Raw genomic sequence first — 41,663 nt, forward strand, 5'->3', positions numbered from 1 at the left:
ATATGAGGCACTTAAGGTTTAAAATCTTTGTTAGCTAGGATCACTGGCTTTCAATCTTTAGCTGTGAATAATCAGTATGAGGAGTCCTCAGCAATTAGCTTTATTGCTGGGGGCTTTTTTGCTGCCTAAATATGCGCTTAGACGGCTGTTTGCGGAATTAGGTCCGTAGGTGTGGTGATATCGAAGATGAGGGTTCTCCGTGAATTTAAAACGATTTAAGACAGCTTGAAGGGTGGTTCAGCCCCAAGTTGATTGTCCAGCAAAAGTGGTGGCAGTTTTCTCATAATTGCCGATTTTCTATAAGCTGAATAATATTCATAAATTAATCATAGCAGTCGTCACCGCTGAGCGACCGTGGGGAACCGTCTTGGCGGGGAAAGACGTGTCGTAGATGGACCTGAGGCGGCAGCTTTACCGGGTTTAGAAGTGGAAGATATTCCCCCAGTGGCGGCGATTACGCGGCCTTCAGCGGTCGTGATTGTGGCGTGATCACCGTGGCTCTAAGCAGTCGGCCCCATAGGAACCAGGTGAAGGCGGTGGGCGAGACGATAATGAATGTATAATAGTTAAATATTTATGTAAGCGTTATCTGAAAACTACCGTCAAAATGAGAAAAAATAATCTTTTTAATTTTATTTTTGCACGACAAACGCCTATTTAGAGGCGTTTTGAATTGCATATTTAAATTTTATTAGTTTTTATCATTGATTTTAATGGTTTTCTAATATACAATTGGAAACATCAAATTTGAGGATGTCAATTTATTTCACTAACAACACATAGAGGGGTTGGATATCAATGAAAATCAATTCGGCAGTCAAACTCGGGACGGTGGCGACGTTCGCGGCGGTATTACTTGCAGCGTGTGGCTCATCGTCGAGCAGTTCTAACGAAGCTAGCAAGCAAACATTAAACTGGATGGAAAGTTCCGCTTTACCATCAATGGATTCCGCCACAGCAACTGACGTGGTTTCTGGGGAAACGTTAAACAACACCAACGAAGGTCTGTTACGGTTTGGTAAGAACAGTAAGGTTCATCCTGGGGTTGCGAAGAGCTATACGGTTTCTAAAGATGGTAAGACGTATACCTTCAACTTACGGAAGTCTAACTGGAGTAACGGCACCAAGGTAACGGCAAAAGATTTCGTTTACGCCTGGCAACGCACCGTTAATCCGAAGACCGCTTCTCAATATGCTTACATGTACGCACCGGTTAAAAACGCTAACGAGATCATGACCAGCAAGAAGCCGGTTTCTAGCTTAGGGATCAAGGCGGAAGGCAATTACAAAGTGGTCGTCACGTTGACGCAAGCCACGAGCTACTTCCCATCATTAGTGGCCAGCCCCATGTTCTTCCCACAGAGCAAGGCCGTCGTTGATAAGTACGGTAAGAAGTTCGCAACCAACGCTCAGGACAACGTCTACAACGGTCCTTACAAGTTAACTTACTGGACCGGGACGTCTGATAACTGGTCGATGAGTAAAAACACTGAGTACTGGAATGCAAAAAATGTTAAACTGAAGAAGATTAACTTCAAGACGATGAAGGATCCACAAACGGCGCTGAGTCAATACCAAAGCGGCAAGCTGGATGCCACCTACTTGAGTGGTCAACAACCTAAGAACTACAAGAACGACAAGCAGTACGTTGAACGGAAGGGCGCTTCAACCTTCTACATTGAACTGAACCAACGTAAAGATTCAATGATGAAGAACAAGAAAGCGCGTCAAGCCTTATCATTGGCCATCAACCGGGAACAATTTGTCAACAAGGTCTTAGCCGATGGGTCAACCCAAGCTAAAGGCTTAGTCTCAACTGGTTTGATGTCATACAAGGGTAAGGACTTCAACACCGCTGCATCGGTTCCCGAAGCCACTAACCATGACTTAACGAAGGCGAAGAAGTTATGGAAGGAAGCCCTGAAGGAAACGGGTCGTTCAAGTTACAACTTAACGTTGATGGCCGACGATACGCCAGCTGGTAAGAACACGTTGGAATTCGTTCAAAGTCAATGGTCTAAGTTGGGCAACATCAAGGTTACCAACCAAAGCTTGCCATTCAAGACACGGTTAGCCCGTTCCGAAAATGGTCAATTCCAAGCCGTTGTCTCTGGTTGGGGTGCTGATTACCCTGATGCCATCTCCTTCCTGGAAATGTTCACGAAGACCAACTCCTACAACCGTGGGAAGTGGATCAACAATGAATACAACCAAGATATCAAGGCCGCTGACGGTAAGGATGCGAACAACCAAGCTGCTCGTTGGAATGACTTAGTTGATGCTCAGAAGACGTTGATGAAGGACCAAGGGATCATCCCACTTTACCAACAAGGGAAATCACAACTGGTTAAGTCTAACGTCAAGGGTGTCGTCTACTTCCCAATTGGCGCTAACTGGGACTTCAGCCACGCTTACATTTCCAAATAATATAATTAGTCATTACGCGTAAGAGAAACGTTATAGTGTTACATCGGGGAGTAAGGATTAACGAAGCAGTTAGTCCTTACTTTTCGATATTTAGCAATTATTTATCGTCTTGTTGTTTTCATATAATTCTTGTTAAGCTTAACAACTTAACGGTAACGAATAAGTCTACTGATTGAGAGGTAAACAAATGGCAAAGTACCTAGCAAAACGGATCTTCTATCTGATCCTGACCTTATTCATCGTTATTACCGTCACCTTCTTCCTGATGAAGTTGTTACCCGGGACGCCATTGACCAACCAGGCCAAGCTCTCCAAGAGCCAAATTGCATTGATTTACCAGCAATATGGTTTGGATAAGCCGGTTTGGCAACAATACCTGCTGTACCTGGCAGGGGCCGTCAAAGGTAACTTCGGAACTTCATTCCAGTTCAGTGACCAACCCGTGTCCTACCTGCTTTCGAGCCGGATCGGACCTTCCTTACAGATTGGGCTGCAAGCTATGATTTTGGGTGTCATTGTCGGGATCGTCATTGGTGCCTTAGGCGCGATGCGTCAAAATTCATGGGTCGACACCACGACAACCGTTGTTTCTATCTTAGGGATCTCCATTCCTTCCTTCGTCTTGGCGGTACTGTTACAGTACTACCTGGGTCTGAAGTTAGGGTGGTTCCCAATCGCTGAATGGGGCGGCTTCATCTACACGGTCCTGCCAACCCTGGCGTTAGGAGCGACGCCGTTAGCCGAGTCGGCGCGGTTCGTGCGAACAGAAATGGTCGATGTGTTGAGTTCGGATTACATTGAATTAGCCAAGGCTAAGGGACTCAGTCGGATGGGGGTTATTTACCACCATGCGCTGCGGAACAGTTTGATTCCGTTGATTACGATCGTTGGTCCCTTGGCGGTTAACATCATGACCGGGTCGATGGTTGTTGAAAACATCTTCTCGATTCCCGGGATTGGGGAACAATTCGTTAAGTCCGTCTTGACGAACGATTACCCAACCATCATGGGCTTGACCATCATCTATTCATTCATGTTATGTGTCGTTCTGTTGATCACCGATATTCTCTACGGTATCGTTGACCCACGGATTCGGATCACAGGAAAGGCTAACTAGGAGGTAAATAAATGGCAGATACAGTAAAACTCCCAGAAGATAGCTTTAAGCAGATTACGGCCGCTGACCGGGCTGCTCTAGACAGTGAAAAGATTGCGGCACCGTCACTGACCTTTAGTCAGGATGCTTGGCGGCGGTTAAAGAAGAACCGTGGTGCCTTGATCTCCTTGATTGTCTTAGCGATTATCTTCATTATGGCGTTTGGTTCCATCTTCTTTTCACCGCACAACCCGAACGCCGTGAATCCTTCGTACGCAAACTTACCTTCAAAGATTCCGGGTGTGAACATCAACGGCTTTAACGGGACGTTGGTTCAAGCCGGACAACGGATTGATGCTTATAAGCAAGCCGGCGCTTCCAGCCTGCACTACATCATGGGAACCGACTACTTAGGCCGGGACCTGTTCTCTCGGGTACTCTACGGGACGCGGATTTCCTTAATCATTGCGGTGGTGGCGACCCTGTTTGACCTGACCATCGGGGTGACCTACGGGTTATTCTCCGGTTGGAAGGGTGGTCGTGTCGACACCATCATGCAACGGATCATTGAAATCATCCTGTCCATTCCTAACCTGGTTGTGATCGTGTTACTGATCTTGATTCTGAAGCCAGGGATGACCTCCATCATCATCGCGATCGCCTTAACCTCCTGGGTCAACATGGCCCGGCTGGTGCGGGCGCAAACCTTGGAGATCAAGGAACAGGAGTACGTCCTAGCGGCGAGAACGTTGGGTGAAAGCTCGTTTAAGATTGCCTTTAAACATCTGCTACCCAACTTGTCGAGTGTGATTATCATCAACACGATGTTTACGATCCCTAGCGCCATCTTCTTCGAAGCCACGCTGTCTTACATTGGGATCGGGATTTCCTCACCACAAGCTTCACTGGGGACCCTGTTGAACGATGGGCAGAAGAACTTCCAGTTCCTGCCTTATCAGATGTGGTGGCCAGCACTGGTCCTATGTATCATCATGTTAGCCTTTAACCTCTTAGGTGATGGGTTGCGGGATGCATTCGATCCGCGGACGAAAGAGTAGGTGAGATAACGTCATGGATAATAAAAAAGACATTTTAGAGGTCCGCAATCTACAAGTTAACTTCAAGACCTATGCCGGTGACGTTAAGGCGATTCGGAACGTTAACTTGGATTTACGGAAAGGTGAAACCCTGGCCATCGTTGGGGAGTCTGGTTCTGGGAAGTCCGTGACCACACGGACGATCATGGGGCTGAACGCTTCCAACGCGGATATCGTCAGTGGCTCGATCCTGTACAAGGGCCAAGACTTATTAAAGAAAAGCGAAAAAGAAATGCAGGCCATTCGGGGCCAAGATATTGCTGAAATCTTCCAGGACCCAATGACGTCATTGGACCCAACCATGAAGATTGGCCGGCAAATTGCGGAACCCCTGATGGTTCACAAGGGCATGAAGAAGGAAAAGGCGCTGGCACAGGCCTTGGAAATGATGAAGCTGGTTGGGATCACGGATGCTGAAAACCGGATCAACGACTATCCGCACCAATTCTCAGGTGGGATGCGGCAACGGATCGTGATTGCGATTGCGTTGATCAACTACCCAGAAGTGCTGATTGCCGATGAACCCACCACGGCCTTGGATGTGACCATCCAGGCACAGATCCTGAATTTGATGAAGGAATTGCAGAACAAGATTTCCACGTCGATCATCTTTATCACCCATGATTTAGGGGTGGTGGCCGGCATGGCCGATCGGGTGGCCGTTATGTACGCGGGTAAGATCGTGGAATACGGTACCGTTGATGAAATCTTCTACAATCCAAAGCACCCGTACACGTGGGGGCTATTGAGTTCAATGCCAACCTTGGATTCGAGTGGCGATTCTCTGCCATCCATTCCTGGGACGCCACCGGACTTGTTGGACCCACCAACTGGGGATGCCTTTGCGGCCCGGAATGCGTACGCCTTAAAGATCGATACCGAAAAGGAGCCACCGTTCTTCAAGGTTTCCGATACGCATTACGCCGCCACTTGGTTACTCCATCCGGATGCCCCTAAAGTGACACCGCCCGCTCAGATTGTTGAACGGCAAAAGAAGTACGCGAAGATGCAACAGGACTGGTTAGACGCCCAGCGCCCAACGACGCCTGTTGAAGAAGAGGAGGAACAGCAATAATGGACTACGAAAATGCCGAAAAAATCCTCGAGGTCAAGCACCTCAAGCAGTACTTCAACGTGGGTAAGGCCGATGAGGTCCGCGCCGTTGATGATATCTCGTTTGATATCTACAAGGGTGAAACCTTTGGCCTAGTGGGTGAATCTGGTTCCGGTAAGACCACGACTGGTCGGGCCATCATTCACTTGTACGAACCAACGTCGGGTGAAATTCTGTTTGATGGCAAGAACGTGGACGCGTTCACCAGCAAGCAGGACCAACACGACTTCCGCCAAGAGATGCAGATGATCTTCCAAGATCCCTACGCCTCACTGAATCCACGGATGAAGGTCAAGGACATCGTGGCCGAAGGGATTGATATCAACCATTTGGCCAAAGACGATGCTGACCGAACCAAGCGCGTGGAAGACTTACTGGAAACGGTGGGTCTGAACAAGGACCACTCCAGTCGGTACCCGCATGAATTCTCCGGTGGGCAACGGCAACGGATCGGGATTGCCCGGGCGTTAGCCGTGAACCCCAAGTTCGTGATCGCCGATGAACCGATCTCCGCATTGGACGTGTCGATTCAAGCCCAAGTTGTGAACCTGATGAAGAAGCTGCAACGTGAACAGGGCTTAACGTACCTGTTCATCGCCCATGACTTGTCCATGGTGAAGTACATCTCCGATCGGATCGGGGTTATGCATTACGGCCGGATGCTAGAAATCGCCGATGCCGACGAAATTTACGCTCACCCGCTGCATGACTACACCAAGAGTCTATTGTCCGCTGTCCCAGTTCCCGATCCAGAGTTCGAACGGACACGGGAAGAGATCGCCTACGATGGGAGCCAAGAAAATGACGGCAAAGAACGTCACTTGGTAGAAATCTCACCACGGCATTGGGTCCGCGCGGCGAACGACGAAGTGTCACTGTACAAGCAACGCGCACAGGAAGCGTCGTTGATTAAGGAATAAAGAGTGCGGAACAAGGCGGTTAGGTCCTGAGCATTAACGTCAATAAGGCTAAAATCCCGAACTTGGATTTTGGACTTATTGGGGTTAAGCGCAGGGACCTGCCTTGTGGAGCACGTTTCGACACCATAAAATCAAAGAACGCTTTACAGAAGGTTCAAGAGCCAATCAGGGTTCTTGGGCCTTTTGTCATATGATGAAGTTCCAAAAGGGCGGTTAGGTCCTGAGCATTAACGTCAATAAGGCTAAAATCCCGAACTTGGATTTTGGACTTATTGGGGTTAAGCGCAGGGACCTGCCTTGTGGAGCACGTTTCGGCACCATAAAATCAAAGAGCGCCTTGCAGAAGGTCCAAGAGCCAACCAAGGCACTTGGGCCTTTTGCCATACGATGAAGGCGAAACGAACAAGTCAGTTAGGAACGCCTTGCGATTGAAGACCATGCCATTAGGGGGAAAACGAGAGGCTTTAATACCATGATTGTGGTGCATTTACACGTCAGCAAACATTTGAAGATTAAAGGGTTGACATGTGCACACACATGCACGTATAATGACGATGGTGATGAACATGCAAACACATTATGATTTTGAGCAATGCCAACAGCTGATTGATGAGCGCCTAGATCTGCCGTTTTTCCGCGCGGTGGTTGATCCTGTACGCAGCAATCTAATTCTTTTTCTCGCCAGCAACGGCGAGATGACCATTGGCGAAATCGCGGAACAATTTCCGCAAAATCGCTCGGTGATTTCGCGACATCTTGACTTGCTGTACCGCTTTGACGTTGTCTTGCGACGCAAGGTGGGCCGCGAAGTCTATTACAAGGCCAATTCTAAGGTGGTCGCAACCAAATTTGCAGAAGCAGCCACCAACATGGAAGCCTTATTGAGCTTGTCGGAATGACAAAGCTCTTTTATTTCAAAACATATGTGCATGTGTGTGCATGATTGCATTTAAAAACGAAAAGAGGAAGTAAAATGATACAAGCAACAGAGCACGTGACGACACACAAATGGTGGGTACTCGTCACCGTGTGCCTGGCGGTATTCATGGGGATGCTCGACATCACTATCGTCAATGTCGCCTTACCGGAGATCCAGAAGAGTTTCTCGAGTGATTTCTCGACCTTACAGTGGGTTCTGAACGCATATACGCTGGTTTACGCGATGATGCTGCTGCCCGTGTCGAAGCTGGGCGATCGCTTCGGAAAGAAAGGTGTTTTCTTGATGGGTCTGGTGATCTTCATTATCGGCTCGCTGGCAAGTGGGTTAGCGCCTAATGATACCTGGCTCAATGCGGCACGTGGTTTTCAGGGAATTGGTGGTGCGGCGATGATGTCGCTGTCGTTGGCGATCGTGACTCTGGCATTTCCAGACCGTCAGCGTGGTTTGGCGTTGGGAATCTGGAGCAGCGTAACCGGCCTAGCGATTTCGATTGGGCCGCTGATTGGTGGCTCTTTGGTTGACACTCTGGGGTGGCGGGCAATCTTCCTAATCAATCTGCCAGTGGGGCTCGTCGCGATTGTGATGGGTGCTTTGTTCATCCCGAAATCGGAACCCACGCAGAAAGGCTCACTAGATCCGCTGGGAATGATTTTTAGCACGGTAATGGTTTTCAGCACAATCCTCGCCTTAATCCAAAAGGAGACCCACGCCAGTTATGCCTGGACAGATCGGCGCATTGTCGGCTTGTTCGCCTTGGCGTTGGTGACACTGATTGCCTTCATCGTCACTGAACGGATAGTCAAGGCACCGATGATCAAGCTGAGTATCTTCCGCTCATCGTCTTTTGTCGGCAGTAACATTGCCGCCTTCGCACTGGGCGCGGGAATCTATGGGGGCTTCACCTATCTGTCAATTCTGATGCAGAATTATATGGGTTATTCGGCCTTCCAGACAGGGTTGAAGTTGCTGTGGATCAGTGTGTTCACATTAATTTTGGGGCCGCTAACCGGGTTGGTGGCCGGCAAGATCGGCAATCGTTGGCTGATCAGCATCGCACTTCTGCTCGGAATGGGGGGAATCTTGTCGATTGCTAAGCTGTTGGCGGTGCCGTTTACCTGGTCTGACCTGTTCATTGGCTTCATCTTGCTGGGCTTCAGTAACGCGCTGGTCAACCCGCCAATTTCCAATGCCGCGATGGGTGCTGTCGGACTAGCAGATGTGGGGATGGCATCAGGTGTTCTCAATGTCTTCCGTCAGCTCGGAATCTCATTCGGGGTGGTCATCCTTGGCATCAGTGTAACCAACGGCTACAACGATAAGCTTAACAGCGGGCTCTCACGGCTTTCACAGCTGCCCCCGGCGTTTTCGTCCCAAACCGCGGCGGTTAAAGGGGAGCTCGCGCACCTCCTGCATCAGGCAGGTCCGTTTGCTGGGCAGCAGATCTTCACGAGCCACCAGGCACAGGTCTTCAAGCAGTTACCCATATACGGGCAGTTACACCGAGTCGTGTTCCAGGCATTTCAGTCTGGGATGGTACGCGCGTGTCTCATGATCGCCATCATTCTCGGTATTGGCGTGGTTGCAAGCATAGTGTTGATCAAAGATAACAAGAAAGCGGAGGTGGTAAAATGAGCAAGAAATATTGGTGGGGTGTGCTCGCTACGGCAGCTCTGTTGACACTGACGGCCTGTGGACGGCAGCTACACGCCGTCAAAGTCAGCTATACAGATGCAGGCGTGGTGGCAGTCATCAAAGGCGACACGAGCAGTGACCAGCCAGTAACCTACAAGACGGCCATCGCCAAAGGGCGAGTCAGGGTTGAACACGGCCAGTTCCGTATTGCAGTGCCGACGAGCACACGTTCTACGACGATCACTGTCAAGCAAGGTCCCCGGGTATTCACCAGACGTCTCAAGGCTGTATCTGGACTGGGCACGTATCGGGCGGTTGCCAAGCAGTATAACCAAACACTGATTGTCACCAGTCTTCCCAAAGCAATTCAGACAAAATTGCAGTTGGCGCCGAATGCAGCTCAACAGCTGCAGGCTCAAGGCCAACTCAAACGGGCCATGGCCCAGGCTAAACGCGCGACCAAGGGCAGTCAGTGGCCCACCACCGTTGAAGGTCAAGCCGTCGTCAAGACGCTTGCCGGCAGCATGCACCTGAATGTGCAACATGGTCGGCTGATGAGTGTGACTGTTGCGCTAGCTCCAGCAGTGTTGAAGTCTGCGCGGGCCCAACAGCAGTTGGTCTGGCAACTCGGTGCGCTAGCTCCGGCGTTGGGGGCCGATGCACGACGTGTGGGTCAGCAGCTGCAAGAGGCCTTAGATCAAGGCAACGTCAAGGCGCAGACAATCCGTGACCATGGTATCAGTTTCCGCACGGGCACGACGCTGACGACTGGGTACGTCTTCGTGGCCAGATAGCATCGTTCTAACACGGCGTGATACTTGATTTTGGACCACAGCGAAATTTACAGGTAATACAGTACGAGAGCTTGATTGCGGAATACTGACAAATCAATCTTCTTATCTTGGTATTTGGCTTTTGATACAGTTCCGTTAATAGTTCATTCAGATGAACAGATATCTAAAACGTTAATCCTTAAGTTATCCATACTATTGCATAACTTATAATGAGTGATTGCATCTGCTATGTTAGTGTCGTTTCATGTAATACCTTAGAGATTGTAGGTTGAATGAATGGTGTCTTTAGTATCAAATTTTTTAATTATTAGCCCACTTTCCCGCATAGTTGTTGAGTGAATCAGTGTATCAACAGAGTTATCTTGTGAATGACTTTTAGCTTCTACTTGAGAATGAACCGCTGCTGCTATTCGGGCCAGTATCTGATGCAATGAAATAATATTTTTTGTGTCGTACTTAGAACGTCACCCACTGCGCCCTCCTCTACTCATTACTAACGAAAAAATTTCAGATCCAGTCTCACTTTTTTTGAGATCCCATCTCATACACACCGACACATAATGTTTCCGTTTCCCCAATAGTTGCTGTACAATAGTTAAATTCAACTATCGGAAAGGAAGTATCTGGGTATGGTCTATTCTATTGGTGAGGTGGCTGCTAAGTTCAACCTCAGTGTTTCACAACTTCGCTATTACGATCAGATTGGGCTTTTTCCCGATATCCAGCGGGATCACGCGGGTCATCGGCAGTTTGACGATCATGATGTTGACTTGGTTGCGCAGATCGTTTCGCTAAAGCGGGCCAATGTCAGCTTGCCGGCCATTACGGACTTTCTACGCTTGTATCAAGCTGGGACGGCAACGTTGCCACAGCGTGCGGAAATTCTGGATGATCAGGCAGCAAGTCTGCAGGAACAGATGGATCGGTTGAAGGAAACACAGGTCTACGTGCAGTTTAAGCAGTGGGACTATGACCAAGCCTTGGCGACCGGGCGTGATATTGCGGTGGTTCCCGCGGATCATGAAACGTTTGAGGCGGATTTTATGGCGACCCTTGAGGCCAGTGCGGATACCGACGGACAAGCGGCCTTTAGGCGGCTACAAGCGCGATATCCGGCAGGCTTGTGTGTCGTTCCCTTTTCGGAGGTTGTGGCCCCGTAGCGGTCGAAATGAGCTTATAAAAAAGACTCGCAACCAGAGATTGGTTACGAGTCTTTTCTGTGAACAATGGGATATTACAGCACAGGTCCCTCAAAGTTATTGTAATAGTCCACGTGATAGTGGCCGTCGGTAACGGTTAATTTCGTAATACTGCCATTTTCAACGGGAATTGAGATGTCGATATCAGAGAATTTGGAAACGACGCTCCGAATGGTCGTGCTGTGGGTGGCGATTAAAACCTTATCACCATCAATAGCTGCCGCGACAGCACGATCGAGACCCGGTTGTAGGCGCGCCCAGAAGGCCGCATTATCTTCGGCATCACCGTAAGGGTCCTGGGCGTGGAACATGTCCTTGGTTTTTTCAATCGTTAACCCGGCAATCATGTCATCGAAGGTGTGAAAACCCTTGGGACTGCCCACGGTGTGCCAGGTTTCGCCCTCGTCCATGCCTTCAAAGAAGCCGAAACTTTCTTCCCGGAAAGCGGGTTCGGTTTGTAGGGCACTTTGGTCCAAAGTATTAGCGGCTAGAATGATGTCTGCCGTCTTTTGGGCCCGGGACATATCACTAGCGTAAGCGGCGGCAAAGGGGATGTCAGCCAGCCGTTGACCGGCACGTTTGGCATCAGCCAGACCCTTGTCGGTTAATGGGGCATCGATCCAGCCTTGAATGCGGAAATACTTGTTTAAAAAGGTTTGGCCGTGACGCACCAAATAAAGTTCAACTGTCGCCATGTCATTCGCTCCTTTTAAGTTAAAGATGTGGTCCGGAGACGCCCGGACAGTGCGGGTATCATTGTAACAGTTTTAGTTGAGAATGCCTAGTTCGCGCCGAATTTCACGAGCCTTTTCCGGTGTACTGGTGAAGATGATCCGGTCATTGAATTTCAACAAGGTTCCCCCAGTGGGCCGGACAAAGTGGCCGTTGCGGAAGATTTGACTGATGGTGACATCGCCCACAAAATCCAGGTTGCGGATCTGTTGGTCGGTGTAGCGGCGGTTGCGCAGGGCCACTTCGTAAACGGCAGAAGTGGAGGCGGTCATCATGCGTAGGGTCGTTGGCGCTTCGATCAGGCTACGCAGCATAGCAATGTTGACGTTAGGTGTGTTGTAAACCTCAATGCCTAGCGCGGTCAACTCGTCTTCCCGTTCATCGAGCACGTTGCGATCCTCGAAGCGGACGATGACCCGGTTGACGCCATAGGCCTTAGCCGCCTTGGCCAGCTCGTAATTCTTGTTGGCGTTGAAGTGACCGAGCACCACGATATCGGCGTCAAAAACATCTTGCGCCGTAACGTAGTCGGTATCCAGTGACTGCAGCAGAGACACGTTGACCTCGGAGTTGTAGGTCTTGTAGTTGGCTTCCTTGTCGGTATACATGCTGATGTCATACCAGCTGTGCGCCAATTGCTGGGCCACGGGAACGGTGAGGAGGTTGGTCCCGATAAAGTGGACGGTCGATTTCTTAAGGTCCTCGGCTTCGGCGGTGTAGCCGGTGTTAAACAGCAGTGGCCCCAGGACACAGGTCAGGATGGCGGCCAATAAGAAGGCCCCGGATTGCTGACTGGTAACGACCTTCATGGTTTTAGCCACCTGCAAGACGGCTAGGACCATGGTGATGGTGGCCGAGGTGATGGCCATGCCAGCAAAGGCATTGCCCCGCTTGAACCGTAAGCGCAAAATGAAGTACACGCCAGCCTTAGCCAACAGGTAGGCCACGAAGAAGGCGGGAATCAAGAGAATGGTGGCGGAATCGGCGAGTAAGGTCCGCAGATTCAGTTCAACCCCACTCATCATGAAAAACATGGGGATGAAGAAGCCGTAACCGATGCCGTCGAGCCGCGTTCGCGTGTCTTCTTGCGGCTGGAGGAGTTTCATCACGATTCCGGCAACGAAGGCCCCAAGAATTCCCTCGGCACCCACGGATTCGGCAATCACCACCATACTGAAGATCAGGAAGAAGGCGAGGCGGATATCCAGCTGGGTCGTGGACTTGTTGATGCGTTCGAAGAAGGTAAAGAACGGCTTGAACCGGCGGAAGAGAATCCCGGCAGCCAGGAAGAGGAGTAGGAGCAACCAGAGTGATTTGCCCCCCTTACCGAAGATGGACGCGTAGATGGTGAGGGCAAAGAGGGGGATGATTTCCCCCAGGGCCGCGATCAGGAGAACGGTCTGGCCGAAGGGTTTACTCAGTAGTTCCTTTTCCTTCAGCGTGGCAATGACGATCCCCAGCGAGATGGTCATGAAGATAATGGCGGCCAGCCAAGGGTCTTTGAACAATCCGGTCCACTGGCAGATAAAGCCCAGTAGGAGAGAACTGGCCGCGATCGCCACGTAACTGCTGACGGCGATGAAGACGGGTGAGTACTTCGGCGCGCTCCCGGCAGCCTTGGCCGCGAGTGGCGTCTGCGGTTGTTTACGGCGGTTAAAGAGACTGAAATCAATCTCCATCCCACTCAGAAACATCAGGAAGATCACCCCGGTGTTGGATAATAAAGTTAACGTATCGTTGGTGTGAACGATATTGAAGAGACTGGGTCCTAGCATGATGCCGACTAGGATCTCCACGACGGCGGTCGGAAGTACGGTGAGATTGAATTTCGCCATAACTAGCGGCGTGACCAGCGCGGCGGCTAAAATAATTAAAACGGAAACTTGGTCCATAATGTCACCCCCGAAAAATATCTCCTCAATTATAACAAAGTTGGGTCAATTCAACCGACTTTAAGTCGTCACCGAGGGTTAACCGTATGTTAGGCTAAACTGGACCGCACTACGGCTGCCAGGGATTCCGCCTGCTGTGGGGACGCTTCAGACCGGAAGAACACCGGTCTTCTCGCTCGATTTGGAGCCACGAAGAGCACCTGTCTCCAAAGTCGCCCGTGCTGTAAACTGGCTGAAGAACGCCAGTTAACACCACTTTCACGGCCGGCTCCATCCCTGGCCTCCTCCGGCTCTGATTGTGTTTTACCACGAAAATGGCTGTAAGTGACGACTGGCTGACCTTTCGGGGTTCAACTAATCACGACCGTTACAGTCATGATCACAGTCAACTAAGAATACTGTGTAAGCCGAGAGGGCGGCAGGTCACGACCATGCTGCCAAAATTTTAGTTGCCTGCCGCAGCAATGTTGGGGTTTATAAGTCTGTGACAATTTTCAATTCTCGCGCGGTCACAATTCTTTATTTATAAGGGGATTAAGTGTAGAATTGTAAGTCGAATTATTGTGCTTGGTTGCACTGATTCGGGGGAGCGCAAGCGTTTACGGTTACCTCGTGTGAGGCCACCCGGCTTGCGATCAGCATTGGTTCAATCAGGCTAGAATAGCCATGGTTTTTACGTTTAGCCTAGTTAATTTGAGGAGGGATTGGCTTGCCAGATTCAATTAAAGCTCATGAGCAAGAACATTTAGATGCGGTGGTAGCGAAGATTAAGGTCGCGCAAACCGAATCCAAGAAGCGAATCGATTCTGCCGAGAATGACGAGGCGGGAATTCGCAAGAACTTCGTCAATGATTTACGGATTAAGACTGACAGCTACGAAGGTATTCTAGAAACGGCCCTGTCCGTGCGCCAACAGCAACAGATGTTGGCCGAACGGCAAAACAGTTGGCAACACGCGACCACTGAACTCACCACGTTAAAGCGGTTGGAGAAGAAGGCCTACTTTGCCCGGATTGACTTCCAGGAAGGGGCGAAATCCAAGCCCGAAACGATTTACATTGGTCTGGGGTCATTCTCCGATTCGCCCGACCACTTCTTAATTTATGACTGGCGGGCCCCCATCTCTAGCATCTACTACGATGGTGAGCTGGGAAATGTCAGCTATCAGACGCCAGACGGTGAACAGACCGTGGATGTTCAGTTGAAGCGGCAATTTCAGATTGAAGATGGGACGATTGTCACGCTCTATGACACCGATCAAACGGTGACCGATCAGATGTTGCTGTCCGCGTTGAGCGAGCACTCCGACACCAAGATGAAGAGTATCGTGACGACCATCCAAAAGGAACAAAACCGGATTATTCGGGACACCGGTTCCGACCTGCTGTTTGTGCAGGGGGCCGCGGGTTCCGGAAAGACGGCAGCCATCTTACAACGGGTGGCCTACCTGCTGTATCGTTACCGCGGTCATTTGACGGCGGGACAGGTCATGCTGTTCTCACCTAACCAATTATTCAATGACTATATCGACCAGGTCTTGCCCGAACTGGGTGAGCACAACATGGTGCAGATGACCTACTACCAGTACGCTGGCCGGCGGTTGCCCAAGATTGACGTGGAAACGTTGGCGCAACGGTTTGGGGAGGTGAACACCCCCGCTCAAAAGCGGATCAGTCGCCTGAAGGGGAGTCTCGACTTCTTCGATGCGGTGACCGGTTACGCCGATCATCTGGAAAGTAGCGATATGGTTTTCCGCAATATTAAATTCAACGGGAAGGTCTTTATCCCGAAAGAAAAAATCCAAGAAATTTATTACAGCTTTAACCGCAACTATCATTTGGCCAACCGGCTTCAGGCCACCAAGGAAGCCCTGATTCGGATTCTCAATCGGCGCATCTCCAGTGAAATGAAGACCAAGTGGGTTGAAGAAACGATTCAGGATCTGGACCGTGAACAACTGAATGCGTTGTACGGGGATGATCCCCGGGAGTTTGAATCTGCCGATAAGGAATTTCAATTCCTGGCACGTAAGGTGGTTATGAAGGCCTTTAGTCCGATTCGAAAGGCCATCGTCCGGGCCCGTTTCCTGAGCATTAACAACCAGTACGTCCACATGCTACGCGACATGCCGAACCGGATTGAGCTGCGCGATTACCATATCAGCGTGGCGGACTGGCAGGCTAGTGTCGAGGAGACGATTGGGAAGCTCAAGGATCACAGCATGCAGTTGGTCGATACCACGCCGTACCTGTACCTCTACGATAAGATGACGGGGAAATCTGGCGAACGCGACATGCGCTACGTCTTCCTGGATGAAATTCAAGACTACAACGCCTTTCAATTGGCGTTCTTGAAGTTTAGTTTCCCCCGGGCACGGTTCACGATGCTGGGGGACCTGAATCAGGCCATCTTCACCAAGGAGAATAGCCGGACGTTACTGCAGGAGTTGAGTACGATGTTTGATCCGGACAAGACCAAGGTCGTTCAGCTCACGCAGTCGTACCGGTCGACACAACAGGTCACGGACTTCACCAAGCATATCTTGAAGAACGGTGAAGCAGTGACGGCCTTTGACCGTGAAGGAGAACTGCCGACGGTCACGGTCGCTGCGGACGAAGATGCTGCCCTGAAACGGGTCGTGGCACAAGTAAAGCAGAACAATGCCGAGGACGAGACGACCGCAATTATCGGCAAGGATCTCGCGGACTGTCGTGAGTTGACGGAAAAACTGCGCGCCAAAGACGTGGCAGTGACGCTGATTCAGTCGGAAAATCAACGACTGGCACCGGGCGTGATTGTCGTGCCATCCTTCCTCGCCAAGGGGTTGGAGTTCGATGCGGTTATCGTGTGGCAGGCCTCTGCCAGTCGCTACAGTGCCGATGACGAGCGCCAGTTGTTATACACCATCTGTTCGCGAGCCATGCACCGGTTGAGTCTGGTGGCGGTCGGTGAGATATCACCACTGCTGAGTGATGTGCCGACGGATGAATATGAAGTGTTAAGCTAGTTGGTGTTTGAGGGTCAGGTCCGTGATGGGCTTGGCCCTTTTTTTGTCCGAGCTTATAAGGCTATATGGCTGAAACGAAAGGCTAGCATTCGTGCCATTAAATCCGTCTAAATTGGGCGCTACGGCTGCCAGGGATTCCGCCTGCTGTGGGGACGCTTCAGCCTGGAAAACCGCCAGTCTTCTCGCTCGCTTTGGAGCCACGAAGAACCCGTGTCTCCAAAGTCGCCCGTGCTGTAAACTGGCTGAAAAACCGCCAGTTAACACCACATTCACGGCTGGCTCCATCCCTGGCCTCCTCCGGCTCTAGTTGTGTTTTACCACAACAACAGTTGGAAAACGTGGGACTTAGCAATTTCGGTCCAACTAATAACGACTATGGCAGTCATTAATTCAGTCGCCTAAGATCGCCTTGTAAGCCGAGAGGTCGGCAGATATGGGCTCAGGCGCGTCGTTCTACTTAGTCAGTAAGCGATCTTCTTACTGGCTTAGTAGAAAACCAAGCTTGTAGACTCGTGATTTTCGAGGCTTCAAGTTGCGTTCGCACCGTTCCAGTCCCATATCTGCCGACCGGTAAGGCGAAGGGACCACTAGGTTGCCTAGTCTGCAGCCGGAATCTCTGGCAGCCGCAGGTGGGGGATAATGACTAACAAGTAGTTAGCGTTTTGGCTGGCTGAGACGTGCCAAGAGTTTTGATCTTTCAACCTGTATTTTTCTGTCAGAACCGTGGGGAATACGCGTTATCTGCGGTATAATGGGGCTAATTATTTCTGAAAAAAGTTGAGGTGTCCCCATGTCAGATCCCATCAATTACAATGCGTTTACGCGTGCGCAGTGGCGGGCGTTTTCCGATGATGCGACGTTGCCATTGACGCAGGAGAGTTTGCGGCAGATTAAGGCCTTTAATGACCGGATCTCGCTGCAAGATGTTCAGGATATTTATATTCCCTTGATTCATTTGTTGCGCTTGGAATTCGACCACTACCAGCAGCTACAACAGGACAAGGCCCATTTCTTACAGCGACCAGCACACCGGGTGCCATTTATCATCGGCATTGCGGGGAGTGTGGCGGTGGGCAAGAGTACCACGGCCCGGTTGCTGGAGGTGTTGCTGAATCACTATTTCGAGGGGCAACGGATTCAATTGATCACGACCGATGGCTTCTTGTACAGCAATGAGGAGCTGAAGAAGCGAAACCTCATGGCGCGCAAGGGTTTTCCCGAAAGCTATGATATGGCGGGGCTGATTCAGTTCCTCAATAACGTTAAGGCGGGGCAGCCACTGATCAAGGCACCGGTCTACTCACACAAGATTTATGACATTGTGCCGGAACAGTTCGAGTACATTGTGCACCCGGACGTCTTGATTGTGGAGGGGATTAATACCCTGCAGCTGCCGACAAATGAACAGATTTATGTCAGCGATTTTACGGACTTCTCCCTGTACGTGGACGCCGATCCGGGACTGATTGAGGACTGGTTCTTGGAACGGTTCGACCTGTTGCTAAACACGGCCTTTCAGGACCCCACCAACTATTACTATCCCTATGCGATCGGTGGGCATGATCGGGCAATTGCCAAGGCTAAACAAGTCTGGCACGACATTGACCTGAAAAACCTGGAGGAATACATTTTACCTACCCGCAACCGTGCGGATATGATTATTCACAAGACCTTCCATCACCGGGTGGATCGCCTGTTGCTGCGGAAATACTAGGAGGTGGCGACCATGCTACGGGATGCAACGATCGTGGACGCGGATTCGGTGGCCATGCTGGTCCTTCACGAGTTGGAACGGCGCCAGTTGCGGCGGTTGCGTCGACTGAGTAAGGAGCAACTCTCCCAGTTACTCTTTGTCGGCTACCATCAGCCGCAATTTCGGTATGGCTACACGCAGGCTCGCGTCTACCAGAATCAGGGTGTCGCGGTGGGCGTGGCGTACGGCTACCCCGCGGCGGTGGAGGCGACACTGGACAATCAGTGGACGGCGTTGTTTGAACGGCTTCAGGTGGCGCCACCGCAGCAGCTCGTGGTGACCCCCAGGGCGCGGCCGGATGAATGGTATCTGGACATGCTGACGGTGCGCGGGCGCTATCAGGGTAAGACCTATCAGCAGAAGTGGTTTGATGAGTGGCTGTTGGGGGATGCCATCCATCGAGCTAAGCAGAGTGCGGCCAATGCCATGGGGATGGATGTGCGTCCCGGAAGCAGTCTGGCTAAGCTGGCCGCCCAGTATGGCTTCGTGGCGGTTGAATGGCGGAAGCTCGACCGGCAGAATTATATTCACTTGCGCTTGAATTTACGGGGCAATCGGTGGTAGGTTGACTTGCAGTTAGCGCGTCGACCAATTAACGGATGAACTAATTCTCGCAGTTTTTGGTTACATTTAGATTGACCCGCGTTTGAGAAATCTGTATGATATATACAATGTTGAAAAAGAAGAAAGGGTGAATGGCTTGGCAAACGTTGATATGTCCAAATTCGATAAAATCATCGTCTTGGACTTCGGAAGTCAATACAATCAATTGATTACGCGCCGGATTCGTGACATGGGCGTTTACTCCGAACTGAAGGCTCATACCATGAGCGCAGCTGAGATCAAGGCTTGGGGACCCAAGGGAATTATCTTCTCTGGGGGACCAAACAGTGTGTACGATAGCAGTGCGTTCAACGTTGATCCTGAGATCTTTGAATTGGGTATTCCGATTCTGGGGATCTGTTATGGGATGCAACTGATGGCCCACAGTTTGACCGGTGGGAAGGTTGAGTCTGCCGATAACCGTGAATACGGTCGGGCAGACATTACCGTCCTGAGTGACGAAGCAAAGCTATTCAAAGATACACCTAAGCAACAAACGGTGTGGATGAGTCATGGTGACTTGGTTACCCAAGTTCCCGATGGGTTCGAACGCGTCGCCACGAGTGAAAATTGCCCGATTTCGGCGATGCAGGATACGACCCGTAACTTCTACGGGATTCAATTTCACGCGGAAGTTCGGAACACGGAATATGGTAACGACATCCTGAAGCATTTCGCTTTTGATGTCTGCCAAGCAGAATCCAACTGGTCGATGGATGACTTTATTGACCTGCAAATCGAACACATCCGGGAGACGGTCGGCGATAAGCGCGTCCTGCTCGGTTTGTCCGGTGGGGTGGATTCATCCGTGGTCGGCGTGCTGCTGCACAAGGCCATCGGCTCGCAATTGACCAGCATCTTTGTGGATCACGGTCTGTTGCGGAAGGGTGAAGCCAAGCAAGTGATGGACAGCTTGGAAGGGAAGTTCGGATTGAACATCGTCAAAGTCGATGCTCAAGACCGGTTCCTGGGTAAGCTGGCTGGCGTCACTGAGCCTGAAAAGAAGCGGAAGATCATCGGTAATGAGTTCATCCAGGTCTTTAATGATGAAGCTCAGAAGCTCGATGGGATCGACTTCTTGGCCCAGGGGACGCTCTACACCGATGTGATTGAAAGTGGGACGGATACGGCGCAAACCATTAAGTCTCACCATAACGTGGGTGGCTTGCCGGAAGACATGCACTTCCAGTTGATTGAACCACTGCGTTCCTTGTTCAAGGATGAAGCCCGTGAATTGGGTGAAAAGCTGGGAATGCCAAGCGAACTCGTTTGGCGGCAACCGTTCCCTGGTCCTGGTTTAGGGATTCGGGTCCTTGGCGAAATCACGCCAGAAAAGTTACAGATCGTCCGCGATAGTGACTTGATTCTGCGTGAGGAAATCAAGAAGGCCGGCCTCGACCGCGATATTTGGCAATACTTTACGGTGCTGCCAAACATCAAGAGTGTCGGGGTCATGGGTGATGGCCGGACTTACGACTATGCCGTGGGTATCCGTGCCGTGACGTCCATCGACGGGATGACGGCCGACTTCGCGCGTATTCCATGGGACGTTCTGCAGGAGATTTCCGTGCGGATCGTCAATGAAGTGGATCACGTGAACCGCATACTTTATGATGTTACGAGTAAGCCGCCTTCGACAATCGAGTGGGAGTGAGATTTGAACTCCTTCGGCCGTAGTGTAGCGGTGTAAATAGAATTCAAAAGGTAACTAATCTCAGTTGTTGGGATTAGTTACCTTTTTTATGTCCTCTTTGTCAACGGGTGTTGATGAGGGGAGTTTGAGGGGACAATTCACTTGCGAATTGCCCCTTTTTACTGCCAGTTGTCTGGTAAACGGAGACAAAAAAGATAGTTTCTAGCTGATACTTGACTAGAAACTATCTTTTTCCTTATGGTTACATTAGAATTTGACACGTATGTTAAAATTAATTTACTAAAACAAATTTTAAAGCCATATCTACAAATTAATTTTCACTTACATACAAGTCTGTTTTTTATTTTGCAGCGGCGTTAAGCTAACTTTGACCAATTGGTTGAGGTTAGCTTATTTTTTTAGGAGTGAAAAGCGCATGGAAAAGAGAGTAGATCCGTTTCTGGACAGGCTACAGTTATTGCAAGATTTGAAGTTTCTGATTGATCGCGATTCGGACCATCGTATCGATTACAGAAGGTTTCGTATTTTTGAAATTAGATTATCGACGGGGGTGATTGACTTGCTGGCTGAGTATCAGGCCTATGCGGGTGAGTATACCTTGTCTGAGATTGCTAATCTCATTGTACAGAAATATCAGTTGTAGTTACAAGAGATTTTCTGAGGCAGTGCGCTGATTCCAGTTTAGATGGTTAGTTACATCTCACATCAGAGGGTTGAATCGAACAAAGAGATTACACCTGAAATGAGGATTAAAATACTGTTTATTTATGTTTTGAGGGAAAATAATACCTTAATCCTGTATAATTAATTTTATGATTGATAATCTAGGTGAACGATCTGTGTATTAAATTGAGTAACCAGCTGGTCCATTTAGCGATCGATTATATTAAATAAACTATTTGTTTGAGGAGAGTTGAAATATGAAGCGTTACATAAAACACCTAATGAGCGTCGTGTTGTTGGGGACGGCAATTTTATCATTATCGGCTTGTGGAAAATCAGGTGCTAACCAGGTTAATGAGAAGAATGTTTCTTTTATCAAGGATGCTCAGTCATCTAATCAACGAATCTGGTACATGGTAGAGTCGGATTCTACAAGTGACTACGAATTGAGTAAGGATACTCATATCACGCAAATTTTAGTGACAAAAAATGGGAAAGCCACAGTTTACAATATGCCAGATAATAACTTTAGTATGCGTGATATCAATGGAAAAAGTGACGATCAGGTGTTGACCATTGCGCAGAAAAAGGATAGAGAATACTATAAAGATTTCATAGATCCCCAAAAAGATATTTTGATTAAATCATCGTACATTCAAAATGTGATTAAGAACACAGAAAGTGACTATAAGCATTACGAAAAACATCCAGACTACTTGGGTGCTACGCATAAAGAGTCACTTAAAAAGCTGCGAGAATATCAAGATGATTTGACCTACTTGAAAGCCAATGAAGCGTCAATTTTAAAAAACATCCCTAAATACGAAAAGCCAACACCTAAGTTGTTAAATGCCAAGGTGAAAACGGATAATTCTGGCAACGATGTGAATTACGAGGATATCACACATCGACGATTAGAATTAGAAACAGATTCTGCGAAGCTCAAGCATTTACATTGGGTTGATAGAGTTGATGCGCCTACCTACTATAATTTTACAATGACTGATGGATTTCAGCTGATTTACGACAAACCAGTCAAAATTCTAAGTGACATGTATACGGGATATACCAATCCGACGAATGATTCAAAGACAACTTCTTTGTTGACGAAAACGACTAATAAGGATACCGTATCAGATTTTGATAAATTAGGTACTAAACACGTTAGTGAAGAAAATTAAGATACACAGATGATGACTAGCTATAGCTTCAAAATCTTCAGGACACTTTCCGAGACCGTTTCACGTTGATCTTCTGGGAGGGACTTTAGATAAGAGAGCAACTCTAGCGTGTGAACACCAGTTAAAGCGTCATCGGTGAAGAAATCGCTGAGCGTTAGATTCAGAGCTGATGCAATAGCCTGCAATTTTTTGAGACTGATATTCTCCAGCTCGCCACGTTCAATGCGCGAGATTAAGCTAACGGAAACGCCAGCCTTTTCAGCTAATTTTTCAATGGTTAAGTCTAAAGCTTGTCGTTTCTGATTCACCAGTTTACTGATTGAATTCTGCATGATTGGCTATTCTCCTATTATGGCGTTAAAGCTAACCATAATCGAGTATTTACACCATTAACAGAGAATAAAAGACACTTTTTACTTAAAAATAAGGAAAATAATACTTATTTGTTGTAAACTATGCTACGTAGTCACTTATTTTAAAGTAAGTGAGCAATTATCGATTCAGGAGGAGTTTTATGGGTAAAAAATTATTGGATATTTTAAAACAGTTATTTTTAGGACTAAATCTGCGCTTTTGGGTGACGCGTTACGCGATTGCTATTGGTGCCGCCGTTGCGTGGATTTACTTCTGCAAGAGTGGGTCTTTAGGGGGACACATTCCCTTCTTCCTGCTCTTCCTCGGCATCCAGGCCGCAATCTTTTATCCGATTGCGAACGGATTTCTTGTGATGTACGAGTGGGAGCACGGCCGAAAAGCCAAGGGAATTTTTGACAATTTGTCTGAGATGCAGGCGGCAGATTTCAGAAAAGCTCAGTTTCGCGCCGTTCGGTTAGTCAATACCGGTTTTAATGGTGATGAACGTTCCTTTGGCGAGATGAAAAGTTCCGTTAAGAGCGACGCGGCGGGGATGAAAATGATGGTTAAAGTCATGGGGCACGTTATCCTATGGTGCTTTGCCTTGTTTTTCGCCATTGTGGGAGCTGCCCGTTACTTACTGACCTTGGGACCAGAAGGCTATACATTTAATTACCGCGAAGACGGCACGTTTATCGGTGATTCGGACACCGAAGATCAAAAATTTTAGGAGACGAAAGTTATGAAAAAGAAATTTTATTTGATGATGATTGCAATTGCCATGATTGTTGTCGGTGCTGGGTTATTTGGCTCGCCAGCGAAAGCATCAGCATCAGTTAAATGGCAATCTGGAACCCCTAAAAAGGTGAGAGGCATTTATCATACGAAAACGGTTAAGCACCACTACAACGAGCTCGACATTGCCAAAAACGTTGTATACAACGAAATTCGACAACCCAACTGGGCCCCAGAAAAGAGTGGGAAAATCACTTTTCTGCTGATGTGGCGGGTGCCATCTCGTAAGATTAGCTCAAATCTTTATCAAATCAAAAGCGTTGACAGTAAAGGAAAGCACGTTCGCTATTACATCAAAACGTTTAGTCATAATCGCTTAAAAATTTCGAAAACTATGGCATTTGCGCACAAACCTTACTATTACAAAAATAAGAATTAGTCATTAAATCAAAGGTTTTAGGAGACGAAGCTTATGAAAAAGAAATTTTATTTAATGATGATTGCAATTGCATTAGTGGTTGTTGGGGCTGGGCTATTTGGCTCACCAGTGAAAGCAAGTGCCGCAACTAAATGGCAAAACGGAATCGGTAAAAGTCTGAGGGGCGATTATCAAACAAAGGTAGTCAACCACCATCTACATCACATCGAACTTGCCAAAAACTTTGTTCTCAAGGAATACCGGAAAGCCAATCTTTCTAAGACACGCAACGGAAAGTTTGAAATTTTACTGATGTGGCGGGTACCTTCTCGCAAGCTCAGTAAGAACCTTTATGAAATCAAGAGTGTTAACGAATCTGGCAAGCATGTTCACTATTACATCAGAACCTACAGTCATCACCGGATCAGATTCTCAAAAAACCAGTCGTTCGCGCATAAACCGTACTATCAAAAATCTAACAATTGGTAAGTCGTTAAACCATAATCTCACCATTCTAGGAGGAAGCATCCATGAAATTCAACTGGATCAATAAAGCCACGACCATTCTACTGAGCAGTGTCTTAGTCGGGGGCGTTGTCACTACGACCATTCCCGTCTTAACAACGCAGGCACAGGCCGAAAGCCTTGAAGATGCACCCATCAGTTATAAAGTTTTTAAGAGCGATGAAAATGCGGTTAAGAAAGCCGTCAAAACATCGAGTTCTGCCGTTAAGCAGCAGCTCAATGCCGCCTTCTTTAAGCGCATGGAGAAACAACCGGTCAACGCGTATGGTTATGCAATTTCGCCTTACTTTTCACAGGCAATGGCGGCGATGGCCTCACATGCCGTTAGTGAATTGGGGCGTAAGGGACAGGTGACGCCAGCGTTTAAGCGGGACTATAAGGCCATGATCGCAGTTTACGATCAGTTTAAAGGTCGTTTGGAACCCGTTTATCAAGGGGTCATCGATGATTATATTGATGACGCTAATCAGCAAATTAGCAAAAATAAAGTTGATTCAGATAACATTAGCGATATTTCTGAGTATTTTGACCAATATTTCCTGCAAGATATCCGACCAACTAAGATTACGGGGATGCCACGAGTTAAGAGCAATATCACCAAGTTAACTGCCAAAAAAGCGTCTAAGAAGTACGTCAAAGTTACCGGGACCGTAAAGCTAGGCAAAAAGGCAAACTATGCTCAGATCAAGACCTACAAGGGGACACGTTACGCAAAATTAAAGGGCGCCCACAGTTTTAACAAGAAGATTTATGCCCCGAAAGCCAAGAGAGTCAGCGCGACCGTTGGTTATTACACGCATGGCCACTTTTCAAAGGTAACGGCCGTTAAGACTGTACATGTTAAATAAACCATCGGGCAATCTGGCAGTTCAACAGCCACTAAATTAATCGCAGTTTTGGCCAGCGTGGTGTGAGCCATCACGGCCACTAATTTGGCGATTAAATCATTTAGGGCATATAAAGGCAGGGTTTTACATGAAACGACTCATCGAGGGGCTGGCTGTTGTCGGACTAGGCCTGTTTCTGAGCGCTGTCCCTAGTGGCGTTGCCCGTGCGGCGACAGCGACCTCAACTTCATCTGAAACAGCCAGTTCAGCTTCTAATTCAACAACGCCGCCCAAGGTTAAGCCAAAACCACAGGTGGTTTACCACAAGATCATTGGCAAACGCACCGTTAGCTACTACACCAAGATCGGGGCTAACCGCCAACATAACTACAAGGTGTACCGAACGGGAGGCGCCAAGTCTTCAGCTAGGAATATGCAAGCCATCTCGACCGGGCGGCACTACGCGAATAAAAAGGTTCATATTACGCGTGAAGAAACCATGGCCGATGGGACTTGGTTGAAATTTACTTACCAGCACACGCAAACCGGCTGGATTCACCGCAATGGGACTGTCAAATCCTACCGGTGGCTCAACGTTCCCTTGATTGCGCAACGTCCGCAACTGCCGACGGGGTGTGAAATTACGGCAACAACCATGATGCTCAAATACGCTGGGGCTAAGGTGACCAAGATGTCGCTGGCTAAGGAAATGCCGCGCAGTTCCAACCCCAACAAGGGCTTCGTTGGGAGTCCTTATTCCCGTTCTGGTTGGTGGATCTATCCCAAGGGCCTCATGAAGACGGTTAGGCGGCATATTGGCTCTGCTAAAGACATGACGGGGGCTTCATTTAAGCAGATGAAGACCCAAATCAATCGCGGCCATCCCGTTGTGATCTGGGTGGCGGGTGTCGATGGCTTTGTGAACCATGCCATCACGCTCTCCGGTTACAGCAGTACGCGGGCCTACTACAACGATCCATGGACCAAGCGGAAGACCAGCATGAGCTTAGCTAGCCTGCACAATCATCGTAAACACGATGCTTATCGGGCGCTGAGCTATTAAGCAAGGGTTCACTAAATAATTTTATTAAAGGAGCAAGATATCATGAAGAAACAATGGCTATCCACGTTACTCGTCGTAGCCGGTCTAGCCAGCGTGGGGATGACGACCTCCGCGCAAGCTAAGACCAGTTATTACACGACTAATCCCGGTATTATCCGGGTTAAGAAGACGGTTGCCTATTACAAGGACGCCGCCAAGAAGCATCACGCGGCAACGGTACATAAGGACCACTACGCCAAGATTTCCAAGGTGGTCACGGTTAAGGGGCACGCGCCCGTGTTAAAGACCAACACGGGTAAATACGTGACCGCTAACAAGGCATTCGTGGCCAAGACGAAGGGCTACCAAAACCCGAAGAAGTATTATCAAGTTAATGCGACGCAGATCAAGCCTTACGGTAAGGTGGGCTATACGGTCAAACGGGGCTACGAAGGCATTAAGACTTGGAAAATCATGCACCGGTTAGGCACCGCTAATGGCTACAACAAGTACAATTCAGCAACGGTTTATGCGGTCAAGAACTTTCAGCGTAAGCACCACCTGAAAGCCACGGGGACGGTTAACGAAAAGACCTGGGTCAAGCTTGGGTTCTCGAAGTCCAGCTGGACCAGTATCGATGCTTACGTTGCACCATTAGGGGCTCACGCCTGGAACGGCCGCTCCGCCCACATCGAAGCGATGATCAAGCAGGCTTACAAGTATAAGGGCAATCCTTATCTGGTGGGGTCTTCCTCCAAGCCAATTTATGGCACGGACTGTTCCGGCCTCGTCATGCAGGCCCTCTATGCGGGTGGAATTAACCCCAAGCCGATCAGTGCCATTCACCATGCCTACCCCGGCAACGAATGGAACTCACGTAACCTGTGGGCTAGCAAGAAGTTCCAACACGTGGCTTACAGTCACAAGAAGCGTGGCGACCTGGTCTTCTATTACCAACCAGGGACACACACGATTTGGCACGTGGCCATTTACTTAGGCAAGGGTAAGGTGATTGAAAGCTGGCCACCACGGATCATGGTGCAACCAATCAAGAACGGCCAACGCTCTGACGTGGCTGGTATTGCTCGGGTCTTCCATTAAGCCTAAAGGAGAAAAAGGATGAATCTCAAAAAAATTATAGTCGGTTCGTTAGTCGCCGTTGGTGTTTGCACATCAGGTCTCTTCATGCAGACCAATGCCCAGGCCGCGACTTGGCATCATGGGGTGCCATCTTTTCTAAAGCATAGTTTTTACCGAACCAAGCTGGGACCCAAGTACTATATTCTTGCCGGCCAGAAAGTAAAAATTAATGCACGGCGTTATGAAGGTATCCGCACCCACGGGTCAACGCTTTACTTTGAGGGTGCACAGTACAACATGACCCTTAAGAAATGTCGTTACACCAAGAAGGGCAAGCTCTACACCATCAAAGGAAAATATGGCAAGTCGCAAATGGAAACCATCAAGATCAAGAAAAACAGTGCTAAGGTGCTACATGTCAATACAGGGAATGCCTCGGGTTCAGAGAGAATGACTAAAATCAAATAGTAAAATAGACTGGAACCTTCTCCTAAATTCCAGCCATTAAAAATGGGGCCAAGAAATTCATTCGGTGATTTCTTGGCCCCATTTTTTTATTGTTGTAAAGAGCGATAAGTGTTTCAACAATTTAAGACAAGCTCACTATTAGGAAATTTACCGCAAAAACTGGTTGGCCCGCTCCACAAAGTCACCGCCAAACTGAAAGACCCCCGCGTGACCAGCATCCGGATAAATAATGAGCTGGCTGTGTGAAAAGGTCTTGGCCAGGTTGTCACTATTGGGCTTGGTGGGCACCATGATATCATGATCCCCGTTAACCACTAGAACGGGGATTTTAAGTTTAGAGAAATCAATCGGCTGCTCCGAACCCCATCGATGAATGGCTCTTAGCTGGGTTCGGTAGGCAGACCAGCCAATTGACCGATCCCGATTCTCGTGCCGGGTTTTGAGCCGTTTCAAAAACTGCGCCGCTTGTCGCTTACCGTTGGGGGTGCGGGTGAAGAATAGGTAGGTTTTCACGTCGGTAAGCGTGAAGATCGCTTTGGCTAAGGATTGATCAGAAATCTTGGTGACGTCACGAATCCCCTGACCGCCGCGGGGCCCCGTCCCGGTCAAGATTGTGCGCCTGATTAAGGTCGGTTCTTGGTTGATCACTTCCTGCGCAACGAAGCCGCCCATTGAGAAGCCAAACAGGTCGACCTGTTTGAGACCGAGCGCGTGAATGAATTCGCGAATTTCCTGGGCCATGCCCTGAATGGTTTTAGCGGCTTTACCGCCCGATCCGCCGACGCCCTGGTAATCTGGCAGGATGACTTGGTGTTCTTGGGCAAGACCATCGATCACGGCGGGGTCCCAGTTGTCGAGATTGCCCGAAAGGTGAATCAGCGCGATCACGGGCACGGCATCAGGTACGCCGATTTTGCGATAGGCAAAGGTCTTCTGCGTTGGGGTGACTAAGGTTTTAGTGGGAACGTTGATGTAGGGGGTCATGAGCGGGCTTCCTTTCCGTCAAAGTGAATGAGGACTTTACCCTTGGGGTGTCCGTTGGCCAGGTAGGCCTGTGCCTCGTTGACCTGGTCTAAAGAAAATTCTTGGGGATCAACGGCGGGGACGATGGCGTTATCTTCAATGATTTTGGTCAATGCCCGCAGTTGTTGACCATCGCTGCGGACGTAGATAAAGCGGTAGTCCACCTCGTGACGCTTGGCCTGACGATCAATGCTGCGACCATTTAGGCTGAATAGGAGTCTTTTCCAGGCGGGTAACTGGTGGTCACGGGCAAAGGCCCCGTTTGGCCCCGTCCGCAGTGAAAGGAGGCGGCCCCCAGGTTTGATAATGGCCAGTTCATGCGTAAGTTCCTGGGGTCCTAAGGTATCTATCACGAAATCGACGTCGTTTAAGGATTCCCAGTAGTTTTGTGTAGCGTAATCGAAGTATTGGTCGGCGCCAGCTGCGAGGGTACGTTCGCGAGCAGCCGCGTTACCGCTGACGCTGACCGTTAAGCCCAGGTCTTTAGCGATGGGAATGGCCATCTGACCGAACGACCCCGACCCACCGGGGATAAAGACGTGTTGCCCGGCTTGCGCGTGGAGAACTTCGTGCAGTGCTTGGTAGGCGGTTAAGCCCGTCAATGCGGCGGCCGCGCCGGTCTTGAACGTTAGGTTTTGGGGTAAGGGCGCAATGGCGGTAGCCGCAACGGCGACATATTCGGCAAAGGCCCCGATTTGATCAAACGGCAGGCGTGTGTAGACGGCGGCGCCCACTTCGAAGTCCGTCACGTTGGCGCCAATCGCAACCACGACGCCGGTCAGTTCATTTCCCATGGTGTGGGGGAGCGCGATGCTCTGAATGAGGCGCAAGCTACCGGTTCCCAGCAGGGCGTCTAGGGGGTTCACCGCGGCTTCGCGGACCTCAATCAGCACCTCGTCGGCCTTAATCTGGGGCCGGTCAATGGTCCGAATTTCAAGTTGATAATCTTTGGCGTAATGGGTCAGTTGTGCGGCCTTCATAAGCAGTTCCTCCGTTTACTTTAGTAACATTTTTTAGATTTTGTGACTAAAGAGAGGTTAACACGTCCAGTAACAAATATCAAGAATTGTTACTTTCAAAAAAATGTGGTAACCTAGTGTGAAAGAATAGCCAAGTCAGGAGGACGCTAAGCATGGCAAAAGTGACGCAGCGCCAAATTGTAGATACCGCCAGTGCGCTCATCCAGGAACAGGGACGGATTGATATTTCTTTAAGTACGATCGCTGACGCCCTTGGGATTACCCACGGGGCGTTATACAAACACTTTGATAGTAAACAGGCCATCTGGGAGGCGGTCGCTGAGCAGTGGTTTCACACGCAGATTATCGATAAGGTCACGCAGCTGGTGGTGATCGATGGGGCCACGGCGCAGCGAGATGCGGTGACCGTCCTGCATGAGTGGTTGTGGGCATTTGTTAATGCTAAAAAGGATGCCTATTTAGCGAACCACGATATGTTTAAATTGAACACGCAGTACGTTGATAACAATCCGGCCGCTCTACAGTGGGTGCTCCAGCCAGCCTATCGGCAAATTGATGAGCTCATGGGCTATCACGATGCGGACTATCAGCGGGCACAGGCAATTTTGTCGGCGTTTTCCGTCTTTACGTTACCTAATTTAAGTGCTGCTTGGGCCTGGCCGGATTATCAGGAGCGCTTTGAAGCATTGTGGCGGTTAATTCGGGCCGGTGTTTGATGGTCCTTAGAGGCACTAAAACTATGAGGCACGGGCAGACTTTACAAAATATGAGTTTAAACCATAGAAGGGCATACACAGACACTAGCCACGCTGATTAGAGGCGTTTGGGTAGTGTTTTTTATTAATATTAGCTGAGTCTAGGACACTATATTATTGAAGCTTTTGTACATAAAATAAAGGTACAATGTGAATGCTATATTGACTTTTAAAGTGTGCTTTATTAGTATATTCCATATAGAGTACCGGTATTGACGGTATTTGTGATGGAATACAAAGAGGCTGAATTTTTTTAGACCAAAATTAATGCGGGTGACGACAAAGGCGCTCAGTGTGTTGAGCTGATCGGAGCTACCTGAATGTGAGAGTTGCGTGACCTCAAGTTTTTAGGGAGACGTGACGGGCCAGTCGTTGTGATCTGAAAAAATGTCAGTCTAAGTCAGAAAAGGATGGGGCGAGAATAGGCAGAATACATAAAATCCCTTCGGTGAAGCGCACGAAGGGATCGTTTTAGGCGTTGTTGTAGATACATAGTTGGTGTTAGTTCTCTAACTCGGCGCAGGCGGACGTTAGAAATCAGAATAATTTAGGAGAAAAAGACATGCAAGCATTGAAAGATGGAAACGGCAAGATCAAACGCGGCTGGTTGATTGGTGGTGGAATTGTTTTGGTTGCGGTCATTATCATTGTCGCGGTGATGATGATGCCCAAACATTTGAGTGGCAAGTACTCTCACACCTCAACGTTCCTACTGTCCAAGTCAACGGACACTTTGAAGTTTGATGGGGATAAGGTGACCGAGTATTCCGACGGCGAAAAGATCCATACCGGCACTTATACCTTGAAAAAGGACGACTTGGACATGAAGATTTCCGGGTATCACATGCATGCCACGTTAGCGGATGACAAGAAGTCATTTGTCATTAACTCGGCAGACGGGCTCGCTAACTTGGCCAGTGGCTATAAGTATAGTCAGAGCAGTAACTAGGTTGAACTGGGTCAGGTCAAGAATGGAGATTGTTATTAAATGAAAAAAGAAGAAATCATTGCTTACCTCACGGACAAACAAAAGCTGACAGCGAAGGTTCAGGATCTACGCCACGATTTATTTGTCGTTCAGCAGCAGTCCGATGCCGTCCAAAATAAGTACAAGAAGCATCGGAATATTCTGCTGATTGTGATTTTGATTGCCGCCTTTATGGCAGCTGATGTGCGGTTGTTAGGCATTCTTATTGTGGTTTTGATTGGGGGCTACGTTGCACTGCGGGTCAAACGTTCCTCAGCTCAAGGCGAGCTTAACGGGCAAATGGATCAAATCAAGCAGAAAATCGCGAATGAGCAAGCACAACCGGCTTACGTCGCGGGTTTGCAGGACTTTCCGCAGAAGTTTTACAGTTACTGGATTATTGACCGCTTGATTCATTTGGTTAAGGAGAACCGGGCAACCACGTTACAAGAGGCATTTAACGTTGCCGAGAACCAAGACTTCCAAAACGATCAGCTTGCGCTCCAACAACAGAACTTGGCCGTTGCCGAATCCACTAATTCCGCAGCCAAGGTATCCGCGGCTGCCAATATCTTTACAGCAATGAATACACGGAAGTAAGGGAGTTTCATGGTGGGCCAGCGTGACCTTATGGGACGTTGACCTGCCATTTTGTTATGACTATCAGAAAAAATGAAAGGATGTTGGCTAACATGAAAGCAAAACATTTTGTGCCCGTTTTGGCCCTAACGGTTGGTTTAGCACTAGGAGGCGTGGCACTCCCTAGCACGACTGCGGAAGCTAAGATTCATTATACGAAAATGCCCAAATCGTTCATTGGTACGTGGGTTAATTTATCTCATGAGAACTATTCGGGAACACGATATACATATCGTACGACACTCAAAATCTCTAAGTATAATTATCAAATGAAATATGTGGTGAATGGGAGAACCATTTCAAAGGTTAATTGGTCCGGTAAGAAGAAGGCTGATTTCTACAAGCACAGTGACCTTGGTGTGAAAAAGGGCAAACACGGTCGCTGGCGGATTAGCCAGTATGGCATGAATAGTATCTTCAACGAGACGTATAAGCGGGTGAAACACAATGGCAAGCAGGCTTTAGTTAGTCTTGATACGTACGATGATGGTTCGCCACTTAATATTTACTACTATAAGAAATAGTTGAAGTGAGTATGGTTTTATCTTCGTTACATCACGCAAAATTAAAATCGGAGGCGTCATGATGAAAAAAACAGTTACGCAGACTTTTCTGATGGCTGGTGCAGCCCTCATGTTAGTTGGCTTCGGCGGGACGACAACCCAAGCTAGTCAGACCAGCACATCCTATCAGCATAAAGCGACGAAGGTGAAGTGGCACAAGGGGACACCTAAGAGTGTGCGCGGTAATTTTAAAACTAAAAAATATGGGGCAGACTTAATGATGGAGACGCGAATTCGTGCCAAGTCGACCTGGTTCTGGGGATCGGGGATGCCCATTCAAAAGGGCTACAACGTCCATTACAAGAAGACCGGGCACAATCATTACGTCATTCGCTACGATGCGCACGCCTCAGGGATGTTCAAGGGTGGTAAGAAGCTGACGATGTCCGTGAATAAGGTTGGTAAGAATATTAAGGTCTTTGGCTATAGCAATGTTTTCTATAAGTACTAATTGGGTTTAACAATAGGGAGACTGACATGAAACGATTAAAGGAGTTTTTAGTAGCCTTGGTTTTGGGACTTGCCATCGGCGGTTTAGCCGGCATGACGGGGACATCAGCAAGTGCTAGTACTTGGCATAAAGGGCTGCCTAAGGTATTGAAGCAACATCATCTTTGGGGAAGCAAGCGGATATCACGATTTGGTTCTGCCAAGCAGTTCTATTCACGTAACTTTATCGAAACTGGCTATAGCAAGGGAAGTGGTTACTTCTTCTCTGATGTGATGCGGACGTACTATAAGAATGGCAAGTTCGAGCAATCATTTGTTGAATTGCTAATCAACTCGAGACGTTACGAAGTCGACCCGGCCACCACTTATATGAAGACGGGAAAACACACTTATCAGATCAAGTCGACTGTGAAGCAATCGGGGTATCCAGACCAGCGCTACAAGGTTCAACAGTCAGGTAAGCATATGACGGTCTGGACGAAGCGTTTGTGGAATCATATTGATCCTAACAAGGGCTTCAATCGCAGTCAGAAGAAGTGGCACAAGATCGATCACTATCAAGTGTTGAAAAACATTTCTGATGATAACGTTCAAAATAAAGATCCGATGCATAAGTAGCCAATAAATGGGAGTAAATTCAGATGAAAAAAATTGCACTAAAAGCCTTAATGCTAAGCTGCTTAGTCGTTAGTTTTGGCATGGTCGCAGACAGTAAAGTTCCTGTGAGCGCCTTTGCCAAGACGCAAGCAGCCAAGGTGGTTAAGCATGAAAAGATTAAACGAACCAGCTATCATGCTAACGGCGGCATATTATATACGAGCACCACGTTGACTAAGAAATCGGCTAAACAGGTTAAGAATGTGAAGACGACTTTGTTTGCAAGCAAGTCGGCTAGAATCAAGAAGAATAATGGTAAACAAGCCACCTATTACTTTGTTAAAAACAAGCGTGGTGATGTCAAAGGGTGGCTCTGGAAAGGCAATCTGAACAGGACCAAGAATTTGGCACAACGGGCTTCGGATCTTCGACGGTTTAAGGTAGCTTACTGGGCGAAGGGACGGCATGGGGATATGGACGATTTGCCGGATGAAGCGCTGAGAAATATGCCACTGTCGCATGTTTATAACATTAGTTATCATGATAATAAGGCCGGTATGCCATCGTTATTGCGACGTTTTTATGCATGGAATCCGCGAGAAGCTCAAGGATCATTGATGGCATATGCCATATTCAAGGGACGATTTGATGCGAAAACTAATGCCAAACTGTTGCGGTTAAAAAACAGAGTCCAAAAAGAAATCTCCCAATATAAGTCTCACGATGTCGTATCAACTGATAACTTATGGGATGCAACCAATGACTTGGGTCAAGCGTTATCGAAAGCGGTACATACATTAGGCTGATTGGATTGGAAATTTTAGGAGAATGATGAAAATGAAGAAGAACTTATTTATTGCGACAATGGCTGTTGCGGCAGGCTTGTCCTTAGGTGGTGTTATGGCTCCAAGTACGACTGCTGAGGCCAAAATTCATTATACGACGACGCCCAAATCATTCAGGGGCACTTGGGTTAGGGCGGACGATGAAGATCCAGCAAATATTAATACGCTCAGGATTTCCAAGTATGTTTATGATTACCAATATAACCATCACGGCAAAAAAGGGACTTTAGTCAAATGGTCTGGAAAAAAGAAATCCCATTATTACAATCATAGTGATCTTAGTGTTAAAAAGGGCAAGCATAAGGGAACTTGGCGCATTAGCTGGTATCGGATGAATAGTATTTTTGACGAGACCATCAAACGGGAAAAGCACAATGGTAAGACGGCATTGGTCTTCCTTGACCGTTATGGTGATGGCACGCCACTAAGAATTTATTTTTATAAAAAATAAGACCCCGAAGTGTTAAATTAAGGCAACACTCAAATATTTGAGAGGGCTCAGTTCAATCTTGAACTGGGTTTTTTTGTTCGACTAAATTAATTGAAGCCAATATGGGATGAAGATTTATACACTGTGAAATTGAAGGATAAATTAGCCTTATTAAGTATTGCTTCTGGCAATTATTAACTTGCGCATATCACTTAACGAACCGCTAGTTTTTGGGCCGCAACAAAGCTCGCCTAAATCTGTATTCCACATAATGTTTTACGCCATTGATTATTACTCACAACGTGGCTATAATGGATAATGACAAGAGGAAGTAAAAGTGCTTATAAAAATATCTGAATTTGGTTGTAAGTTAAAGAGGGGGACCAATCATGAGGAATTTTGAACGTAAGACACACTACAAGATGTATAAATCACATAGAGGCTGGTTAGTTGCTGGTATTACAGTCACCAGTATGGCCGTGGGGATCATTGCGGGCCCCCAAGCCACGCCAACCGCGCATGCCGATGATAATAACGCACCCGTTGAGGAAACAGGACAGCAGAATGCGGCCAGTGGGTCGAACAAAGTTTCCCTGCAGTCGAGTCAGTCTTCTGATGGTACGGACGGTCAGATTGAAAACGGTAACAAGCCTAGTACGTCCGACAAGTCTAATATAGGACAGCCAGGTGACGGGGCAAGCGGTGGTGAATCTGGAGACGTTGGTTCTGGTGCTGATACTGGATCAGTTGGCAACAATAGTGGTCAGCCAGGTAGCCCAGCCCCAGAGGGCCCTCAGAGCACGGCTGATAAGCAAGGTCAGCCTGCATCTGGTTCAGAAGTAGTCGCTAAACCGGAAAATTTGGAGGTCACTAAGGACGTTGTGGCAGCACCAGCAGCTCCGACATCTCCAGTTAAGACGGGGATCACTGTCCAAGATCCCAATGATCTGACGAATAAGGTCGCGGGTCAACCGGTATTTAACGTCAGTAAGACTGACCAATTGCAATATACTTATAATCACGTGGATTCTGCTGGGCGTAATACGGACTTAAGAGTTGTAGATGGCTATAATAGTGGTTATCAAGTACAGGGCGCTAGCACTTGGTTGGGTGAAACGTATGCGAACCAGATTGCACAGGATGCCAAAGGTGTTGATCCGGTTTCGTCGGCCAGGTATGGAACCCAACTCATGTACATCGATGAATGGCTGCCAGACTATGGGCTCCAATACTTTCTCTGGCAAAATAACTATACCAAAACTTATGCGACCATTGCTGACTTTCGGAATAACTTCACGAAGGCCGAGTTAGCAACGCTCACTTCCATTTATTCGAACGACAACTTACAAGCTGCGGCCGGTAATCAGCCGACAACCTATTATCAGAGCATTATGGCCATGCAAACACTGGAAGGTTTACAAAACGCGGTAAATCTTCAGGTGCTGTTCATCTCGCCAAACTTGAGTGTCAGCCAAGCTATCTATGGTACCTATGAAAAGAACAGCAATCTCTGGGATATTCGGGCGTTAAGCAACCTGAAGGACCTGCGTGAAGTTCAGTTACCAATGGCTTCTATCAATGATATCTCAGCACTAGGGAATCACGACCAGTTGACCCAGGTCGGCTTTATCGATAACCAGATCACGGATATTTCACCACTGGCGACAGATAAGAACTTATTAATTTCAAATGCTAATCTTAGTAAACAACACGTGCTGTTAGCACCGATTAAAGTTAGCGATAAATTAGCTAAGGGAGTCAACACAACTGATACAGGGATGCTGACCTACACGACACCGTCCTTTATCATCAAAGATTTGGCTGCTAGCAATCTGCCGATTCAGGGATTTGATAACGCCAGGGATGTTAAATATCCGTCCCTTTTCCCATCTAGTTCCGATGCCGGTAATTTGAACAGTAACACGTTGACTTGGTATAACTTATTGAATGATACGGATTCAGCGTACGGAAGCTTATCCACCACTTGGAGCGATACTAACAGTGACTTTGCCGGCTATATTTTTCAGCCGTATGAATTAGCTGCTAACGTCAGTGATTTAAACGTCAATATTCAGCTCTTACAAGCTAACGGCCAACAGTTAAACCTAGCACCAGCCACTCTGATTTCTGGAGATATTGGATCGAGTGTGGACGTCCAAAAGAATGCGACCGTCGTGACGTTATTGAATCAACAGTTGTCTAAGGGCTACACGTTCTCCGGGCTGATTTTGGATGGCACGGGTCTCTATTCCGACTATCTAGCCGGCAATGGCAAGGCTAATGCACAGAAGTCTTCTGAAACCACCTTAACTGACGAATCCAAGAACTGGACGATTCTTTTCTACAAAGACGTACTGCCATGGAATCTCGCCATGTCCTATGGGACCAAGGACGCCGATGGTAACTTCACACCAATCACGGCCGAAGATGGCACTCCGGTTACCGATAGCTACAATGGAACCTCTGACACACCATTAGCCTTGAACAGTTATCAGAAGGACTTCCCTGATTACGTCTACACGGGCGCCGAGACCAGCGTTGACGGCAAGACCTGGACGGATATCAGTTCAGCTACCGACATTCCCTTTGTTGGCGCTAAGCAAGCCGTTCGGTTGGTTTACGCACAGGCTAAACGGGCTACTGTGACGGTAAAGGACGCGACAACCGGCAAGACGGTTCAAGTCCTAGACTACACGACTAATCCCGAACTCCGGGGCGCCATTGGCACAACGAGTACCTTTGATTCCGCCACGGTGATTGATCCAGCCGTTGCCAAGGGGTACAAGTTAGTTAGCGATACCACGAAGAACGCAGACGGCAGCAGTGCCATCGTCTTCGGGCAGGCCGACGATACCAATTTGAGTTTCGCGATTACCTTGGCCCACGACTTTAAGACGACGGAAAAGGCCGTCAATGAAGTCATTAATTACCAGGATCAACAGCAGAAGCAGGTCGCTGCGCCAGTTACGAAGACCATGACGTTTGCCACGGTCACGGATCAGGTAACGCAGGACGCCGTGACTTACAGCAATTCAGCCGCCACTGGCATGCCAGCACTTGATGTGACCGGCAAGCCGACTGACACTGGTTGGGTTGTCTACCAGGCCGGCGATCAGCTCGCCTTTGGAAATGTGAAGAACCCAACGGTAGCGGGGATGCACGTCGTTTCAACGACGGACCCGGCCAATGATCTAACCCAAACAACGGGTCAGAGCGTTACGCCTGACAGTGCTGACTTGGCCATCACCGTAACCTATGCGGCCGATGCGACAACCGGCGGCGGTGGCGACAACGGCAATAATGGTGGTGGCAATGTGACGCCACCAACCACGAATCCTGAAACCCCATCGACCGGTGGTGGCGCGGATAAGATCAAGCCAAAGAAGCCAGCCAAGAAGCCGATGAACAAACCGGCTAAGCAACCCGCAAAGGTTACTACGGTTGGTAAGACGGGGACTACGAGTCCCAAGCAACCCCTGACGACCGCAACAACCGGTGGTCAGGCGGCTAAGGTTCAGGAATTAGCTGCGCCGGTATCCGGTAAGCCAGCCCAAACCTTGGCTAAGCAGAAGACCAGCACGACACTGCCTCAGACCAATGAGCAGCAGAACCACGGGTTAGCGATTGTGGGCTTGGCCTTGTTAGGTGCTCTGGCAGGCGCCTTCGGTTGGAAGAAACGTACGCATTAAACTAAAATGAAGTAGAAAATTAGCCCCAGGTAGTGGTCGCTTCGGCCAGTACCTGGGGCTTTTTGGTGGCATAGTTACGCGCTGCAAGTAGAAAAAGTCACGATTACCAATAACGGTAGTCGTGACTTTTCGAGTTTTAATGAGTTTCATGATAAGTGGTGATTTCATTGGCTTGTTCGATGAGTGAGACAAATTGCATGATACTTTGCACCTGTTCACCGGTTAAACCGGCCATCTTGAATGGTGGATTGTCGGAACCACCTAGCAAATAATCGGCTGAGGTGTCCAGAATCCCGCAAATCTTGATGAATGTTTCCAGTGAGGGATAAGACAAGCCTTGCTCGTACGCGGAGACCGTTCCCTTACTGACGGCTAATTGTTTAGATAAGTCTAGTTGTGTGAGGCGCTTTGACTTGCGAACCGTCTTCAGTCTTTCGCCAAAAAAGTCTATATTCAATAGGTTCTCCCTCGCTACAGAATGGCAGATTTATCTGCAAATGTGTTATTGTGAAGTAACTTCATGGTAGTACCGGGACGAATCTTTGTCAACGTCAGTGGGGGATTACATGAATTCCAGGAGTGTCAGAATTGAATCCTATCTTTCATTACCCGAAGTTTAAAAATACGGGTAATGGCGAAATGAAGACTACCAACTGATCACTGATTAAAATTTTTGGCGGGTGCCGCTAGTTAACGTTAACGTCAATTCGTAGACTCAGTTTAGGATTGTTCACGGAGCGGACAGTCACACTCGACTTCCCGGCGCCGGTAGCCGTGATCATGAAGGTTCCTGTTGTCGTTTTGCTAGGTGCTGTGACGACGGCTGGATTAGCACTGGTTATAGTATAGGAGTTCATCTGTAGGTCGGATAATTTGAGACCACCAACGGTTCCCGACCACATCTGAACCTTCTGTGTCTCACCGACAGTTAGATCGGCGATGAAAAAGTTAGAGGAAAGGTCGGCAACCTTTTTGGTTTCAGACCAGTCACGTGCGTTATCGAAATTGGTATCTGAAGGAATCTTATCCCGAATGGCTTGGCCGACTTCGGGATTAGTCGGGTGATAGAGCGCGTTCTTATCACTCAGATAGTAAGTATTGGCTTTATCAGGGATAGCAGCGTAGGCAGCGGCCGTAAATTCACTCTTGAGCTGAGTCACTTCAATTGGAGAGGCGCTACCCATCTTATTGGAAACGTAAGGTAAGCCGTCCTCATCGTAGGGGACGTTGTCGACATTGTAGAGGGGAATCCCATTGCCCTCGGCACCAAAGGCGGGTAGGTTGAGCCATTGGGACCAAGTGATGTGCTTCGTGGCGTTGACGTACATACCATCAGTTTTAGTATTGGTCTTTTTAGAGGCATTCTTGGCTTTAGCTTTTGTTGTAGCAGAGGTTTTGGCCGTTTTCTTAGCTGTTGCTTTTGATTGGCTGCTCTTCTTTGTGACTTTCTGAGTGGTCGTTGTGTTTTTATACCAACCTGTTAGGTAGTGGCGGTTAACCCAAATAGCTTGTCCTTTTTTACCGATCCGAACTTGATAATAGATGCTGTGATCAATCTTGGCATGCCGGAGCGTGGTCAGAAAGCTTACTTGATATTTAGTACTACTAAGTTTAGCGGCAGTTCTAAACCGGTAATGCTTATTGGAAACCTTCTTTAACGTGTAACCTTTCCAGGCAGACTTCCGGCCGTTGACGGCAACCTGATGGTGTTTCATCGGCTTGTTCCACTTGATGTAGTGAACCTTTGAAGCATTGGCAGTAGTTGGTTGAACGGTTGTTAAGCCGATGAAGCTGGTTAGAGCTAGTCCTGTAACAGCGAGCTCTTTAAAAATCTTATTCATAATAGCCTCCCCATATGTGATTAATGTTGAGTTGCTATGTTATTTTACATTGATGATAAAGGTTTCATAGAGACTAGGATTATTGACACTGGTTACTTTGATTGTTGTGCTTCCAGAACGTTTCCCAGTAATCGTAAACTTGCCGTTGGTTGTCTTATTTGGAACGGAAACAATCGAGGCATCGGCTGGCTGGATGGTAAAGGTGTTTAAAGCCGCGTAGCTTAGTTTGAGATTGCCATAAACTGAGCTCCACATTTGTGCCGTCTTACTTTCGCCGACCGTTAAGTTAGCTAGCGTAAAGTTAGATGAAATCTCAGCGACACGGTTGCCAGCTTGTTCCTGGGTTTGCTTTGAGTTGGCAATGGTTGTATCTGAAGGAATCTTATCCCGAATAGCTTGGCCGACCTCTGGATTGGTTGGGTGATAGAGGGCGTTTTTGTCACTTAAGTAGTACGTGTTGGCCTTGTCAGGGATAGCGGCATAGGCGGCACTGGTAAATTCACTCTTGATCTGAGTCACTTCAATTGGTGAAGCGCTACCCATCTTGTTAGAAACGTAAGGGAAGCCGTCTTCATCATAGGGAACGTTGTCGACATTGTAGAGGGGAATCCCATTGCCCTCGGCACCGAAGGCGGGTAGGTTGAGCCATTGGGACCAAGTGATGTGCTTCGTGGTGTTGACGTACATACCATCAGTTTTAGTATTGGTCTTTTTAGAGGCATTCTTGGCTT

At 48.3% G+C, this 41,663-nt stretch carries 39 protein-coding genes; 31 read left to right on the forward strand and 8 right to left on the reverse strand.

Features of this window, described 5'->3' with window-relative positions:
* Window positions 1-798: 798 nt before the first annotated feature.
* From FD28_RS07820 to FD28_RS07860, 9 genes are all read left to right on the forward strand, one after another.
* On the forward strand, window positions 799-2,427 hold the full coding sequence (locus tag FD28_RS07820) for a peptide ABC transporter substrate-binding protein (protein ID WP_057734313.1): 1,629 nt from the start codon (window positions 799-801) through the stop codon (window positions 2,425-2,427).
* Between the two features lie 187 nt (window positions 2,428-2,614).
* On the forward strand, window positions 2,615-3,544 hold the full coding sequence (gene opp3b / locus FD28_RS07825; RefSeq protein ID WP_057734315.1) for an oligopeptide ABC transporter permease: 930 nt from the start codon (window positions 2,615-2,617) through the stop codon (window positions 3,542-3,544).
* A gap of 11 nt (window positions 3,545-3,555) precedes the next feature.
* A complete protein-coding gene (locus tag FD28_RS07830; RefSeq protein ID WP_057734317.1) occupies window positions 3,556-4,581 on the forward strand; it encodes an ABC transporter permease in 1,026 nt (341 codons plus the stop codon).
* A gap of 13 nt (window positions 4,582-4,594) precedes the next feature.
* Window positions 4,595-5,695: an ABC transporter ATP-binding protein gene (locus FD28_RS07835; RefSeq protein ID WP_057734319.1), complete on the forward strand. Its 1,101-nt coding sequence runs from the start codon at window positions 4,595-4,597 to the stop codon at window positions 5,693-5,695.
* Window positions 5,695-6,654, forward strand: coding sequence for an ABC transporter ATP-binding protein (locus FD28_RS07840; protein WP_083478150.1), 960 nt, complete (start codon window positions 5,695-5,697; stop codon window positions 6,652-6,654). The genes FD28_RS07835 and FD28_RS07840 overlap by 1 nt, the downstream gene beginning before the upstream one ends.
* A 560-nt stretch (window positions 6,655-7,214) precedes the next feature.
* Window positions 7,215-7,553, forward strand: a complete 339-nt coding sequence (locus FD28_RS07845) for an ArsR/SmtB family transcription factor (protein WP_235806872.1) — start codon at window positions 7,215-7,217, stop codon at window positions 7,551-7,553.
* 74 nt (window positions 7,554-7,627) lie between these two features.
* Window positions 7,628-9,226 (forward strand): MFS transporter, encoded by a 1,599-nt coding sequence (locus tag FD28_RS07850; protein ID WP_057734323.1) that lies wholly within the window; start codon window positions 7,628-7,630, stop codon window positions 9,224-9,226.
* A complete protein-coding gene (locus FD28_RS07855) occupies window positions 9,223-10,020 on the forward strand; it encodes a hypothetical protein (protein ID WP_057734325.1) in 798 nt (265 codons plus the stop codon). Before FD28_RS07850 ends, FD28_RS07855 begins: the two co-directional genes overlap by 4 nt.
* 629 nt (window positions 10,021-10,649) lie before the next feature.
* Window positions 10,650-11,180 carry a MerR family transcriptional regulator gene (locus tag FD28_RS07860; RefSeq protein WP_057734327.1) on the forward strand — a complete coding sequence of 177 codons (531 nt, stop codon included), beginning with the start codon at window positions 10,650-10,652 and terminating at the stop codon, window positions 11,178-11,180.
* 74 nt (window positions 11,181-11,254) lie between these two features.
* Here FD28_RS07860 and FD28_RS07865 read toward each other — a convergent pair whose 3' ends face one another.
* On the reverse strand, window positions 11,255-11,914 hold the full coding sequence (locus FD28_RS07865; RefSeq protein ID WP_057734329.1) for a histidine phosphatase family protein: 660 nt from the start codon (window positions 11,912-11,914) through the stop codon (window positions 11,255-11,257).
* Window positions 11,915-11,986: 72 nt separating this feature from the next.
* Window positions 11,987-13,843, reverse strand: a complete 1,857-nt coding sequence (locus FD28_RS07870) for a cation:proton antiporter domain-containing protein (RefSeq protein WP_057734331.1) — start codon at window positions 13,841-13,843, stop codon at window positions 11,987-11,989.
* A gap of 709 nt (window positions 13,844-14,552) precedes the next feature.
* Between FD28_RS07870 and helD the strand changes: the two genes are divergently transcribed.
* From helD to FD28_RS07905, 6 genes are all read left to right on the forward strand, one after another.
* Complete coding sequence (helD, locus tag FD28_RS07875) at window positions 14,553-16,850, forward strand: RNA polymerase recycling motor HelD (RefSeq protein WP_057734333.1); 2,298 nt, start codon at window positions 14,553-14,555, stop codon at window positions 16,848-16,850.
* 790 nt (window positions 16,851-17,640) lie between these two features.
* Window positions 17,641-18,564: a type I pantothenate kinase gene (gene coaA / locus FD28_RS07885; protein ID WP_057734337.1), complete on the forward strand. Its 924-nt coding sequence runs from the start codon at window positions 17,641-17,643 to the stop codon at window positions 18,562-18,564.
* A 12-nt stretch (window positions 18,565-18,576) separates the two neighbouring features.
* Complete coding sequence (locus FD28_RS07890) at window positions 18,577-19,167, forward strand: hypothetical protein (protein ID WP_057734339.1); 591 nt, start codon at window positions 18,577-18,579, stop codon at window positions 19,165-19,167.
* Window positions 19,168-19,318: 151 nt separating this feature from the next.
* Entirely contained in the window at window positions 19,319-20,860 is a 1,542-nt protein-coding gene (gene guaA / locus FD28_RS07895; protein ID WP_191982167.1) for a glutamine-hydrolyzing GMP synthase, read from the forward strand.
* Window positions 20,861-21,275: 415 nt separating this feature from the next.
* A complete protein-coding gene (locus FD28_RS07900; protein ID WP_057734343.1) occupies window positions 21,276-21,503 on the forward strand; it encodes a hypothetical protein in 228 nt (75 codons plus the stop codon).
* A gap of 277 nt (window positions 21,504-21,780) precedes the next feature.
* Window positions 21,781-22,704 (forward strand): hypothetical protein, encoded by a 924-nt coding sequence (locus tag FD28_RS07905; RefSeq protein WP_057734345.1) that lies wholly within the window; start codon window positions 21,781-21,783, stop codon window positions 22,702-22,704.
* 20 nt (window positions 22,705-22,724) lie between these two features.
* Here FD28_RS07905 and FD28_RS07910 read toward each other — a convergent pair whose 3' ends face one another.
* Complete coding sequence (locus FD28_RS07910) at window positions 22,725-23,036, reverse strand: helix-turn-helix domain-containing protein (protein ID WP_057734347.1); 312 nt, start codon at window positions 23,034-23,036, stop codon at window positions 22,725-22,727.
* Window positions 23,037-23,218: 182 nt separating this feature from the next.
* Between FD28_RS07910 and FD28_RS07915 the strand changes: the two genes are divergently transcribed.
* From FD28_RS07915 to FD28_RS07945, 7 genes are all read left to right on the forward strand, one after another.
* Window positions 23,219-23,788 carry a hypothetical protein gene (locus FD28_RS07915; RefSeq protein WP_057734349.1) on the forward strand — a complete coding sequence of 190 codons (570 nt, stop codon included), beginning with the start codon at window positions 23,219-23,221 and terminating at the stop codon, window positions 23,786-23,788.
* Between the two features lie 12 nt (window positions 23,789-23,800).
* On the forward strand, window positions 23,801-24,232 hold the full coding sequence (locus FD28_RS07920; protein WP_057734351.1) for a hypothetical protein: 432 nt from the start codon (window positions 23,801-23,803) through the stop codon (window positions 24,230-24,232).
* A 33-nt stretch (window positions 24,233-24,265) separates the two neighbouring features.
* Entirely contained in the window at window positions 24,266-24,700 is a 435-nt protein-coding gene (locus tag FD28_RS07925; RefSeq protein WP_057734353.1) for a hypothetical protein, read from the forward strand.
* Window positions 24,701-24,741: 41 nt separating this feature from the next.
* Window positions 24,742-25,584, forward strand: coding sequence for a hypothetical protein (locus FD28_RS07930; RefSeq protein ID WP_057734355.1), 843 nt, complete (start codon window positions 24,742-24,744; stop codon window positions 25,582-25,584).
* Between the two features lie 127 nt (window positions 25,585-25,711).
* The gene (locus tag FD28_RS07935) at window positions 25,712-26,626 is read left to right on the forward strand and encodes a C39 family peptidase (RefSeq protein WP_057734357.1); all 915 of its coding nucleotides are present in this window, start codon (window positions 25,712-25,714) and stop codon (window positions 26,624-26,626) included.
* Between the two features lie 99 nt (window positions 26,627-26,725).
* Window positions 26,726-27,706, forward strand: a complete 981-nt coding sequence (locus FD28_RS07940) for a DUF5776 domain-containing protein (protein ID WP_420806199.1) — start codon at window positions 26,726-26,728, stop codon at window positions 27,704-27,706.
* Between the two features lie 18 nt (window positions 27,707-27,724).
* Window positions 27,725-28,153: a hypothetical protein gene (locus tag FD28_RS07945; protein ID WP_057734360.1), complete on the forward strand. Its 429-nt coding sequence runs from the start codon at window positions 27,725-27,727 to the stop codon at window positions 28,151-28,153.
* A gap of 147 nt (window positions 28,154-28,300) precedes the next feature.
* Here FD28_RS07945 and FD28_RS07950 read toward each other — a convergent pair whose 3' ends face one another.
* Both FD28_RS07950 and FD28_RS07955 read right to left on the reverse strand, forming a co-directional pair.
* Entirely contained in the window at window positions 28,301-29,137 is an 837-nt protein-coding gene (locus tag FD28_RS07950) for an alpha/beta fold hydrolase (RefSeq protein ID WP_057734362.1), read from the reverse strand.
* On the reverse strand, window positions 29,134-30,156 hold the full coding sequence (locus tag FD28_RS07955) for an NADP-dependent oxidoreductase (protein ID WP_057734364.1): 1,023 nt from the start codon (window positions 30,154-30,156) through the stop codon (window positions 29,134-29,136). Before FD28_RS07955 ends, FD28_RS07950 begins: the two co-directional genes overlap by 4 nt.
* A 152-nt stretch (window positions 30,157-30,308) precedes the next feature.
* On the opposite strand from FD28_RS07955, the gene FD28_RS07960 reads away from it, so the two are divergent.
* The 9 genes from FD28_RS07960 to FD28_RS08000 all read left to right on the forward strand — a co-directional run bounded on the left by FD28_RS07960 (window position 30,309) and on the right by FD28_RS08000 (window position 39,091).
* A complete protein-coding gene (locus tag FD28_RS07960; RefSeq protein ID WP_057734366.1) occupies window positions 30,309-30,872 on the forward strand; it encodes a TetR/AcrR family transcriptional regulator in 564 nt (187 codons plus the stop codon).
* 601 nt (window positions 30,873-31,473) lie between these two features.
* A complete protein-coding gene (locus FD28_RS07965; RefSeq protein WP_057734368.1) occupies window positions 31,474-31,860 on the forward strand; it encodes a hypothetical protein in 387 nt (128 codons plus the stop codon).
* A 39-nt stretch (window positions 31,861-31,899) separates the two neighbouring features.
* Window positions 31,900-32,478, forward strand: coding sequence for a hypothetical protein (locus tag FD28_RS07970; RefSeq protein WP_057734370.1), 579 nt, complete (start codon window positions 31,900-31,902; stop codon window positions 32,476-32,478).
* Between the two features lie 92 nt (window positions 32,479-32,570).
* Entirely contained in the window at window positions 32,571-33,041 is a 471-nt protein-coding gene (locus FD28_RS07975; protein ID WP_057734372.1) for a hypothetical protein, read from the forward strand.
* A gap of 61 nt (window positions 33,042-33,102) precedes the next feature.
* Complete coding sequence (locus FD28_RS07980; protein WP_057734374.1) at window positions 33,103-33,531, forward strand: hypothetical protein; 429 nt, start codon at window positions 33,103-33,105, stop codon at window positions 33,529-33,531.
* Window positions 33,532-33,557: 26 nt separating this feature from the next.
* Complete coding sequence (locus FD28_RS07985) at window positions 33,558-34,148, forward strand: hypothetical protein (RefSeq protein ID WP_057734376.1); 591 nt, start codon at window positions 33,558-33,560, stop codon at window positions 34,146-34,148.
* Between the two features lie 23 nt (window positions 34,149-34,171).
* Window positions 34,172-34,933, forward strand: coding sequence for a hypothetical protein (locus FD28_RS07990; RefSeq protein ID WP_057734378.1), 762 nt, complete (start codon window positions 34,172-34,174; stop codon window positions 34,931-34,933).
* Between the two features lie 31 nt (window positions 34,934-34,964).
* On the forward strand, window positions 34,965-35,423 hold the full coding sequence (locus FD28_RS07995) for a hypothetical protein (protein ID WP_057734381.1): 459 nt from the start codon (window positions 34,965-34,967) through the stop codon (window positions 35,421-35,423).
* Window positions 35,424-35,791: 368 nt separating this feature from the next.
* The gene (locus FD28_RS08000) at window positions 35,792-39,091 is read left to right on the forward strand and encodes an LPXTG cell wall anchor domain-containing protein (protein ID WP_057734383.1); all 3,300 of its coding nucleotides are present in this window, start codon (window positions 35,792-35,794) and stop codon (window positions 39,089-39,091) included.
* Window positions 39,092-39,227: 136 nt separating this feature from the next.
* On the opposite strand, the gene FD28_RS08005 is transcribed toward FD28_RS08000, so the two are convergent.
* The 3 genes from FD28_RS08005 to FD28_RS13385 all read right to left on the reverse strand — a co-directional run.
* A complete protein-coding gene (locus tag FD28_RS08005) occupies window positions 39,228-39,548 on the reverse strand; it encodes a helix-turn-helix domain-containing protein (protein ID WP_057734386.1) in 321 nt (106 codons plus the stop codon).
* Between the two features lie 229 nt (window positions 39,549-39,777).
* A complete protein-coding gene (locus FD28_RS08010) occupies window positions 39,778-40,932 on the reverse strand; it encodes a GW dipeptide domain-containing protein (RefSeq protein WP_057734387.1) in 1,155 nt (384 codons plus the stop codon).
* A gap of 39 nt (window positions 40,933-40,971) precedes the next feature.
* On the reverse strand, window positions 40,972-41,663 hold a 692-nt coding region (locus FD28_RS13385; protein WP_202813060.1), incomplete at its 5' end, for a hypothetical protein.

Source organism: Levilactobacillus hammesii DSM 16381 (genome assembly GCF_001434395.1).
Lineage (GTDB): Bacteria > Bacillota > Bacilli > Lactobacillales > Lactobacillaceae > Levilactobacillus > Levilactobacillus hammesii.

What these genes read in the sequence shown, in the direction of transcription:
- FD28_RS07900 (WP_057734343.1), top strand. Translation starts at nt 21,276, where the DNA reads ATGGAAAAGAGAGTAGATCCGTTTCTGGACAGGCTACAGTTATTGCAA.
- FD28_RS07910 (WP_057734347.1), bottom strand. Translation starts at nt 23,036, where the DNA reads ATGCAGAATTCAATCAGTAAACTGGTGAATCAGAAACGACAAGCTTTA.
- FD28_RS07990 (WP_057734378.1), top strand. Translation starts at nt 34,172, where the DNA reads ATGAAAAAAATTGCACTAAAAGCCTTAATGCTAAGCTGCTTAGTCGTT.
- FD28_RS07965 (WP_057734368.1), top strand. Translation starts at nt 31,474, where the DNA reads ATGCAAGCATTGAAAGATGGAAACGGCAAGATCAAACGCGGCTGGTTG.
- FD28_RS07985 (WP_057734376.1), top strand. Translation starts at nt 33,558, where the DNA reads ATGAAACGATTAAAGGAGTTTTTAGTAGCCTTGGTTTTGGGACTTGCC.
- opp3b (WP_057734315.1), top strand. Translation starts at nt 2,615, where the DNA reads ATGGCAAAGTACCTAGCAAAACGGATCTTCTATCTGATCCTGACCTTA.
- FD28_RS07945 (WP_057734360.1), top strand. Translation starts at nt 27,725, where the DNA reads ATGAATCTCAAAAAAATTATAGTCGGTTCGTTAGTCGCCGTTGGTGTT.
- FD28_RS07820 (WP_057734313.1), top strand. Translation starts at nt 799, where the DNA reads ATGAAAATCAATTCGGCAGTCAAACTCGGGACGGTGGCGACGTTCGCG.
- FD28_RS07970 (WP_057734370.1), top strand. Translation starts at nt 31,900, where the DNA reads ATGAAAAAAGAAGAAATCATTGCTTACCTCACGGACAAACAAAAGCTG.
- FD28_RS07950 (WP_057734362.1), bottom strand. Translation starts at nt 29,137, where the DNA reads ATGACCCCCTACATCAACGTTCCCACTAAAACCTTAGTCACCCCAACG.
- FD28_RS07925 (WP_057734353.1), top strand. Translation starts at nt 24,266, where the DNA reads ATGAAAAAGAAATTTTATTTAATGATGATTGCAATTGCATTAGTGGTT.
- coaA (WP_057734337.1), top strand. Translation starts at nt 17,641, where the DNA reads ATGTCAGATCCCATCAATTACAATGCGTTTACGCGTGCGCAGTGGCGG.
- FD28_RS07835 (WP_057734319.1), top strand. Translation starts at nt 4,595, where the DNA reads ATGGATAATAAAAAAGACATTTTAGAGGTCCGCAATCTACAAGTTAAC.
- FD28_RS07975 (WP_057734372.1), top strand. Translation starts at nt 32,571, where the DNA reads ATGAAAGCAAAACATTTTGTGCCCGTTTTGGCCCTAACGGTTGGTTTA.
- FD28_RS08010 (WP_057734387.1), bottom strand. Translation starts at nt 40,932, where the DNA reads ATGAATAAGATTTTTAAAGAGCTCGCTGTTACAGGACTAGCTCTAACC.
- FD28_RS07845 (WP_235806872.1), top strand. Translation starts at nt 7,215, where the DNA reads ATGAACATGCAAACACATTATGATTTTGAGCAATGCCAACAGCTGATT.
- FD28_RS07855 (WP_057734325.1), top strand. Translation starts at nt 9,223, where the DNA reads ATGAGCAAGAAATATTGGTGGGGTGTGCTCGCTACGGCAGCTCTGTTG.
- FD28_RS07960 (WP_057734366.1), top strand. Translation starts at nt 30,309, where the DNA reads ATGGCAAAAGTGACGCAGCGCCAAATTGTAGATACCGCCAGTGCGCTC.
- FD28_RS07920 (WP_057734351.1), top strand. Translation starts at nt 23,801, where the DNA reads ATGAAAAAGAAATTTTATTTGATGATGATTGCAATTGCCATGATTGTT.
- FD28_RS07860 (WP_057734327.1), top strand. Translation starts at nt 10,650, where the DNA reads ATGGTCTATTCTATTGGTGAGGTGGCTGCTAAGTTCAACCTCAGTGTT.
- guaA (WP_191982167.1), top strand. Translation starts at nt 19,319, where the DNA reads ATGTCCAAATTCGATAAAATCATCGTCTTGGACTTCGGAAGTCAATAC.
- FD28_RS07830 (WP_057734317.1), top strand. Translation starts at nt 3,556, where the DNA reads ATGGCAGATACAGTAAAACTCCCAGAAGATAGCTTTAAGCAGATTACG.
- FD28_RS07905 (WP_057734345.1), top strand. Translation starts at nt 21,781, where the DNA reads ATGAAGCGTTACATAAAACACCTAATGAGCGTCGTGTTGTTGGGGACG.
- FD28_RS07930 (WP_057734355.1), top strand. Translation starts at nt 24,742, where the DNA reads ATGAAATTCAACTGGATCAATAAAGCCACGACCATTCTACTGAGCAGT.
- FD28_RS07940 (WP_420806199.1), top strand. Translation starts at nt 26,726, where the DNA reads ATGACGACCTCCGCGCAAGCTAAGACCAGTTATTACACGACTAATCCC.
- FD28_RS07955 (WP_057734364.1), bottom strand. Translation starts at nt 30,156, where the DNA reads ATGAAGGCCGCACAACTGACCCATTACGCCAAAGATTATCAACTTGAA.
- FD28_RS07870 (WP_057734331.1), bottom strand. Translation starts at nt 13,843, where the DNA reads ATGGACCAAGTTTCCGTTTTAATTATTTTAGCCGCCGCGCTGGTCACG.
- FD28_RS07980 (WP_057734374.1), top strand. Translation starts at nt 33,103, where the DNA reads ATGAAAAAAACAGTTACGCAGACTTTTCTGATGGCTGGTGCAGCCCTC.
- FD28_RS07935 (WP_057734357.1), top strand. Translation starts at nt 25,712, where the DNA reads ATGAAACGACTCATCGAGGGGCTGGCTGTTGTCGGACTAGGCCTGTTT.
- FD28_RS07995 (WP_057734381.1), top strand. Translation starts at nt 34,965, where the DNA reads ATGAAGAAGAACTTATTTATTGCGACAATGGCTGTTGCGGCAGGCTTG.
- FD28_RS07890 (WP_057734339.1), top strand. Translation starts at nt 18,577, where the DNA reads ATGCTACGGGATGCAACGATCGTGGACGCGGATTCGGTGGCCATGCTG.
- FD28_RS07840 (WP_083478150.1), top strand. Translation starts at nt 5,695, where the DNA reads ATGGACTACGAAAATGCCGAAAAAATCCTCGAGGTCAAGCACCTCAAG.
- FD28_RS07915 (WP_057734349.1), top strand. Translation starts at nt 23,219, where the DNA reads ATGGGTAAAAAATTATTGGATATTTTAAAACAGTTATTTTTAGGACTA.
- FD28_RS07865 (WP_057734329.1), bottom strand. Translation starts at nt 11,914, where the DNA reads ATGGCGACAGTTGAACTTTATTTGGTGCGTCACGGCCAAACCTTTTTA.
- FD28_RS08000 (WP_057734383.1), top strand. Translation starts at nt 35,792, where the DNA reads ATGAGGAATTTTGAACGTAAGACACACTACAAGATGTATAAATCACAT.
- FD28_RS07850 (WP_057734323.1), top strand. Translation starts at nt 7,628, where the DNA reads ATGATACAAGCAACAGAGCACGTGACGACACACAAATGGTGGGTACTC.